Genomic DNA, 56,745 nt, shown 5'->3' with positions numbered 1-56,745 from the left:
TGACCGTCACCCAGACTCCCGACGTGTCCCCCACTCCCTCTCTCGACTCCCGGGTCACCCCGGTCGAGCCGCTCCTCGCGCCCGCCGCGCTGCGGGAGGAGATCCCGATGTCGCCCGCCGCCGCGGAGACCGTGCTCAACGGCCGGTACGAGGTCGCCCAGGTGCTGAGCGGCCAGAGCGACCGGCTCGTCGTGGTCGCCGGCCCGTGCTCCATCCACGACCCCTGCGCCGCCCTGACCTACGCCGAGCGGCTGTCGGACCTCGCGCGGCAGGTGTCCGACTCGCTCGTGGTCGTCATGCGGGTCTACATGGAGAAACCGAGGACCCGCCTCGGCTGGAAGGGACTCATCAGCGACCCCCACCTCGACGGCTCGAACGACCTCAACAGCGGGCTGCGCGTGGCGAGAAGCCTGATGGTGGACATCCTGGAGACCGGCCTGCCGATCGGCTGCGAGTTCCTCGACCCGCTCACCCCCCGCTACTTCTCCGACGCCGTGTCCTGGGGATCGATCGGTGCCCGCACCGTCCAGAGCCAGGTGCACCGGCAGCTCACCAGCGGGCTCAGCATGCCCGTCGGCATCAAGAACGCGACGAGCGGCCACGTGGAGGACGCCGTCGACGCCATCGTCGCGGCCTCCAAGGGACACGTGTTCCCGGGCATCGACGACGAGGGCGTCGCCTCGATCGTCTCCACCAGCGGGAACCCCGAGTGCCACGTCGTCCTGCGCGGCGGCAGCGCGGCCCCGAACTACGGCCCCTCCGACGTGGCGGGCGCTCTCGAACTGCTGGGGAGCGCGGGGCTGCCGCAGCGCCTCTTCATCGACGCCAGCCACGGCAACAGCGGCAAGGACCACGAGCGGCAGCCCTACGTGGCCGCCGACATCGCGCGGCGGATCGCCGGCGGGGAGACCGGCATCGCCGGGATCATGCTGGAGAGCTTCCTGGCCGCCGGCCGGCAGGACCTGGTCCTGGGAAGGACGGAGCGCCTCGCGTACGGGCAGAGCGTGACCGACGCCTGCGTGGACTGGGAGCAGACCACCCGGATGATCGAGGAGCTCTCCGAGGCCGTCGAGACCGGGCGCTCCCTCCGGCGGGCCGGTGCCGAGGACACCCCCCTGCTGGCCGAGGCCCCTCTCCCCGCCGTCGCCACGCTGCCGGCCCTCGCCTGAGCCCCCTGTCCCACGCTACAACGAGAGGAACGATTCCCATGGAAACGACCAACTCGTCGCTTCCCCTCGCCCGTCCCGCCGCCGACGACCGGACCGGAGCGCCGCACCGGCACCCCATCCCCGTCCCCGGGAAGGCAGCCCCGCAGCGGGAGACGTTCGCGGTGGCGGCCCTGGCCGGGCTGCTCCACCGCTACACCGGGGAGACCGACCTGCTGATCGGACGGCGGTCGGGGCAGGGGACCGCCGAGAACATCCGGCTGCGGGTGTCGGGAGACACGACCGCCGCGGACCTGCTGGCCGAGATCGCCGCCACGCGGCCCGAGCCGTCCACCGGCGAGGCCTGTCAGGCCGTCGTCTCCACGGGAGACACCCCCGGCACTCTCGACGCCCCCGACGCCCCCGACGCCCCCGTGAACGGTGTCACCACGAACGGTGTCACCACGAACGGCGTCCCCTCGAACGGGGTCTCCGCCGGCGGCACCCCCGCGAGTGACGTCCCCGCGAGTGACGTCCCCTCGAATGGTGTCTCCTCGAACGGCGCCGCCACGAACGGTGCCGCCACGAACGGCGTCTCCGCGAACGGCGGGGAGCCGGGCCCGCGGGCCGCGCTGACCGTGCTCACCCGGGGCGAGGGCGACTTCGAGCTCGTGATGCCCCGGGCGGAGTTCGACGAGGACGCCGCCGCGCAGTACGCGCTGCACCTCGGGCGGGTCCTCGACGCCCTGGCGGCCGACCCGGCCGTCGCGCTGCGGGACGTCCCCCTGCTCACCGAGGAGGAGTCGCGGCACATCCTGGTCGACTGGAACCAGACCGACGAGCCCGTACCCGGCCTCTTCTTCCACGAGGTCGTCGCGGACATCGCGCGCCGGACGCCCGACGTGGTCGCGGTGGCCTGGCCCGGTGGCCGGCTGACCTTCCGCGAGCTCGACGACCAGGCCAACCAGCTCGCCCACCGGCTCGCCTCGACGGGGGTCCGCCCCCGCGACCGGGTCGGGGTCTGCTTCCCGCGCGGCGCCGAGAGCCTGATCGCGCAGCTCGCCTGCTTCAAGACGGCGGCGGCGGCGATCCTGCTCGACCCCGAGTTCCCCGACGACCGCGTCCGCTTCATGATCGAGGACGCCTCGGCCGTGGTGGTGCTCACCATGAAGGCCCACGAGCCCAAGGTGTCCGGGATCTGCCCGGTGCTCTCGCTCGACGACGCGGACTGGCGCGACGAGCCCGCCACCCCGGTCAGCGAGCGGGTGGAGGCCGGGGACCTCATCCACATCTGCTACACCTCCGGCTCCACCGGGGTGCCCAAGGCCGTCATGGTGCCGCACGGCGCGGCCCGCAACCTCATCTACAGCATGCGGGTGATCTGCGGCATCACCGAGAAGTCCCGCGGGACGTGGCTGGCGGCGCCCGGCTACGGCATGGTGGAGGTCGAGTGCTTCTCGGTCCTCGCCGCGGGCACCACGGTCCACATCCCCGAGCCGTCGGTCGTGACGTCGCCCGAGTGGCTGCGCGACTGGCTCGTCTCGGAGCGGATCACCCACACCCTGCTCATGAAGGCCATGGCCGAACGGCTGTGGACGCTCCACTGGCCCGCCGAGACCGAGCTGGTCAACATCAGGATCTGCGGCGAGCGCGTGCAGTCGTGGCCCTCCGCCGACCTGCCCTTCCACGTGTTCAACCTGTACGGCTCCGCTGAGGCGACGGTCGTGGCCACGTGCGACATCACCCAGCTCGGCGTGGACCTCGGCGAGGAGGGGCGCGCCCACCGCCTGCCGCCGATCGGCCGGCCCACGCCCAACGTCAAGGCGTACGTGCTCGGCGAGAACCTCGAAGTCCTCCCGCCGGGAGTCGTCGGCGAGATCTTCGTGGCCGGTGAGAGCCTGTCGGAGGGATACCTGGGCCGGCCCGAGGCCACCGCGGAGAAGTGGCTCGCCAACCCGATGGACCCGGTCCGCCACCCGGTGCTGTACCGGACGGGTGACGTGGCCCGCTACTGGACCGACGGGAGCATCGAGATCGTCGGCCGTACCGACAACCAGATCAAGGTCCGCGGCAACCGGGTGCACCTCGGCGAGATCGAGGCCGTCCTGGCCGACCAGCCGGGCGTGGGCCAGGCGGCCGTCCTGGCCAAGAAGGACGGCCAGGGAGACGTCCAGCTGGTGGCCTACATCGAGCCGGGCCCCGGCCCCGTCCCCGAGGTACGGGACGTCCGGGCGGCGCTGCGGCAGACGCTCCCCTCGTTCATGGTTCCGGCGGCGTACGTCATCGGCGGCCTCCCGACGACGACGAACGGCAAGATCGACCGGACCGCGCTCCCCGAGCCGCCCCGGTCCCGGCCCGAGGTCGGCAGCCCCTACCAGGAGCCGCGCGACGACATCGAGCGGTCCCTCCAGCAGATCTGGGCGAAGACGCTGGAACTCGAAGGCATCGGCATCCTCGACAACTTCTTCGAGCTGGGCGGGGACTCCCTGCGCGCCGCCCGCCTGACCGAGCGGATCCGCGAGGTCTTCGACGTCGACGTCGACATCGACGACCTGTTCGACGACGCCAGCATCGAGCGGATGGCCCGCACCATCGCGAAGGCGAAAAAGGACTGACCGCTGATTTCCATGGAACGACCCCGGAGAAAGGGCCGGCCCCGGTGAACACCGGGGCCGGTCCTTTCTCGTCGGGGAACACCACTTCGTCCGACCGTCTTACGACTCCTGCGCATTCACCTTTCCGGTTACCGCTGTTTCTTGTTCGCATCCCGAGAAGAATGTCTTATCACCGGCCCGTTGCCCCGCCCTGACCAGGGGAATACCGTAAAAACGACAGTCATAAGAATTGCCGTACACCTGGGAGACGAATCCGCGTCCGCGGAAACGGCGTCACCGGCGGAAACGGCACGAGGAATCGAATTCCGGAGGTGTCAGGCGTATGCAGGCCGCGGTCGTCTGGTGGGATCTGCGTGACTCGGACCAGACCGTCGAATCGCTCCGCGCGTTCCTGCGCGACGAGGCGGTGGACAGGTTCGCCACGATTCCCGGGCTGCGCCTGAAGTTCTGGATCTCCGACCGGAGGAGCGACCGCTGGGGCGCCGTGCTGCTCTGGGAGTCGGCGGAGGCCGCGGCGGTCCCGCTGCCGGCCAGGGCCGCCGAACTGATCGGGTTCCCGCCCGTCCAGCGCGCCGTCTTCGAGGTGGAGGCCACCACCGAGGGCGTCTTCGACATCGCCGAACTGGCGGGCCGTGGCCTGGCCCTGGAGGGATGACGAGGACATGGCGAAGATTCTCATCGCCGGTGGTGGCATCGGCGGCCTCGCGGCCGCGCTGAGCATCGCCGATCGGGGACACCGGGTGACCGTGCTGGAACGCCAGGCCACGTTCGCCGAACTGGGCGCGGGCATCCAGCTGGGGCCGAACGCCTTCCACGCGCTCGACCGCCTCGGGGTCGGCGACGCCGTCCGCGACCGGGCGGTCTTCATCGACGAGCTGCGCTTCATGGACGGCACGACGGGCGAGCGGGTGGCCAGCATGCCGCTGACCGGCGCCTACCGGGGACGGTTCGGCAACCCGTACGCGGTGGTCCACCGGGGCGACCTGTACCAGCCGCTGCTCGACGCCTGCCGCGCGTCCGGCGACATCGAGCTGCTCGGCGGCCGGCCGGTCACCCGGTACGAGCAGGGCCCGGCCGACGTCACCGCCGTCACGGACGCGGGAGACCGGTTCACCGGCGCCGCCCTCATCGGGGCCGACGGCATCCGCTCGGCCGTCCGCCGGCAGCTCGTCGGTGACGGCGGGCCCCGGATCTCCGGGCACACCATTTACCGCTCGGTCATCCCCATGGAGAACGTCCCCGAGGAACTGCGATGGAACACCGTCACCCTCTGGGCGGGCCCGAAGTGGCACTTCGTCCACTACCCGATCGGCGGCGGCAGGTTCCTGAACCTGGCCGCCACCCGGGACGACGACGCCCGCGAGGAGGTGACCGGCGAGCCCGCGGACAGGTCCCACGTGCTGGGCGAGTTCCCCGGCCTGAGCGACACCGCCCGCGACCTCCTGGAACTGGGCGAGGAGTGGCGGACCTGGGTGTTGTGCGACCGCGACCCGGTCGACCGCTGGACCGACGGGCGGGTCGCCCTGCTCGGCGACGCCGCGCACCCGATGCTGCAGTACGCCGCCCAGGGCGCGTGCATGGCCCTGGAGGACGCGGTGGTGATCGGCGGGCTGCTCGACTGGGACGAGGACGCGATCCCGCGGCGCCTGGAGAAGTACAACGCCGAGCGGCACGAGCGCACGGCCAGGACCCAGCTGGTGGCCCGCGAGATGGGGACGCGGCTCTACCACCCGGCGGGCGCCGAGGCGCGGGAACGGAACGAGATGCTGTCCTCCTTCACCGTGAACGACCTGCACGACAGGGTGGCCTGGCTGCACGGCGCCCGCGACTTCAGCCGCGGCCTCGGGGTGGGGGCGGCCCGATGAGCAGGTTGCGCTGGCTGACCGCGGGCGAATCCCACGGACCCGCCCTGGTGGCGACCCTGGAGGGCCTGCCCGCCGGAGTGCCGGTCACCACCGGCATGCTGGCGGACGCGCTCGCCAGGCGGCGGCTGGGGTACGGCCGGGGCGCGCGGATGAGGTTCGAGCGGGACGAGGTGACCGTCCTCGGCGGCGTACGGCACGGGCTGACCCTGGGCTCGCCGGTCGCGATCGTGGTGGGCAACACCGAGTGGGCCAGGTGGGAGCAGGTCATGGCGGCCGACCCGGTCGCCCCCGAGGTGCTGGACGGGCTGGCGCGCAACGCCCCTTTGACCCGGCCCCGGCCCGGCCACGCGGACCTGGCGGGCATGCAGAAGTACGGCTTCGACGAGGCCAGGCCGATCCTGGAGCGGGCCAGCGCGCGGGAGACCGCGGCGCGGGTCGCGCTGGGCACGGTGGCCCGCTCCTACCTGCGGGAGACGGCCGGGATCGAGCTCGTCTCGCACGTCGTGGAGCTGGCCTCCGCCAGGACCCCCGACGGCGTCCTCCCCACCCCCGAGGACGCGGGGAGACTGGACGCCGACCCGGTGCGCTGCCTGGACGCGTACGCGAGCAAGGCGATGGTCGCCGAGATCGACCGGGCCCACCGTGACGGCGACACGCTCGGCGGCGTGGTCGAGGTCCTCGCCTACGGGGTCCCCGTGGGTCTCGGCTCCCACGTGCACTGGGACAGGCGCCTCGACGCGCGGCTGGCGTGCGCCCTGATGGGCATCCAGGCGATCAAGGGGGTCGAGGTCGGCGACGGCTTCGGGCTGGCCCGTACGCCGGGGTCGAGGGCGCACGACGAGATCGTGCCGACGAGCGAGGGCGTCAGGCGGGCCTCGGGACGTTCCGGCGGGACCGAGGGCGGCCTGAGCACCGGCGAACCGCTGCGGGTGCGGGCGGCGATGAAGCCGATCGCGACCGTGCCCCGGGCCCTGGCCACCGTGGACGTCACCACCGGCGCCCCGGCGCGGGCCCACCACCAGCGCTCGGACGTGTGCGCGGTCCCGGCGGCCGGGATCGTGGCCGAGGCGATGGTCGCGCTCGTCCTGGCGGACGCGGTGGCGGAGAAGTTCGCCGGCGACTCGGTGACCGAGACCCGCCGCAACATCCGCGGCTACCTCGACCACCTGCCCGTCGGCTGACGGCCCCCGGCGACCTGGGATTGAAGAGCGGCACATCGAGGGACGGGCGAGCGTCTTGGGCCGGCCCCCTCGACGTGACGATCGCGTACTCGGAGGGGGAGCCGGAACTGAGCCGGCGGCGCCTGAAGCCCGCGGGAGGTGACGCGCATGAGGCCACGGGCGCGCTCGTCCGGACGTCAGCCGCGCTCGTAGGGGATCTTCTCGCCCGCCTCGATCGCGACCGGCAGCCGGTTCTCCGCCGGCGGCAGCGGGCAGGTGGCGAGGTCGGTGTAGGCGCACGGCAGGTTCGTGGCCCGGTTGAAATCCACGGTCACCTGATTGTCGGCATCGGGCACCCCGAGTTGCAGGACACGGTTGGCGGCGTAGGTGGTCACGCCGGAGGTCGCGTCGGTGAACAGGGCGATCAGGCTGCCCGGCGCGTGGCCGTTGAACACCGTCAGGCTCAGCGTCTGCCCGTCGAGCTCGAACTCGACCCGCCCCGGCGCGTCGTAAACGTGCCTCAGCCCTTCCACCGCCGCCCCGACCTCCGTCGGCCGGGGCTCGTCGAACGGCAGGTAGCGGCCGACGACCAACCATCGCGGGTCCGGCGGGAACACCGGAGTACCCGCGAACGCGACACGCAGCGGGTGGTCCGGGTGTCTAGGCCTGACGATGTCATGCCCGCCCCGCTTGGCCACCTCGATCACCGCTTCACCCCAGGTGGTATTGATCGAGCCCCGTTCGGGGATGTGGCCGAACACGTACCGGCCACGCACGGGCGTGCCGTCCACGACCAGTTCCTCCGCGTCGCCGAGGGTCACCACGACGCCCTCGCCGCCGGTCGACCACTCCCCTGGAGCATCCGGCAGTCGCTGCGGTTCGGACGTCAGCCAGTGCAGGTTCGTGACGGCGAGGAACCCGTGGGGATCGGCCAGCACCCTCTCGTGCCGGTGGTGCCAGTCCTGCCATTCCTGGACGTACGCGGCCACGTCGATCACTTTGGCTGCCATGGCTGCTCCTCAAGAATGCGCGAGATTTTTCATACTATTCCTACCTTTTAGATTGGTTTATGTCCAGCGTTGACCTTAGGACGACCGGAACCCACTCAACCATCAGGTCTCAGGGTCGGAACCCCTCGGTGGTTACCATGGGGCCGCCTGTCAGGTAGTTGATCAGCGCGGCGCGAGTGGTGGACACGAATGCCTGGGGTATCCGGTCTGCCGGGTGCCAGGCGACGCGTGCGTGTTTGCGAGGTTCGGCGTTGATCGGGGTGCCGCTCCAGGTGTCGGTGACGAAGACAACGGTGACGAAGCCGTTCGGCGCCTCGACACCCCAGGAGCAGTGGATGAGACCGGCTACTCGGAGGTCGGCGGGGTCTACGACCAGTCCGGTCTCCTCTTTCAGTTCGCGGGCCGCGGTCTGCGTGATCACTTCGCCCTTGCTCGCCTTGCCGACGGGAAGGTCCCAGTGGTTGGGGGCGAACTTCGCTCTGGCCGCTCGTTGTATGAGGAGGACTCGTTGCCGCGCCTGGTCGTGGACGATGACGGCGGCGACGAGGAGGGTGTGTGCTTCGAGCGCGGGGGGCAGGGCGGTGCCGGGCGTGGGCATGGACACGATCCTTTCACGCGGCGGTGGCCGCGTGCCGGATGCGCTGTTCCAGCAGGGCCGCGCCGGGGACGCCTCTGCGCCTGTATACGGCGAGGGTCGGTCGGATGCCCGCCAGGGCGGTTCTGCTCCGGCCTGACGCCATTCCTTCGGCGAGGTCGAGTGCCTGGTTCCAGGCTCCGATCGCCTCGTCGGCTCTTACCTGATCGGCGAGGCAGTCCCCGAGGTCCATGTGGGTGAGCAGGTGAACGCGGGGAAAAGCGACGGGGTCCCAGGATGTGAAGGCCGCCCGGTGCCGGGCCTCGGTGCCCACATGGTCGCCCATTTCAGTGAGCGTCCTGGCGGTGTGGGAGTCGACGGTGCCGGAGGCGGGTCCCATGAGGAGCGAGTATGAGGGTTGCGGATCGCCTGGTCGGGAGAGAGCGTCCTCGGCCGCGAGGAGTGCTCTCGCTGCTCCGGCCTTCTCACCGAGAGCGGCGTGGGAACGAGCGTGCGTGATGCGCAGAAGCGCTTCGGTGGCACCGTCACAGCGGCCTTTAGCGCGTTTGAGGGCCGCTTCGATGAGGTCCCGGCTGTGCTGATGTTCCTTCAGGCTGAGCGCTTGGTGGGCGATCGCGCGCATCATCCAGGCGGCGTGGGCGCCCGCGTCGGCCTCGACGGCGAGTTGGAAGCCGGTGAGGTAGTACCGCTGGGCCGCGCCCTCATGTCCGAGGTCGTGATGCTTCCAACCGAGCAGCCAGGCGAGCTCGGCAGTGGCACCGAACGCGTCGCGACGTGTCGCTTCGTCGGTGAAGCGACCGGACAGCATGGGGGCGACGGTGTCGGCCAGGTAGGCGGCAACGGTAGTCAGGCCGTGACCCCCGCCGAGGCGCTCATCGGCCGCGCCGAACGCTTTGGTGATCTGCCGGACGACGGCCACTTCTCTGGCGCCGACTCGCACGCTGCCGGTCCGTGCCCGCAGGAGCCTGCTCACCGCCTCTGAGTCGTAGCCGAGAGGCAGACTCACCCGGTCCGTGGTGTAGACGGCGATGGCGAGGAAGCTTCTGTTCTCGATATCGGCCCGGCTGAGCATGGTCACGGTTTCGACGGGGTGCGCGCCTGCCAGCACCGGCGACTCGTCGGTCTGGAAACCGAGCTGCGGCTTCGTCACCGGACGTCCGGCGCGGCGCGAGAGGGCCTCGACGAGGTAGCCGACAGGCCGTTTATTCGGTTCAACGCCCGCAACCCAATGCGAGATGGCGGACTTGTTCGTCCGCAGAACTTCCCCGTTCTCCGCAGCGACGCGCACAACGGCGCGCGCCACGCCCTCATAGCTCAAGCCCGAAGCCGCGATCATCTCCCGCAGCCGGTCGTTGGGGGAACGCCGGCCGGAGTACCTCGCCATCGGAACTCCCTATGGATAAACCGATTAAACGTTCTGCGACGCCATTGACCATAGCCGCCCCACGCCCGGAGAGCCACTCTTGGTAGGAACCCGAACGCGGAGCGTGAAAAAACCTCTTTCCTGCGGTCCCGTACGGGTGCCGCTGCCTGTCCTCTCGAACGGAGAACGAAGTGTCCACTGCCACCCACGACAAGATCAGCGTCGAGCTGCCCGAGGTGTTCGATCCGCGCTGGAACCGTATCCCCGGTATCACCGTGGACGGCCACCGCGTCACCCTCGACCCCGAGGAGTATTTCTTCAAGTTCACCAACCACACCTGGCTCGTCATCCCCTGGCAGCAGGTGCGGCGCGACATGCTCGACGCCCACGAGACCCCGGACACCTCGTTGGAGCAGCTCGCTCTGGACTACATCCGCGCCAACGCCACGCCGACCAGCGACGCAGCGACCGTCCTGCAGATCGGGTGGGAGGTGTACCGGTACGTGTTCCGCGCCGAGCATCTGACCGATCTCGGTATGCCGGAGATCACCGAGAAGCATCTGATGATGCTCCGGCAGGCGGGCACGTTCATGGCGCTCAACAAGGTCGAGCTGACCGGCGAGATCTCCAACATCGGGCCTGCCTGGTCTTCAACTCCACCACCCGCGCGGTGTTCGACCTCACCGACGCCGAGGGTGACCTGCTGGACGAGGTCTACCACGGCGGCTGGTTCAACGAGACCCGCCGTCTGGAGCTCGTGCGCGCCCACACCGCTCTCGGCGGCCGTCTCGTCCACGGATGCCAGTCCGTTCCGAACCAGACCGGCGGCGCGGTCGTCCCTTACGGCGCTCCGCTGGAGAAGTTCCGCAGCGAGCTGGCCACGATGAAGGACAGCTGGATCGCGTCCGTCGAAGCCTGCCGCATCCCGACGACCGATCGATAAGGAAGGCCCAGGACCTTGGACACCATCGAGGTGAACGCTCTACTCGTCCGGCTGCTGGACAACGTCGCGCAAGGGCCGGCCGAACGCGAGGAGATCCGCGTCTGGGCGCGTTCGGGCGTGGAACGCCTTCACCTGGCTGACGGCACCTCGGTGGTGTTCAAGTACGCCGAAGGCCCCTTCGCAGCCGAAGACCACGCCTTGGCGGTTGCCGAGGAGGGCGGGTTGCCGGTCCCGGCCCGCCTGGCGGTCGACCGAACACCTGGATTGCTCGGAATGCTGCTGACCGACCTCGGCCCGGCCGGTCGGCAGGCAACCGACGCCGAAGGTGCCGCTCTGGCTGTTCGCGTTCATGCCATCTGCGACACCAAAGACCTGCCGACCATGGACGGGGGGTGCCTGGCCGCGATGCCCGAGCAGATCCGTGCGCGTCTCGCTCACCTCGACGGCCCCGGATGTGACCTCGGCGCACTCACCGAGACCGCTCGCGGTCTGGCGAAGGTCGCCGATGCCCGCTCCGTCGGAACCGATCTTCCGCCGTTCGGGCTGTGCCACTCCGAATGGCATCCGACCTCCGTGCATCTCACGAAGACCGAGACGCACCTCCTGGACTTCGCGCGGGCGTTCCACGGTCCCGGGCTGCTCGACCTGGCGTCCTGGCACGGCACGATCGACGCTCCCGACACCGGCAAGCTCGACGAGCTCATCACCTCCTACGTCGCCGCCGCCGGCCCCGAGGAGGCGGCAGCCTCAAGGGGCGGGTTGAGTTCCGCCCGCTGGGCGCTCGGCTGGCACCGCGTCTGGGTGGCCGACTGGTTCACCCACCAGCTCACGATCGGGTGGGCCAAAGGAGCCGAAGACGCATGGATCTCCGCGATCTCCCGCCACCTTGCCGAAGCCGCACTTCTCCTGCGAGCCTGACCGTCCGCGACCGATTCGAGTGGACCCGAGCTGCAGGAATCGGCCCTCCACCCAAGGTATTCGGCGATCTGACAGGCAGGCGGGTCGTCGAACTCGGCTGCGGCGGCGGACACAACCTCGCCCACCTCGCCATCCATCACCACGCCGAGGGGGTCGGCATCGACCACGCCCCTCTCAAAATCCAGCGTGCCCTCAGCCCTGTGTGGTGCACCAGTTGGCGTGCAGACGCCGCGCCCCTCGTCGGCAGCCTTCTCGGCCTGCCCACCTGGGACCACATCGACCTGCCCCGCCTCCCGCTCACCACCAGCCACCCCAACGGTTACCTCTGGAAACGCGACACCATCACCCAGCTCTTCACCGACCAGCCACTCGTCTGGATCGACGACGACTTCACACCCGCCGATCACACCTGGGCCGGCGACCGCACCACGACCGGAGTCCTCACGATCCTGATCCAGCCGAACCCCTACCTCGGGCTGACAACTGCTGACCTCGAAGCGACCGGTCTTAACGAGATCGCAGAATGGCACTCGCGCACGCGCCGGAAAGGGCGTTCGCTATGGGGAATCCATGCCTGATGGCCCAGCCGACATGGAGCCGCTGACATGGCCCCCCTCCTTCCGTCCGTAACCCACTGGCACGCCTCCGATCCCCCGCAGGACCTGCGGACCGCACCATCGGTCAGCCGCGACCAGGCACTCGCCGCGGTGCGCCGGTGGCTTGTCGCGGGCCACCGAGCATCCCAGGATCCCCGATACCTGACAGCGATCGCCGACCTTGATCGGGGATGGACTACAGCGCGCATGGGTGGGTTGACCTTCGTCGCCTTCGCATGCGGCTGCCCGATCTCCTCGCTACCCGAGCAACAAGCGGGGCGGCGTCGATAAGCCGGATCAACAGGGGGGACGGCCTCGCTTTCGGAGTGCGGCATCCGTGTCGAAAGGCCGTATGACATGCCCGAACGCCTCAAACACGCGGGGAGGTGGAGCCGTGTACTGAACTTGACCTCAATAGGCGAGTTGGTGCCCGATACCACCACGTACCGCGTGTGATCACCGGCCGCCAACCGGTGGCCGGAACACCCATCCTGGAGTTAGATCAGCGATGCACCGAGGAAAGTGGGGCTATACCAGCCCCGAGGAATGGCTCCGGGTGCCGGGACCGATGGTGTGGCGACGTACCTTCCCCGGCACCCGTCAGCAGGTGTCCGAGGCCCGCCACTTTGTCGAAGGGCTCTTCACCGGAACCCCGCGTAGCGACGATGCGGGGACGATCGCGGCGGAGTTGTGCAACAACGCCGTACTCCACACCGTCTCCGGACATGACGACGGCTGGTTCGGCATCGAAGTCGTCCTGGACGACCTCGCGTACCTGGCCGTCACCGATCTCGGCGGAGCCGGACGACCCGTCCTCACCTCCGCAGCGGGTGGGAAGATCATGGAGGGCGGGTTCGGGATCCTTCTCGTAAAGGAACTCGCCCTGACCATCGGCGTCCACGGAAGCCCGCAGCTCGGCCACACCGTATGGGCCGACATCGACCTCGGTCTGGTGACACAAACGTGCGGTCGTCCATGCAAGCATCGACGGTGCGTCAACCGGATCGAGGAGTGACGTGGGCCGGCCTTTCGCTTCGACAAGGCACCCGGCGGACACCGCGCGGCCCAGGTCCACGCGGAGCCACCTCGGGGTCCGGGGCCTTCGATCCGCCTGAAGATCCAAAGATCGCACAGGCTGGGAGCGCCGTGGTGCAAAAGAGGCGAAGTCGCCGACGGTGGCTGTGCGAGGGCGACGCGGGGAAAAACAGCGGTACGACCAGGCCGTATGCGATCGGCGGGGTGGGTGAAGGTGGTACCAGCTGTACCAAGAGGCTCCAGCGCGCGGGATCGAAGTGATGATCTCTCCCGCGACATGCTTCAGGGGTCGGTAAGTGACCCCCGAACAAGGAGTTCCCATGTACAAGCCCTCCTCCCGCCGCTCCCGCCTCCTCGCCTGCGGGCTCGCCACGATGATCGCCGTCGGCACCTTGACCGCGCCGGTCGCGGCCTCGGCGTCGTCGGCCACCACCGCCGACTTCGACGACGGCGTGCAGAAGTCACTCGACGGGCTGATCGGCGAGGAGTTCCCCGGCGCGCTCGCCTCCGTACGCGACGCCGACGGGCGCGTCACCCGCTACACGGCGGGCGTCGGCGACCTGGAGACGCGGGAGGAGGTGCCCGCCGACGGCCGGGTGCGCATCGGCAGCAACACCAAGACGTTCGTCGCCACCGTCGTGCTGCAGCTCGCCGGCGAGGGAAAGATCGAGCTGGACGGGCCGGTCGAGAAGTACCTGCCCGGTCTGGTCCGCGGCGAGGCCGGTGACGGCCGGAAGATCACGGTCCGCCAGCTCCTCCAGCACACCAGCGGCCTGCCCAACTACACCCGCTACATGCACCAGGACTTCTTCAAGATCCAGCACCGCTACGTCGAGGCCAGGGACATGATCGACGTGGCACTGCGGCACAAGGCGTCGTTCAAGCCCGGCAAGGGCTGGGAGTACAGCAACACCGGCTACCTGCTGCTCGGCCTGGTCGTGCAGAAGGTCACCGGGCGGCCGATCGCCGAAGAGGTCACCAGGCGGGTCATCGACCGCGCCGGGTTGCGCGACACCTACTGGCCGGGCGTCGGCGACCAGACCGTCAAGGGCCCGCACCCGCGCGGCTACACGGTCAGGAAGCCCGGGGGCGAGTTCGTCGACATCACCACGATGGACCCGTCCTGGGGCGGCGCGGCCGGCCAGCTCATCGGCACCCCGGACGACCTCAACACCTTCTTCCTCACCCTCCTGGACGGCAAACTGCTCAAGCCCGCGCAGCTGGCGGAGATGAAGAAGACGGTCAAGGCCCCCGGGTTCCCCGAGGGCTGGCGGTACGGGCTCGGCGTGGTCAAGATGAAGCTGAGCTGCGGCGACACCGCGTGGGGCCACGGCGGCGACATCGACGGCTACGAGACCCGCGACGCCGCCACCACCGACGGCCGGGCGGCCGCGGTCGCGGTGACCGCCCTGCCCGGCGGCGAGGCCGGGGCCCTGAAGGTCATCAAGGTCGTCGACGACGCCGTCTGCGGCGCCAGGTAACTCCGTCCGCGGAGCCCGGTAACGCCGTCCGCGCCAGATAGCGCCCCCTTCCCCCATCTCTCCCTGAGGAGCATTCCCATGCCCGCGTTCACCGAGCACCGCCGCCCGCCGACCCCCCTGAAAGGCCTGAGGATCTTAAAGACCCTGACGGCCGTGACGGCCCTGAGCGGCCTGACCCTCGCCGGTGTCCTGACCGCTCCGGCGGCGAGCGCCGCGACACCCGCCTGGAGCGCCGCCACCGCCGCCACCGCCGCCACTGCCGCCACTGCCGTCGCCGACGTCTCGCCCCTGCAGAAGGCGCTGAACGACCTGGTCAAGAAGGACAACTTCCCCGCCGCGCTCGCGACGGTGCACGAGAGCGACGGCGAGGCGCGCTACTACACCGCGGGCGTCGGCAACCTGAAGACCAGGAGCAAGGTGCCCGCCGACGGGCGGGTGCGCATCGCCAGCAACACCAAGATGTACACCGCCACCGTCGTGCTGCAGCTCGTCGGCGAGGGAAAGGTCGAGCTGGACGCGCCGATCGAGAGATACCTGCCGAACCTGGTCCGCGGCAAGGCCGGTGACGGCCGTAAGATCACGGTCCGCCAGATCCTCCAGCACACCAGCGGCCTGCCCGACTACGACGACGCTCTCTTCGCCGACTTCGACCGCTTCCTGCGGAAGTACTGGAAGCCGCGGGAGGTGGTGGACCTCGCCCTGAGGAAGAAGGCGCTGTTCAAGCCCGGCAAGGGCTGGGGCTACAGCAACACCAACTACGTGCTGGCCGGCATGGTCGTGGAGAAGGTCACCGGCCGCCCGATCGGCCACGAGATCACCGAGCGGATCATCAAGCGCGTCGGGCTGCGCGACACCTACTGGCCGAAGGCCCGCGAGAAGGGCATCCGCGGCCCCCACCCCCGCGGTTACTTCGCGACCAAGCCCACCGAGCCGTGGCGCGACGTCACCACGTTCGACCCCTCGTCCGGCTGGGCCGCCGGGCAGCTGATCGGCAGCCCCGGCGACCTCAACCGCTTCCTGCTCGCGCTGCTGGACGGCGAGCTGCTCAAGCCCGCGCAGCTGGCGGAGATGAAGAGGACGGTCGCGGCGCCCGACGCCGACACCGTCGGCGGCTCGCGCTACGGCCTGGGCCTGGCCACCTTCAGGCTGAGCTGCGGCGGCTTCGCCTGGACCCACGGCGGGAACGCCCCCGGCTACACCACCCGCAACGCCGTGACCAAGGACGGCAGGGCGGCGGCCGTCGCCGTCACCGCCCTGCCCGTCACCATGGAGGGCGCCAAGAACGTGGAGAAGGCCCTCGACACCGCCCTGTGCGCGTAACGGGTGACCGGCCCGCTCGCCCCCGCGCCGCCCCGGCGGCACGCGGGGGCGTCGGCGTCCCGGGAGCCGTCCGGCCACCCGGCGTCTGTTCCCGCGAGGGCACGACCGTGAGACGGCCACCCGCGGCCGTCCCGCGAGAGACGACACCCTCGAAGGTGGACGCACTGTGGTCCTCACCTGGAGCGCCGGGAGATTCGTCGATCCCCGCACGTGTTTTCACGCCGTTGTGCGCGTGCCGGAGAATGTCCGCCATGGACTCCCCTGTGATTTTGGCCAGCCTGCCTTACGCCCTCGGCATCGTCATGCTCGGCCTTGGCCTCAGCCTGACCTTGGACGACTTCCGGCGGGTGGGCCAGTATCCGAGGGCGGCGGTGGTCGCGCTGCTGTGCCAGCTCGTGCTGCTGCCGGCGATCTGCTTCGGCCTGGTGCTCGCCTTCCGGCTCCCGCCGGAACTGGCGGTCGGCATGCTGGTGGTCGCGGCGTCGCCCGGCGGCCCCACGGCCAACCTGTTCAGCCACCTTTTCGGCGGGAACGTCGCGTTGAACGTCACGCTCACCGCGATCAACTCGGTGCTGTCCGCAGCCACCCTGCCGATCGTGGTGAACCTCTCGGCCGGGTACTTCCTGCCCGGCGCGGCCGGCATCGGGCTGCAGTTCGACAAGATCCTCCAGGTGTTCGTGATGGTGCTGGTGCCGGTCGCGATCGGGATGCTCGTGCACGCGCAGGCGCCGGAGGTGGCGCGGCGGCTCAACCTCCCCGTCCGGATCCTGTCGGTCGTGGTCCTGCTCGCGGTCATCTTCGCCGTGCTGTACGGGGAGCGGGAGAACCTGGCCGGCTATTTCGTCTCGGTCGGGCTGGCCGCGCTGGCCTTCAACGTCGTGAGCCTGCTGGCCGGCTACGGCGTGCCGCGCCTGGCCGGTGTCGACCACCCCGCGGCCGTCGCGGCCGGATTCGAGATCGGCATCCACAACACCGCGCTCGCCATCACGATCGCGCTGAGCCCGACGCTGCTGAACAGCGCCGAGATCGCCATCCCGGGCGCGGTGTACGGCATCGTCATGTTCTTCACGGCGACCGGATTCGGCCTGTTGATCACCCGTCGGGCTCGGACGAGCCTGTCCCGGTGACCGTCCGTCAGGGGGATCGAGCCGCTGTCGCCGGCCCGACCGCGTCCGGCGTTCTCGGTGCTGAACGGTGCTGAGGCAGTGCTGAGCGGCGCTAAGGCAGTGCTGAGCGGTGCTAAGGCAGTGCTGAGCGGTGCGATCAGAGCTCGGCGAGGAATCTCTCGGCGCGGCGGGCGAAGAGGTGGGACTCGCGTTCGCCGGACCGGTCGCGGGCCTCCTCGGCGGCGGCTCGCACGACGTCGGCGGGTTCGCCGAGGGCGTGCAGCAGGCGCGCCCGCAGCAGCAGGACGAGTCCTTCGGCGTAGCGCTGGCCGTAGGCCTCGAGGGCCCGCTCCGCCCGGTCGAGGGAGACGCCCGCCCTGTCCGGCATCCCGGCGGCCAGCCACATCTCGGCGACCAGTGCGTGGTGGTACGCGACGCCCCAGCGCGGCGGGTCGACCAGCGTCCCGGCCAGGAGCTCTTCGGCCTCCGCCGTGATACCGGCCGGGTCCTCGCCGGTGAGGGCACGGGCCCAGTACCAGTTCAGCCGGACGTAGTGCTCCTGCTGGACGGCGGCGCGGCCGGTGCCCACGGTCATCCACCGCTCGATCGTGCGCATCACCCAGTCCGCGTCACCGGCCATCGAGGCGATGATGGTGGTGTAGTAGGCCCAGGTCGCGACCCCGTACGGGTCCTCGGGGCCGTTCCACTTCTCGATCATGGTCCCGGCCGTCCCGGCGTTGCCGTGCAGGGCCGTCACGACGGCCTGCCAGCCCGGCCACTCGCCCGAGACGTCACGCCGGATCGGGGTCTCGCTGTGCGGGGAGACGACCCCGTCGAGCAGGGCGGGGTCGTTCGCCGTGAGGCACCGGTACGCCTCGCCGATGTTGCCGACGTCCCACTGGTGCAGGCCCCAGGCCTGCCGGCCGTACGCCCGGACGACCGGATCGGAGGAGGACTCCCCCTGCTCGTACAGCCGGCGGACCAGACGGAGGCGGTCCCACTCCAGGAAGGTGTAGGCCCCGAACAGGCGGGCGAAGAGGAGGCCGGCGGCGTCGACCTCCCGGCCGAGCTGACGGGCCAGGAGTTCCGCGCGCTCCAGCAGGTCGAACGTCGTGCCGCCGAACCCGGCCTGCCGGCGCGGGGCGATGGCGAGGAGCGAGAGGGCGGAGAGTTCGAGCTCCGGGAGCCCGGCGGTCCGCGCGATCTGGGCGGCCGACTCCAGGTGCCGGTCGGCGGCGGCGAACGCGAGCTTGGTCGTCGCGCGGCGACCGGCGCGCTTCAGCGCCTCCACGGTACGGACCGGGTCGGCGAGGGGACCGGCGGCGCACAGGTGGAAGGCGAGGCGTTCGGTGACGGACTCGTCGTCCGCCCGGCTTTCCTCGAGCGCGTCCGCGACCCGCAGGTGCAGCCGGACGGCCCGCAGCTGCTCCGTCGTCTCCGTGACCGATTCGCGGACCAGGTCGTGCGCGAAGCGCCACGAGAACGGGTCCTCCGGCCCCGTTTCGAGCAGGCCGAGCGCGCGCAGCGGTTCGAGGCGTTCGAGGCAGTCCGCGACGCCGGCCCCGGCGGCGCGGGCGAGCAGGCCGAGGTCGACGTCGCGGCCGATCAGCGCGGCGACCCGCAGCAGGTCGCGAGTGCCGTCGTCGAGGCCCGCCATCCGGTCGCGGACGACGTCCCGCACGGTGGAGGGCACCCCGGTCCTGGCCGGCGCGTCGCCGTCGCCGAGCGCGCCGCGGTCGCTGAGGAGCCGCGACAGTTCGCGGACGAAGAAAGGGTTGCCGGCGGTGCGGTCGTGGATGTTGCGGGCGATGTCCGCGCCGGGTTCGCGACCGGTCTCGCGGCGGATGAGTTCGGCCACGTCGACCAGGCTGAGCGGGCCGAGCCGGATCCTGCGGTGGCTGGGCAGCCGGCTGGCGGCGGCCAGGACCCGCGAGAGGTCGGAGCCGGGTGTGGGCGCGCGGTCGCGAAGGGCGCCGATGATCGCGGTGCCGGCGGGCAGCCGGCCCGCCAGGTGGCCGAACAGCTGGAGCGAGGCGGCGTCGATCCACTGGAGATCGTCCATGACGAGCAGCGTCGGCCGTTCCGCCGAGGCCTGGCCGATGAAGGTGACGACCTGCTCGAACAGCCGGAACTGGGCTCGGCCGCCGGAAAGCGGCGGCGCGTCCTCGTCGTCCCGGGCTTCGAGGAGACGGCCGAGCTCCCCGGCCAGCCACTTCTCGCGCGCCGGCGCGGGCAGGCTGTCGAGGACGACGGTGAGCGCCTGCTCCCACGGCCACATCGACGGGGTTCCGTCGCCTTCCGAACAGGAGGCCCAGGCGACCAGCGCGCCGCGCCGGTCCGCGACGGCGGCGACCTCTTCCAGCAGGCGCGTCTTGCCCGCGCCCGGCTCGCCCTCGACGACCCCGAGCCCGGTGCGGCCGGTGAGCGCCGCCTCGACGGCGTGCCGCAGCACGCCGAGTTCCTCGTCCCGGCCGACCAGACCGGCCGCCCGCCTCTCCGGCGCCCGGTCCTCCTCGCTCCCCGTCCATCTCACCGGTGCCCGGTCACCCTCACGCCCCGTTCGCCTCTCCGGCGCGTGGTCGTCCTCGCTCCCCGTGCTCGTCGCCACCGGCGACGCCGGGGTCTGCGTCAGCACTCGCAGGTGCGCGGCCTGCAGCGCAGGATCGGGGTCGATGCCGAGTTCCTCGGCGAGGCGGTCGCGGACCGTGTGGAACGCCGACAGCGCCTCCGCCTGCCGCCCGGCGGCGCCGAGGGCGGTGACGAGGGCGGCGTGCACGGGTTCGTGGAACGGCGCCATCGACGCGGCCAGCCGCAACGGCGGGATCACCCGCTCCGGCCGGCGCGACGACACGGCCAGCTCGGCCGCCGCCACGCAGGCGGCGTAGAACTCGTCGTCGAGGGCGGCCAGGATCGCCGTCGCGGCCGGTCCGTGGGAGAGCCCGTCCCCCGCCGGGCCCTGCCAGAGGCGGAGCGCCTCGACGTAATGGTCGAGCGCCGCTTCGCGAGCGTGGCGGGCGAGGGCGGCCTGGGCGGCCTCGACGAGTTCCCGGAACGCGACGAGGTCCAGCGTGCCGGGACCGGCGCTGAACACGTACGCGTTGCCGCGCAGGTGCAGGTACGTACCGGCCGACCGGGCGGGGATCGCGGGTTCGAGGACCCGCCGCAACGCCCCGACGTACTTCTGGATGACGTTGAGCGCGCTGGCGGGGGCGTCGTCGGCCCAGATCAGGTCGATCAGCTCTCTCGTGCTGACCGGACGGCCCGCGCGCGCCAGGAGCAGGACCAGCAGCTGCGCCTGCTGCCGGGGGCCGGCGTCGAGTTCGACGCCGTCGCGCCACAGGCGCAACGGGCCGAGGACCTGCAGGCGCGGCGAACCGGCGCCGGCCGACGGACCTTCGCCGTCGAGCCGAACGGGAGGGGCGAGCCCGGTCACGTCTGTCGAACTCCCGGCTGGACGTTGCGGATCTGTCCGCGTGCGACCCATGTCGGACCGCAGGATACGCCAATTCTACCGATCCGGGATTGGTGACAAAAGGGTCATTAGGTCAAGGCCGGGCTCACGGGTGCGTAGGACGTCGCAGGCGCGCCGCGCCTGATCTTGTTCCGGCGGGCCCTCCCGGGTGAACGGGGAGGAGCCGGCCGCCGGACGAAGTGGGCCCGGCCGGCGCGCGGATCGAGCCCGGCGCCGAGGTGCCGGGCCGCCCGGTGCGACCGCGTCAACCGCGCCGACCGCACCGACCGCACCGACCGCACCGACCGCCACGGGGCGCGCACGCACTTGAAGAAGCACGTACTTGAGGAAGCACGCACTCGAAGAAGAGCGACGCGGCTCAGTGCTCGGTGTCCGGTCTGAGCGGCGAGTAGACGCTCCAGGCGTGGAAGGCCAGCCCGACGCCCCAGAAGACTATCGACCACATGGGCCAGAAGAAGTGTTCCGGGTCGTAGAGCATCCACACCACGACCTGAGCCAGATTGGCCAGGACGTAAAAGAGCAGGTGAATTCGGAGGGCCCATTTTTTGTCGCTCTCGCTTTTTGTCGATCTCATGCCCGGAAAATTACAGCGGCGCACTTGACGAAGACTGAATCGCTCGTTCAGTGTTCGTCAACCACCGGGGCTCTACATTGATCCGCATTCGAGGTGCGAAACACCAGACATTGAGAGGTCCACATCATGACGACTCGTAGAGTGATTCTGGCCGGATCCGCCGCGGTCGCGACCGGCGCCCTGCTGGGAACATCCGAGGCGCAGGCGCATTCCCGGCCGGAGCCCAGGCCCAAGCCCACGGTGGTCCTCGTGCACGGCGCGTTCGCCGACGCCTCCGGCTGGAACGACGTCGCCGCCCGGCTCATCCGCGACGGTTATCCGGTCATCGCCCCGGCGAACCCGCTGCGCGGCGTCGCCTCCGACTCCGCCTACCTGGCGAGCGTCCTCGCCACGCTCGACGGCCCGATCGTCCTGGCCGCGCATTCCTACGGCGGAATCGTCGTCACGAACGCCGCGGCCGGCAACCCGAACGTGAAAGCGCTCGTCTACGTGGCCGCGTTCGCCCCCGACGAGGGCGAGTCGTTGCTGGAACTGCAGAACAAATTTCCGGGAAGCAAGCTGAACGAAACGGCACTGGACTTCCGCCCCTACGGCGGGGGCCTCGTCGACGGATACATCAAGAAGGAATTCTTCCGCGACGTTTTCGCCGGCGACGTGCCCAAGCAGACCACCGACCTGATGCAGGCGAGCCAGCGGCCCGCCGACTCGCGCACGCTGGGGGAGCCGTCCGGCGCCCCGGCCTGGAAGACCATCCCCTCCTACTACCTCGTGGCCAAGAACGACAGGGTGCTTCCGGCCGAGGCGCAGCGCTTCATGGCGCGGCGGGCCGGGTCACAGGCCCGTGAGATCGGCGCCTCCCACGTCGCGATGATCTCGCAGCCCGGCGCGGCGGCCGACCTCGTCAAACGTGCCGCGCGCTGACGTCCCGGAGAGGACGTCGATGCACACCCGCGCGTACGAAAGCCAGTGCGCCGCCGAGGAGAGGCGGCACACCTCCGCCAGGTCGCCCATCGTGAATCCGAGGCTGACGCTGTTCGCGCTGGCGCTGGGCACCTTCGCGATCGGCACCGGCGAGTTCGGCAGCAACGGCATCATCCAGCTTTTCGCCTCCGACCTGGACGTGTCGATCCCGGTCGCCACGTACGCGATCACCGCCTACGCCTTCGGGGTGGTGATCGGCTCTCCGGCGATCACCCTGCTCGCCGCCCGGGTCAACCGGCGCACGCTGCTGCTCGGCCTGGTCGTGCTCTTCCTGGCCGGCAACGGGCTCTCCGCGCTGGCACCCAATATCGCGCCGCTCGTCGTCTTCCGGTTCGTCGCCGGCAGCGTGCAGGGGGCGTTCTTCGGCGCCGGGGCCGTCGTCGCCGCCTACGTGTACGGCCCGGACAAGGGCGGCAGGGCGTTCGCCACGGTCATGGGAGGGCTCACCGTCGCCACCATCGCCGGGGCGCCGCTCGGCACCTTCGTCGGCCAGCACGCCGGCTGGCGCTCCATGTACTGGGCCGTGGTCGTCGTCGGCCTGCTCGCCGGGGCCGCCCTGGTGGCCTGGTTGCCCCGCACCGACGATCTGCGCGGCGGTTCCGTCAGAAACGAGCTGGACGGCCTCCGCCGGCTCAACGTCTGGCTGATGGTCACCGTGGCGGCGCTCGGCATCTCCAGCATCTTCGCCGTCTACACGTTCATCGGCCCCTTCGTCACCGACGCGGCGCTGCGGGACCCGGCGCTCATCCCGGTCGCGCTCGCCGTCTTCGGCCTCGGCATGGCGGCCGGCAACCTTCTCGGGGGACGCGTCGCCGACCGGTACGAGCACCGCGGCCTGACCTGGGGGTACGGCGGCACCCTGGTGCTCCTGGCGCTGATCGGCGTGGCCGGCGGCGACCTGCTGGTCCTGCTGCCCTGCCTGTTCGGCGTCGGCGCGGCCATGATGCTCGCGATCCCCACCATCCAGGTCCGGCTGACCGGCTTCGCCCCGGACGCCCCGGCCCTGATGGGCGCCCTCAACCTCGCCGCCCTCAACCTGGCCAACTCGCTCGGCGCGATCGGCGGCGCCGTCACCCTCGAAGCCGGCTGGGGGACCCTGTCCACCGTCTGGGCCGGCTTCGTCCTCACCTCCGCCGGGCTGCTCCTGTACCTCGTGACCGTCGGCCGGGCGAAGCCGGCACCCGGTCCCGGGCCCCGTCCGGATCCAGCTCCGAACCAACGCGTGACCGAACCCGAAGGAGTCCCAGATGCCGACCCGAGTCAACCGGCAGACCGTTGACCTCTCCGCCTATCCAGATCTCCTGGTGCTGTACCTCGGCATGCGGGTGAACCGGCTTTACGGCGTCCGGACCTTCTTCGGCTTCGGGCGGAAGATCAGTGAGTCGGTCGCCGGCGAGCCGGACGGGCTGCTGCTGCACGAACCCATCTACTACTCGTTCTTCCCGATGAACATGGGCATGCGCCAGTACTGGCGCGACCTGCCCTCGCTGCTCGCGTTCGCCCGGTCGGAGCCGCACCGGCAGTGGTGGCTCGACTTCCTGCGGGACTCCGGCGGCACCGGTTTCTGGCACGAGACGTACTCGATCAAGGGAGGCATGGAGGCGGTCTACGACGACGTGCCCAAGGCGCTCGGCTTCGGACGGTTCGCCGGGCTCCAGCGCGCTCGCGGGCCCATGTTCGGCTCCGCGGCCCGGCTGGGACGCTCCGAGGACGGCAGCCCGGTCCTCGACGAGAAGGACCTCTACGGGTCCTAGCCACGCGGGGGGCTCGGCCGGGGACCTCCCGGGCGGGCCCCCGCCGAGGAGCCCGTGAAGCCCTCGAACGCCGAAGGGGCCCCCTCCACGTGGAGGGGGCCCTTCGGCGTCTCGCCCGGTGCGCCGCCAGGGACTCGAACCCCGGACCCGCTGATTAAGAGTCAGCTGCTCTAACCAACTGAGCTAGCGGCGCTTGAAGCCCTTGAAGGATAGCGCACATCGGGCGGCGCCCCGAAATCGGCGACGGCCGCCGGCCGAGGGCGGAAGCGGGGAGGAGACGATCACCGGCTAAGCTAGAACAACATTCGGTCCTGTACTGGGAGCACACATGTTGTTCGCCTCACCGAGCGACGCCGGCGAGCGGCTCGACGCCGTCGACTACCTCCCCGACGACTCCATCGCGACCTCGGTCTTCCTGGCGGGAGCTCTCGGCAAACCACTCCTCGCCGAGGGCCCCGCGGGGGTGGGCAAGACCCAGCTCGCCAAGGCCGTGGCGGCGACGACTGGGGCCCGGCTGGTCAGGTTGCAGTGCTACGAGGGGCTGGACGAGGCCAGGGCGCTGTACGAGTGGAACTACAAGAAGCAGCTGCTGCGCATCCAGGCCGGGCGGGGCGAGGACTGGGACGCCACGCATGACGACATCTTCACCGAGGAGTTCCTGCTGGAGCGGCCGCTGCTCGCGGCGATCCGGTCGGAGACGCCGGTGGTCCTGCTGATCGACGAGATCGACAAGGCCGACGTCGAGGTGGAGGGGCTGCTGCTGGAGATCCTGTCCGACTACCAGGTCACGATCCCCGAACTCGGCACGATCGCCGCCGTGCGGAGGCCGTACGTGGTGCTGACCTCCAACGCGACCCGCGAGCTGTCCGAGGCGCTGAAGCGGCGCTGCCTCTACCTGCACCTGGAGTATCCGACGCCGGAGCGTGAGCGCGACATCGTGCTGGCCCAGGTGCCCGCGATCGAGGCGAGCCTGGCCGAGCAGCTCGCCCGCACGGTCGCCACCCTGCGCGGCCTGGAGCTGAAGAAGTCGCCCTCGATCGCCGAGACGATCGACTGGGCCAACACCCTGCTCGCGCTGGGCAGGACCGAGCTCGACGAGGCGGCGATCGGAGCCACCCTCGGCGTCGTCCTCAAGCACGCCTCCGACCAGACCCGGGCCCGCAAGGAGCTGGCCCTGTGACCGGCCCTTCGGCCGGTGTGGCCGGCCCCGCGATCGGCCCCTCGATCGGCCCCTCGATCGACCCCTTGGCCAGCTCCTTGGTCGGCTCCTTGGTCGGTCCCTCGGCCAGCCCCTTGGTCGGCCCCGCCGAAAGCGCCGCGAGGCGCACCGCGACCGGCGTTCCTGACGGCCCGGACGGCCCGGCAGGCGGGGTTCCCAGCGGTCCGGGGCGCGGGGCGGGAGGCCGGAGGTGAGCCTGCTCGACCGGCACGTGGGGTTCGTGCACGCGCTGCGCGACGCCGGGCTGCCGGTCTCCCCGGCCGAGGGCCTGGACGCGGCCAGGGCGCTGGCGGTGATCGACCTGACCGAGCGGGAGTCGCTGCGGGCCGCGTACGCCGCGACGCTGGTCAAGCGGCCCTCGCACCGGCCGGGCTTCGACACGCTGTTCGACCTGTGGTTCCCCGCCACGACGACCGGCCTGGAGGCGCCGCGCCAGGCCGAGCCGGACCGGCAGGGCCTGCCGGACCTGGAGACCGCCGAGGTCCCCGAGTTGCGCGACCGGCTGGCCGAGCTGCTGCTGGGCGCCGAGGGGATGAACGAGTTCGCGCGGGCGATGGTGGAGCGCTTCGGCCGCCAGCCCGCGGGCCCCGGCAGGCAGAACTGGTTCTCCTACCCGGTGATGCGGACGCTCTCCCCCGAGACGCTCATGGCGCGGCTGCTCGCCGAGGTCCTCGCGGGCCGGGAGCGCGGCGGGCTGGCGGAGAAGGTCGCCCGGCAGCGGATCGGCGAGAACACCAGGCGCTTCGAGGACGCCGTCTCCGGCGACGTGCGCCGCCGGATCGCCGAGGACTCCGGGATCGAGCGGATCGCCCGGTCCGCGGTACGCCCGCCGCTCGAACAGCTCGACTTCCTGCGGATCGCCAAGGCCGACCTGGCCAGGCTCCGCCGGGAGGTCCACCCGCTCGCCCGCCGCCTCGCGGCCCGGCTCACCGTCAAGCACCGGCTCGGCCACCGTGGCCGCCTCGACTTCCGCAGGACCGTACGGGCCTCGCTGTCCAGCGGCGGGGTCCCGCTCACCACCTTCAACAGGCCGCGCCGCCCGCACAAGCCCGAGCTGGTCGTCCTGTGCGACACCAGCGACTCGGTCGCCTCCTTCGCGCACTTCACCCTGCTGCTGACGTACACGCTGCGCGAGCAGTTCACCAAGGTCCGCGCGTTCGGGTTCGTGGACACCGTGGACGAGATCACCCGGTTCTTCGTGCCGGGCGCCGACGTGGTGGAGGCGATGACCCGGCTGACGAAGGAGGCCGACATGGTGCGGTTCGGCCGGACCAACTACGGCCACGCGCTGGAGGGGTTCGTCGAACGGTACGGCGACGCGATCGGGCCGAGGACGTCCCTGCTCATCCTGGGCGACGCCCGGTCCAACTACCAGCCGCCCGCGCTGGAGACGCTGAGGCGCCTGGCCGGGGGCGCCCGGCACGCCTACTGGCTCAACCCGGAGCCGACCGCCCAGTGGGACAGCGGCGACTCCCTCGCGACGGCGTACGGCGGGATCGTGCCGATGTACGAGTGCAGGAACGCCGCGCAACTGGCGGCCTTCATCGAGGAACTCGTCTGAGGAAGGGGGCCAGGCCGAACGGCCGGACCTCTCCGGCCCCCTCCAGACGCTAAAAGCCGTCGCCCACGCGGACGACCAGCTCGGCCCGCCCGCCCGGGGACATCCCGGGCGGAAGGAGTCAGGCCGAACGGCCAGGCGGGCGCCCGTCAGCTCATGCGGCGCAGCACCCGGGCGGCGGTCCTGGCGAGGACCTCGACCTGGGCGTCGTCGAAGTCGGCCCGGGGTCCCTTCTGGATCCAGCGCGCGACCAGGCGGGGCTTGAGGAGGGTGAGCCCCTCCGCGGTGACCGACCGCCTGATCACCCCGCCGTGCACGGCGATCAGGGGCTCGATGGTGACGGGGATGCCCGACTCGCGGGAGAGCACCTCGGCCAGCGACTCGGACACCTCGACGAGCGCCTTGGCCACCTTCGTGCCGTACTTCTCGCCCAGGAACAGCCGGTCGCCGTACCGGGCGATCTCGGTGTCGGGGTCCCACGCCTCGTTGTCGACCACCCAGACGCCACCGGGGCCGATGACGAGGTGGTCGACCGACGCCTTGCCCGGCATGGCCCGGCCTTCGAGGATGTGGTACCCGTCCCTGCGGAGCTTGCGGCGGAGCAGCTTGCCGGTGATGGTCTCGCCCCGGCGCCTGCCGCGCCAGACGGCCGTGGAGTCGTACTCCCGCCAGCTCAGGAACGCGTCCCCGGCGGCGACGAGCAGGCCGCACAGCAGCCCGAGGATGGGCGGGGACAGGTCGAACCGGTAGGCGAGCGCGACGCCCACGGCGAGGCCGACCGCCGCCTTGACCGCGCGCATCTTCCTGCGCTGGACGACTTCCTTGATCCAGAACTGCTCGTACATGACCTGCGGCGACAGGCCGTGGACCTGGTCGACTGGTGTCACGTAGATAGATCCGCCCGGCATAGCGGAACCCCCATGGCTAGAACGGTCGGCAAGGAAGGGAGGGGGGACCTGCCACGCTGAAGATCCTCGGACTATGAAATACCCAATTGGGGGCTCCAGCTATCGCCGGGCCGCGAAGGTGACGCAAGTAACACGTATTCGCCAGCCGCCAGCGGCGCAACCGACCAGTCGGTATGCTTTCCCTCACCACACCATGGGGGACGCATGACTCAGGACCAGGAGCCGGTACGGCAACGCCTGCTCAGTGAGGCCACCCGCCTGTTCGCCGAGCGAGGCTTCGAGAGTACGTCAGTGCAGGAGGTCGTCTCCGCGGCGGGTGTCACCAAGGGCGCCATGTACCACTATTTCGACTCAAAGGACGACCTGCTCCACGAGATCTACGGGCGCGTGCTGCGCCTGCAGATGGAGCGGCTCACCCACTTCGCCGACGGCCCGGGGCCGGTGGCCACGCGCCTGCACTCCGCCGCCGCGGACGTCGTGACGACCACGGTGGAGAACCTGGACGACTCCAAGATCTTCTTCCGCTCGATGCACCTGCTCGCGCCCGACACCCGCAAGGTCGTCCGCGCCGAGCGGCGCAACTACCACGAGCGCTTCCGCGACCTGGTCACCGAGGGCCAGCGCGAGGGCACCTTCAGGAGCGACGTCCCCGCGGACATCGTCGTCGACTTCTTCTTCGGCTCCGTCCACCACCTGGGCACCTGGTACAGCGCGGAGGGCGCGCTCTCCGGCCCCGAGCTGGGGACGCACTTCGCCGACCTGCTGCTCACCTCGCTGCGACCGGAGCGGCCCGCACCCTCCGCGTGACCCCCGGCACGGAGCCGGGGGTCATCGTGTCGGCGCACGGGCAGCACGGGCAGCACGGCCAGCGCGACCAGCGCGACCAGCACGGGCAGCGCGACCAGCACGGGCAGCGCGACCAGCACGGGTAGCGCGGCCAGTGCGATCGGTACGGCCAGTGCGGTCAGACGGGACCGGGCAGGTCCGCGAGGGCCGCCACGGCCTCCCGGTGGGCGCCCGGGGTGCCGAGCGCGATCTCGGTGGACTTGGCGCGCTTGAGATAGAGGTGCACCGGGTGCTCCCAGGTCATCCCGATCCCTCCGTGGAGCTGGACGCTCTCCTCGGCGACGTGCACCGCCACCTCCGAGCACCACGACGCGGCCACCGCCGTCGCCAGCTCGCGATCCCCGCTCGCCTCCCCCTCGCCGGACCCGGACCCGGACGCGACCGCGTCCGTGGCGAGCAGGTCGGCCGCGTTCCTCGCGGCGGCACGGGCCCGCACCACGTCCAGCCAGAGATCGGCCATCCGGTGCTTGATCGCCTGGAAGGAGCCGACCGGCCGGGCGAACTGGTGGCGCTCCTTGATGTAGGCGAGCGTCGTGCCCAGGCACCACTCGGCGACCCCGAGCTGCTCGGAGGCGAGCAGGCCCGCGCCGAAGTTCAGCACCCTCCGCACGTCGAACGCGCCGATCGCCTCACCGGGAGTGTCCGAGAACGTGAGGGTGGCGACCGGCCGCGTCAGGTCGAGCGACGGCACCACGTCGATCCGGACGTCCGCCGCCTCCACCCGGTAGAGCGCCGTCCCGACGGGCACGAGCAGCACGTCCGCCACGTCCGCTCCGGCCACCGCCCGGATCTCCCCGTTCAGGACCCCGTCCGCGACGGTGACGGTCTCCGGCAGCGGCCGGTACGGCGAGGCCGCCAGCGACACCGCGAGCGCCGCCGTCGTCTCCCCCGAGGCGAGCTCCTGGATCAGGTCCTCCTCGCCGACCTGCAGCAGTGCCTTGGTCGCGAGCACCGAGCTGGTGAGGAACGGCAGCGGCGCCACCGCCCGCCCCAGCTCCTCCAGCACCACCGCGACCTCCCGCGCCGACGCCCCCGCCCCGCCGTAGTTCTCCGGCACGAGCAGACCCGCCACCCCGATGTCCCTGGACAGCGTCTTCCACAGGTCCATGTCGTACGGCGCCTCGGACTCGGCACGCTTCAACACGGCGTCGGCCCCGCAGCGGTCCGCGAGAAGATCCCGCACGGAGGCCCTGAGCTCCTCCTCGACTTCGGTATACAGCAGTGTCATCGGTCGCTCACCACTCCTCATTCGCTACGCGGCCCGCTCGTCCCTCGCGACCCACTCCGCTCACTGCGTCGGGTTCACTCCGCCTCATCGCGGAAGGTCCTTCCAGGGCACGTCCTTGTCGACGCGGGGTTCCGAGGGGAGGCCGAGTACGCGCTCGGCGATGATGTTGCGCAGGATCTCCGAGGTGCCGCCCTCGATGGAGTTGCCCTTGGCGCGGAGGTAGCGGTATCCGGGGCCCCGGCCGAAGAAGTCGACGCTGTCGGAGCGGCGGAAGGTCCAGTCGTCGTAGACCAGGCCCTCCTCTCCGCGCAGTTCCACGTCCAGCCCCGACAGGGCCTGGTTGAGGTCGGCGAAGGCGAGCTTCATGCCGGAGCCCTCGGGTCCGGGCTGCCCGGCGGAGAGCTGCTCGCGCAGGCGCGTACCGGCCAGGCGGGTCACCTCCGCCTCCACCCACAGGCGCAGCAGGCGCTGGTGCAGGTCGTGGGTGCGCGCCTCGGGCCGGGAGCGCCAGGTGTCGGCGACCAGGCCGACCACCCCGCCGCCCCGCCGGACCGGCGCGCCGCCGATGGCGACCCGCTCGTTCATGAGCGTGGTCTGCGCGACCCGCCAGCCGTCGCCGACCTCCCCCAGCCGCAGGTCGTCGCCGAGCCGTACGCCGGTGAGGAAGACCTCGTTGAACTCGGCCTCGCCGGTGATCTGCCGCAGCGGCCTGACCTCGACCCCGGGGGCGTGCATGTCGCACACGAAGTAGGTGAGCCCCCGGTGCTTGGGCACGTCCGCGTCGGTCCTGGCGACCAGGATCGCCCAGCGGGAGTGGTGGGCGCCGGAGGTCCAGACCTTCTGCCCGTCGACCACCCACTCGTCGCCGTCCCGCACCGCGCGGGTGCCGAGCGTGGCCAGGTCGGAACCGGCGCCGGGCTCGCTGAAGAGCTGGCACCAGATCTCCTCGCCCGTCCACAGCGGGCGCAGGAACCGCTTCCGCTGCTCGTCGGTGCCGAACGTCAGGATCGTGGGCGCCGCCATCCCCAGCCCGATCGTCTGCACCCCGAGGTTGAGCTGCGGCGTCCCCTCCAGCTCGCGCTCCACGACGTTCTGCAGCTCGCGCGCCGCCCCGAGCCCGCCGAGCCCCTCGGGGAAGTGCACCCAGGCCAGCCCGGCGTCGAACCTGGCCCGCAGGAACTCCAGCCGGTCCCCGGCGGGGTCGTGCCCGGCCAGGAACGCGGCAGCGCGCTCCCTGACCGCCTTCTCGTCCAGCGCCACGGACGCTCCCTTCGTCGATCTCCATCGGCCTTCGTCGGCCTGTGCCGGCCTTCGCCGGCCTCCGTCAAGCCTCGTCGCCCGCAGTCGGCCGTCAGCCGACCGCCAGTCGGCCGTCGTCGGCCCGCGCGCCCCGCGTCTCCGGGGCATCCCGGTGTCGCCCGCCCCCGAGGCGGTGGGCGGACGCGGGCTCACATGTGTTTCTTGAGCTCCCGGTAGGCCAGGGAGCGCTTGTGGACCTCGTCGGGACCGTCGGCGAGCCGCAGCGAGCGCGCTCCCGCCCAGAGGCCGGCCAGCGGGAAGTCCTGGCTGACGCCCCCGGCGCCGTGGGACTGGATCGCCTTGTCCAGGATCCACTCCACGTCGCGCGGGGTGGCGATCTTGATGGCCTGGATCTCAGCGTGGGCGCCGCGGTTGCCCACGGTGTCCATCAGCCAGGCGGTCTTCAGCACGAGCAGGCGGAGCTGCTCGATCCGCACCCGCGACTCGGCGATCCAGTCCTGGACGACACCCTGCTGGGCGATCGGCTTGCCGAACGCGCTCCGCGACAGGGTCCGGACGCACATCATCTCGACGGCCCGCTCGGCCATCCCGATCAGCCGCATGCAGTGGTGGATGCGGCCGGGCCCGAGGCGGGCCTGGGCGATCGCGAAGCCGCCGCCCTCCTCGCCGATCAGATTGTCGACCGGCACCCTGACGTCCTCGAACACGATCTCGGCGTGCCCGCCGTGGTCGGAGTCGGAGTAGCCGAAGACGTGCATGCCCCGCTTGACGTGCATGCCGGGCGTGTCGCGCGGGATGAGGATCATCGACTGCTGCCGGTGCGAGGACGCCTCGGGGTCGGTCTTGCCCATCACGATGAAGATCCTGCAGTTGGGGTTCATCGCGCCGGAGGCGAACCACTTGCGGCCGTTGACGACGTACTCGGAGCCGTCCCTGACGATCGAGAGCGCGATGTTCGTGGCGTCGGAGGACGCGGTGTCGGGCTCGGTCATCGCGAACGCCGACCGGATCTCGCCGCGCAGCAGCGGCTCCAGCCACTCCTTGCGCTGCCACTCGCTGCCGAACATGGAGAGGACCTCCATGTTGCCGGTGTCGGGGGCGGCGCAGTTGGTCGCGGTCGGGGCGATCCTGGGCGAGCGGCCCATGATCTCGGCCAGCGGCGCGTACCGCAGGTTGGTCAGGCCCGCGCCGTGCTCGCCCGGCAGGAAGAGGTTCCACAGGCCTCGCCTGCGCGCCTCCTCCTTGAGATCCTCCATCAGCGGTGGAGTGGCCCACCCGCTCTCGGCGGCCTGGGCCTCGAAGGCCTCCTCCGCCGGGTACACACACTCGTCCATGAAGCCGAGCAGCCGTCCCCGCAGCTCCTCGGTCTCGGCGTCGAACGCGAAATCCATGGGCCCTCCTCACGGTCTCCCGTGAGGGTACCGACCGGACGGTATGCCTGTCGACACGCCCCCTATGCTCAACCCCATGGACCCCGTCTTCTTCGCCACCCCCGAGGAGTTCCGCGCCTGGCTGGAGGCGCATCACGAGACCGAGACGGAACTGCTGGTGGGGTTCTTCAGGAAGGGCACCGGCCGCCCGAGCGTCACCTGGCCCGAGTCCGTCGAGCAGGCCCTGTGCTTCGGCTGGATCGACGGCGTCCGCAGGACGATCGACGCCGAGAGCTACAGCGTCCGCTTCACACCGCGCAAGGCCCGCAGCACATGGAGCGCGGTCAACATCGCCAAGGTCGCCGAACTGACCGAGCGCGGCCTGATGCTCCCCGCGGGCCTGCTCGCCTTCGAGCAGCGGACCGAGGACAACTCGGTGATCTACTCCCACGAGCGGGGCGAGGACGCCGCGCTGGACGAGGAGCAGGAGCGCCGCTTCCGGGCGGAGACGGCGGCGTGGGAGTGGTTCCAGGGCCAGCCGACCGGCTACCGCAGGACCGCGCTGCACTGGGTGACCACCGCGAAGCGGCCCGAGACGAGGGAGAGGCGTCTCACCCGGCTGATCGAGGATTCCGCGGCCGAACGCAGGCTCGCCCAGTTCGAGCGCCGAGTGGTTCCCGGGAACACCCCCTGAGTGGACCTTCGGGCAGGTCCGCCACGGGCCCTAGGGTCGTCTCCATGACCGCGAAGATGCCCGCTCCCGTCACCCTCGAGGACGAGACCGTACGGCTGGAGCCGCTGACCGCCGGGCACGTCCCCGACCTGTTCCTGGCCGGTGGCGACGACGACGAGGTGTGGCGCTGGATGCCCGCCCCGACCCCGCGCACCGAGGCCGAGCTGGCGAAGATCGCGGTACGGCTGGTCGAGGTGCCGGACCACGTGCCGTTCGCGGTGATCCTGAAGGAGACCGGCCGCGCGGTCGGCTGGACCACCTACATCGACACCCCCGGATACGCCGACAGCATCGAGATCGGCTGGACCTGGTACGGCAGGTCCGTGTGGCGTTCCGCGGTGAACACCGGGTGCAAGGTCCTGCTGATCGACCACGCCTTCGACAAGCTGGGCGTGAACCGGGTCCAGTTCAAGACCGACAACCTGAACGTCCGCTCGCAGGAGGCGATCAGGCGCATCGGCGGCGTCGCCGAGGGCACCCTGCGCCGCCAGCGCCGCCGCGCGGACGGCACCTGGCGCGACACCGCCTATTTCAGCATCCTCGACGACGAGTGGCCCGCCCACCGCACCCGCCTCACCGGCCGTCCCCGCTGAACCGCCGACCCTGCGCGAACCACCGGCCCCGCTGAACCGCCGACCCCGGGATCGGGCCCGCCCAACCGGACCGTCTCGCCGAACCGCCCCCTACCCCCTTGCCCCCTTACCTCCCTGCCTCCTTGCGGACCGTCTCACCGCCCCGCCGAACCCCCCGCCCTGTGATCCGCGGCCTACGTACCTGAGTGCCCACGTACCTGAGTGCGTGAGTGCCTGCGTACCTGAGTGCTACGCGTCCTCGCGGCCGAGCATGCCGCGCAGGAGTTCCCCGATCCCCAGGCGGAGGTCGTCCAGGGTGGGATCCGCTCCGGCGCCGATGACGGCGTCGAAGATCACTCCCTCGCTGAAGGCGACGATCTGGCGCCCGTGCCGTACCGGGTCGGACGAGCCCGCGGCGGAGAGGATCGCGACCGCGGGGTCGCGGAAGCGCGCACCGGCCCTGTCGTAGATCCTGCGCAGCTCGGGGCGGCGGGTGGCCTCGAGAGCCAGCTCGTAGCGGGCGACCGCCTGGCGGCGTCCGACGGTCAGCTGCGCCCAGAGCGCCTGGGCCGTCATCTCGGCGAGAACCCCGACCAGGTCCGCCGCCGGGGACTCCAGGATCGGCGCGAACGTGGCGGACTCCAGCTGGGTGAGCCGAGCGAGGGTCAGCTCCAGGAGCGCGGACCGGGTGCGGGCCAGGTTGGAGGTCGACCCCGGCGGCAACCCCGCCGCCTCGTCCACGGCCCGATGGGTGAGGCCGCGCATTCCCCGATCCGCCAGCAGGGCGATGGCGGTGTCGGCGACGAGCTCCGCGCGTTGGGATTTCACTCTCCGATACTACATTTGTAGTTGGACTACAGGCGTAGTAATGTCCACTACATCCGTAGTAAAGGAGAAGGTCATGACACGTGCGGTGGTCATCGGGGCGGGCATCGGCGGGCTGACGGCGGCGGTGGCACTGCAGCGGCGGGGCTGGGACGTGACGGTGTTCGAGAGGGCGGCGTCCCTGGAGCCGGTCGGCTCGGGGCTCGCCGTCGCCGCCAACGCGCTCAAGGCGCTCGACACGATCGGGGCCGGTGACGAGATCCGCGAGCTGTCCGCGGTCCAGGGCGCGGGCGGCATCCGGCGCTCCGACGGCGGCTGGCTGGTGAGGACCACCGTGGAGGCCGCCTCGGCGCGCAACGGCGGCGACTCCGTGGTGCTGCTGCGCCGCGCGGACCTCGTCGGCGTGCTCTCCTCCCGCCTCGCACCCGGCACGGTCCGGCTGGGCACCGAGGTCTCGGAGGTCAACGCGGAGAACGGCCTGGTCACCCTCCCCGGCGGGCGGGTGGAGGCGGACCTGGTGGTGGCGGCCGACGGCATCCACTCCCCCGTCAGGGCGGCGTTGTTCCCCGGCCACCCCGCCCCCCGCTACGCGGGCGTCACCAGCTGGCGGGTGCTCGTCCCCGCCGAGGGCGTCCCGGGTCAGGCGTACGAGAGCTGGGGGCGCGGCAAGGTCTTCGGCGTCATGCCGCTCGCCGGGGGCACGTCCTACTGCTACGCCACCGACACCGTCCCGGCGGGCGGCGGTGGCGGGGACCAGCTGGCCGAGCTGCGGCGGCTGTTCGGAGACTGGCACGCACCGATCCCGGAGCTGCTCGCCGCGGCCTCGCCGGAGAAGGTCCTGAGGAACGACGTCCACCACCTCGCCACCCCGCTGCCCGCGATGCACCGGGGCAGGGTCGTCCTGCTGGGCGACGCCGCGCACGCCATGACCCCCAACATGGGTCAGGGCGCCTGCCAGGCGATCGAGGACGCGGTGGTGCTGGCCCACGTGGCCGGCGACGGCCGGAGGCCCACCGGCAGAGGCGGCGGGAACGACCCGCTGGCCGGTTACACCGCCGCGCGGCTGGAGCGTACGTCCAGAATCGTGGCCCGGTCCGCCTCGATCTGCCGCGTCACCCGGATGCGCAACCCGCTGGCCGTACGGCTGCGCGACACGATGATGGCGCTCAGCTGGCGGCTCGCCCCGTCGAGCGTGAACGGCGCGATGGACGAGGTGTTCGGCTGGACACCGCCGGCCCCCTGACCCCGGGCCGGTTCGCGGTTACGGCGCGACGCCCGCCTTCTCGCGTAGCGGGGCGGACACCCCCTGGTCGGGGGAGAGCCGTCCCAGGGTGATCGTCCCCCAGACGAGCAGCGCGGCGGCGACGAGGGCCGGGATCACGTTCAGCCAGCCGCTGGGCACCGCCTCGTCGAGCAGGAGCGCGCCCGCGAGGATCGAGGTGATCGGGTCGACGATCTGGACCGCGGCGTAGGAGATGCCGAAGTAACCCACCTCGTAGGTCTTCTGCAGCAGCACGACCGCGCAGATGAGCAGCACGGGGATGGCCGGCGTGAACCAGCTGAGCAGCGTGCCCAGGTCACCGTCGAAGTTGCCGCCCACCACCCGGACGAAGGTGGAGACGCTCGCCGTCACCGCCCCCGCGCCGACCGACAGCACGAGCGCGTGGGTCGAGCCGGTCATCCTCCGGGCCAGCAGGTGCGACACCAGCACGACCAGCCCGACGCAGCCGAGGAAGCCCAGCGCCTCCTGGTTCGTCATGTGGGGTTTCACGGGGTGCGCGGGGACCAGCAGCAGCAGCCCGAGCAGCCCGACGGCCACCGCGGCCGAGCCGACGATCTCCCCCCGGTGCGGGCGCCTGCCGTGCAGCATCGCCGCCAGCGGCACCGCGAACACCAGCGTCGCCACGCTGATCGGCTGCACCGCGATCAGCGGCGCGAAGCTGAGGGCGACGGCGTGCAGGGACGCCCCGGTGAAACCGATGACGCCGCCGATCCACCAGCGGGGCCGCTTCATCAGCTTCAGCGAGGCGCCCTCGGTGACCGCCTCGAACTGCTGGAGCGCGGCGCCCAGGGCGTAACCCAGCGCGCCGACCAGGGCGATCGATATCCCGACCCAGGTCATCGCCACCTCACATAACGGACGGGGCATCCGGAAAGAAGCGATTCACGGGTCATCCCGCAAGCTTAAGGCGCATGGCGAACGGGTAGGGACCTTCCCCGGTTTGTCGAGACGCGACGAGGCACCGTCCGGCCGGTGCCGACGAGAGCGCGACGCCCTTTCCGGCGGGGAACATTCTCACGAACCGGTGCCCCGGGCACGACCGACGCCCTGACCACCGGCCCGCGCCGGCCCGGCGCCCGGACCACCGTCACCGGGCCGGGCACCGGCGGGTGCGCCGGGCCGGGAGGGCTCGGGATCCCCAGAGTTCCCGGGGTCTTCACCGGCGAGATACACGATGCCGTCATCGCGGGGCCGGGGGCTCTCGTGGTCATCGTTGTTCTCACGGCCTTCACGGTCCCCGTTGTTCTCGCGGCCTTCGCGGCCTTCGCGCGCCGCGACGAGCGAGATCACGCCGACCGTCCCGCGCCGGGGGTGCCGCATCGTCAGTCCTCCTCGGGGGTGGGGACCTCCGCCTCCGGACGAGCCTCGGGCGAGGGAGAACGGGCTCTCGGTCGCCTCCGGGGAGGTCTCCGTCATCTCCGGGAAGGAGAGAGTCCGGAAGGCAACTCCAGCGCATCCCTCCCGGATCGTCCAGTCACCCGGACAACCCCCTGCCCCCGAACTCCCGGCCCCCTGGTCCCCCGGCCTTCAGACTCTCCGGCCCCCTGGCTCCGGACGGGGTCCGCCCGGCCCGGGGGCCGCGCGGCCAGTGGTCCGTGTGGCCAGTGGTCACCTCGGTCCGGGAACCCCCGAAGGCCCATGCGGTCGACAGACAGTCGTCCCGCGCCTGGACGGAGCCCGGCCGGTCAAGTGGTGAGCGGTCACTCGCCACCGGGCGGGCAGACGCAGAACAGGTGCCCCTCGGGGTCGGCGAGCACGACCCACTTCCCCTCGCCGGGCTGGAAGTCGGGCCGGGTCGCTCCGAGTTCCAGGTAGTCCCGGATCGCCCCCTCCAGGTCGGGCACGCGGACGTCCAGGTGGAACTGCTTGTCGGCCCCCGGCCACACGGCCGGCTTGCGGTCGAGGTTCTGCTGGAAGTAGATGCTCGTCGTGCCGTCGCCGATACCGGCGTAGGTGTCCTCCGCGTACTGGATCTCGTAGCCGAAGACGGCCGCGTAGAACTCGGCCAGCCGCCTGGGCTCGGCGCAGTCGATGTTCACGGCGAGGAACTGTGCTTTCGTGGTCATGGAACGATCGTCCCGCCCATACCTGTCAACCGCTGTCATGTTCACCGCGACGGTTCGCACGACAGGTCCCGGCACGGGCATCGGAGAGTGCCCCGCAGTAAGGCACTGGCCCGGATAAGTGGTGGCCGCTTTGAGGAGTGCCTGGTTAGGGTGTCTCCGTGTTCCTGATCGTTTCCCCGCCGACCGCCCCCTAGCGGGCGGCCCTCTCTCCTGACGACCGGACCTGTGGTGGTCCGGTGGGTGCTTGCCGTCCGCATACGTGCGACCTGACGTCAACCACCTCATCTGGAGAGATCTCCATGACGCATGTCTCCGTACGGCGGGGCCTGCTGTACGTGTCCATCGCGGCGACCGCCTGGGGCACCGGTGGCGCCGCCGGCGCGCTGCTCCACCAGACGGGCGGGCTCGGCCCCGTCGCCGTCTCCTTCTGGCGGTTCGCCGCCGGAGCGGCCGTGCTCCTGCTGGCCAGGCTCCTGTTCGGCCTCGGCGCCCCCCGGCACGCCGAACCACTCACCAACGTCCAACCGGCCCGTCACACCCGGCGGGATCCGGCCCTCAGCGGGTCGCGGCACGCCGGGCCGCGACCCGTCCTCCGGCGGGCCCGCCTCGCGTGGCGGGGTTCGATGCTCGGGAGGGTCCTGGTCACCGGCGTGGCGATGGCCGTCTACCAGACGGCCTACTTCGCGGCGATCGCCGAGTCGGGCCTGGCCGTGGCGACCGTGGTCACGATAGGCGCCACCCCCGTCCTGGTGGCCGCGGGCGGGCGGCTGCTGCTGGGCGAGCGCCTGAGCCCCGCCGGGCTGGGCGCGGTCGCGATCGCCCTGACCGGCCTGGCCATGCTGACGCTCGGCGACGGTTCGGCGGCCTTCTCCGCGGCCGGTGTCGGGTGGGCCCTGCTGTCGGCGGCCGGGTACGCGGGCGTGACCCTGTTCAACCGGGCCTCCGCCGACGAGCCGTACGCCACCGCGACGGGCGGCTTCGTCGTCGGCGGGCTCTGCCTGCTCCCCGTCGCGCCGGCCCAGGGCCTGCTGCCCTCCGGTGACCCGCTCGTCTCCTGGGCGGTGGTCGTCTATCTCGGCACGGTCCCGACGGCCCTGGCCTACGGGCTCTTCTTCACCGGTCTCGTGGCGGTACGGGCCACGACGGCCGCCGTGATCTCCCTCGTGGAGCCGGTCGGCGCGGCGATCCTGGGGATCCTGCTGCTCGGCGAGCGGCTCACCCCTGCCGCGGCGTGCGGGAGCGTCCTGCTGCTCGGCGCGGTCGCCCTGCTCGCCCTGAAGGAGAGAGGACAGGTGGCCACCCCGGTGTGACCGGGCCCGCGAGGGTCTCGTGACGGGGACGCCTGTCACGAGACCCTCGCGGGACCTCAGCCGAAGCGGGACCTCAGCCGAACAGGTCAGGCTCGGTGGCGACGATCTGGTCGTACAAAGGCTGGAAGTTGATCCAGCCGGCCCTGTCGTCGCCGATCTGGCCGTGGGTGAGCTTGGCGTTCTCGTGGGTGATCCGGACGGTGGGTCCCGCGGCCTTGGCGAGGAGCTGGGCCTGGCACGAACGCTCCATCGTGATGAACCACCAGGCGGCGGCGTCCACGCTGCCGCCCACCGTCAGCAGCCCGTGGTTGCGCAGGATGACGGCCTTGTGGGAACCGAGGGCCTGGGCGATGCGGCGGCCCTCCTCGGTCTCCAGGACGACACCGGTGTAGTCGTCGAACAGGGAGTGGTCCTCGTAGAAGGCGCAGGCGTCCTGGGTGAGCGGTTCCAGGAGCGTGCCGAGGGACGACAGCGCCTTGCCGTGCACCGAGTGGCTGTGCGCGGCGGCGACCACGTCCGGCCTGGCCTGGTGGACCATCGAGTGGATCGCGAACGCGGCCTTGTTGACGTGGTAGCGGCCGTCGACCACCTGGCCCTCGTGGTTGACGAGGATCAGATCGCCGACCTTGACGTGCTTGAACGACATGCCGAACGGGTTCACCCAGAAGTGGTCGGTGTGCTCGGGGTCGCGGACGGTGATGTGCCCGGCCACCCCCTCCTCGAAGCCGAACCTGCCGAACAGCCGCAGCGCCGCGACCAGGCGTTCTTGGCGGTGGCGACGCTCCTCGTCCACGGTCTCGAACTTCGGCGGGAGCCGGAAGGTGAGCTGGTCACCGGGAACGGGCCGCAGGTCGGACAGGCTCACGATTCCTCCAGGACGATCACGGTTCCTCCAGGACGGTCACGGCGTCTTCAGGACAGTCACGGTTCCCCCAGAACAGTCACGGTTCCTCCAGGACGGTCACGGCGTCTTCAGGAAAGTCGCAGGTCACAGCGTCCCCAGGACGGTCACAGTGTCTCCAGGGCGGAGGGGTCGAGGTCGGCGATGCAGTCGTAGCCCGCCAGGCCGAGGGTGAGGTCGAGCTCCGCGAGCAGGCTGCGCACCACATGACGCACCCCCTCCTCGCCGCCCGCGGCCAGTCCCCAGACGTACGGCCTGCCGAGGAGCACGGCCCGCGCGCCGAGGGCGAGGGCCTTGACGATGTTGGAGCCGGTGCGGACGCCCGAGTCGAACAACACGGTCAGCCGGTCGCCCACGGCCGCCGCGATCGCGGGGAGCGCGTCGAGCGAGGCCGTGGCGCCGTCGATCTGGCGGCCCCCGTGGTTGGAGACGACGATGCCGTCCATTCCCGCGTCCGCCGCGCGCAGGGCGTCGTCCACGTGCTGGATCCCCTTGAGGACGATCGGCCCGTCCCAGTTGTCGCGGAGCAGGGCCAGCTGGTCCCAGGTGTGGGGGCGGCCGTTGAACATCGGCACCCACTGCATGATCGCCGCGTCGAGGTCCTCCTCGACCGGGCGGGCCAGCTTGGCGCGGAACACCGGGTCCGACAGCGGGATCGCCAGGCCGGTCCCGCGCAGGAACGGCAGGTAGGCGTGGTCGAGGTCGTGCGGGCGCCAGGCCAGGGTCCAGGTGTCGAGGGTGACGACCAGGGTGTCGTAGCCGTTCTTCGCGGCCCGGTCGAGCAGGCTGAGCGTGACCTCGTCGTCGTGCGGCCAGTAGAGCTGGTACCACCGGGGGCCGTCGGCCTCGGCCACCTCCTCCAGCGTGTGGGACGCGGCGGTGCTCAGCACCGTGGGAATGCCGAGCGAGGCGGCGGCCCTCGCGGTGGCCAGCTCGCCGTCCGGGTGCACGATCGACTGCACCCCGATCGGGGCGAGGGCGAGCGGCGCGGGGTAGGTCCTGCCGAACAGCTCGACGCCGAGGTCCCTGACCGGGACGTCGCGGAGCATCCTGGGCACGATCCTCCGGCGGTCGAACGCCTCGCGGTTGGCGCGCTCGGTCGCGCCGGTCCCGGCGGAACCGGCAACGTACCAGTACGGTCCCGGGTCGAGCCGCTCCTTCGCGATCCGCTCCAGCTCGGCGACGGACGTCGAGTACGCGGGCGGGGTCCCGACCAGGCCGTTGAGGTAGATCTCGTACTGGTAATCGGAGAAGGCCATGTTCCAACCTTTGTTCCGATCACCGTGGATGTCTACGGCTTGTTGGCTAAAATCACATCCGACTTATCCCACTATGGCGTGACAAGTCATCGGTGCCCCGAAACCTGACGGGAGCACCCCGATCCTGAACGGCCGATCTTTGCACCACAATGTGCGGAGAGACGGAACGCGAGCCCGGGGACGGGCGTTGGAGGGAACGTGGCCTCGATTACCCAGCTCTTCAGGCGGTTCCTCGAACGCCCCGGCACCATCGACCTCTCGAGGTTCGAGAAGGTCGTCGCGGAGGCCGGCACCCGCGAGGAGCGGATCCGCGCGCTCGACGAGCTGCCCGCGCCGTCGCCCGACGACCTCCCCGAGTTCTGCGCGATCGTGCGCGAGACCGCGCGCCGCGCGCTCGACCTGCGGCCGTACGACGTTCAGCTGGTCGGCATGCTGGCGATGCTGTCGGGAAACGTCGCGGAGATGGCCACCGGCGAGGGCAAGACCCTGTCCGGCGCGATGGCCGCCGCCGGATACGCCCTGCAGGGCAAGCGCGTCCACGTCATCTCGGTCAACGACTACCTGGCCCAGCGCGACGCCGAGTGGATGGGCCCCCTCTACGAGGCGCTCGGCGTCTCCTGCGGCTGGATCGGCCAGAACTCCACCCCCGACGAGCGCCGGGCGGCCTACGCGGCGGACGTGACGTACGGCTCGGTCAGCGAGATCGGCTTCGACGTGCTGCGCGACCGGCTGAGCACGAGCGTGGACGACCTGATCGTGCCCGCGCCCGCCGTGGCGCTCGTCGACGAGGCCGACTCCGTGCTGGTCGACGAGGCCCGGGTGCCGCTGGTGCTCGCCGGTGCCGCCGACCCCGGCGACGCGGTCCCGGAGATGGCCGTGCTGGTCAGGCAGCTGGTCAAGGGCTACCACTACGAGCTCGACGACCAGGCGCGCAACGTCCACCTGACGAGCAAGGGCATCGACACCGTCGAGCAGGCGCTCGGCCTCGACCTCTACGACACCCCGGCCACCCTGACGGACGTCAACCTCGCGCTGCACGCGCACGCCCTGCTCACCAAGGACGTCGACTACATCGTCCGCGACGGCAAGGTGCACCTGATCAACCCCTCCCGGGGCCGGGTGGCGCTGCTGCAGCGCTGGCCCGACGGGCTGCAGGCGGCGGTGGAGGCCAAGGAGGCGCTCTCTCCGTCGGAGACCGGTGAGATCCTCGACTCGATCACCGTCCAGGCGCTGATCACCCGTTACCCGGAGAAGTGCGGCATGACCGGCACCGCGGTGGCGGTCGGCGACCAGCTGCGGGAGTTCTACGACCTCAAGGTCGCCGTGGTCCAGCCCAACCGGCCGAACGTGCGGATCGACGATCCCGACCGCCTCTTCGAGTACCGCCTGGAGAAGGACCTCGCGCTGGTCGAGGAGATCGTCGAGGTGCACGCCACCGGACGGCCCATCCTGATCGGCACCCTGGACGTGGCCGAGTCCGAGCGCCTCGCGCTCACCCTGGCCGGGCGCGGGCTGGAGTGCGTGGTCCTCAACGCCAAGAACGACGCCGAGGAGGCGGCCATCATCTCCCGGGCCGGGGAGCGCGGCGCGCTCACGGTCTCCACCCAGATGGCCGGGCGCGGCACCGACATCCGCCTCGGCGAGGGCGTCGACGAGCTCGGCGGCCTGTACGTCATCGGCTCGGGCCGGCACACCAGCAGCCGCCTGGACGACCAGCTCCGCGGGCGCGCGGGCCGCCAGGGCGACCCCGGCGGCTCGGTCTTCCTCGTCAGCGGCGAGGACGAGCTGATCACCCACTACGTCGCCGACGAGTACGCCAAGGGCGTGCCGGAGCACTCCCTCGTGGGCCACGCCCAGCGGGTCGCCGAGGGCGTCAACATGGAGATCCACCGCAACACCTGGCGCTACACCCGCCTGCTGGAGCGCCAGCGCGGCCAGCTGCTGGAGCGCCGCGACCGGGTCCTGCGCGACGACGTGGCCGGTGACGCGCTGGCCGCGGCGGCCCCCGAGCGGTGGGCGGAGCTGGCGGAGAGCGTCGACGAGGAGGTGCTGCGCGAGGCGGCCCGCCAGATCGTGCTGTTCCACCTCGACCGCGGCTGGGCCGACCACCTGGCGTACCTGGCGGAGCTGCGGGAGGGCATCCACCTGCGGGTCCTCGGCCGCCTCAACCCGATCGACGAGTTCCACAAGGACGCCGTCCCGGCGTACCAGCGGCTGCTGGCCGAGATCGAGTCACGCTCGGTCGAGACCTTCGAGACCGCGTCCGTCACCGAGGAGGGCCTCGACCTGGAGGGCGCGGGCCTCAAGCGCCCCACCGCCACCTGGACCTACCTCGTCCAGGACAACCCCTTCGGCACCGAGTGGGACCGCATCCTCAACCGCCTCGCCACCAAGGTCCGCCGCCGCTGACGCCCTCCGGACGGCCGCCCCCGGGGGGCCGTCCCTCAGGCGCCGAGCTGGTCCACCCGCGACTTCGACAGTTCGAGCAGGGCCGCGCTGTCACGGACGGAGACACCCGCCGCCCGGAGAGCCGCCACGGCCTCCCTCGCGGTCTCGCCGAGTTGCGCGGCCACCTGGTCGCGCCGTGCCCGAAGCTCCCTGTAGGTGTCGAGCACCGCGGGCGGAACACCGGCCACCTCGTACAGGTACGTCACGATGATCTCGGTCTCCGCGGGGGCGTCGAGGATGAAGTGCTTGGCCGCCTCCACCTCCTCGTACAGCTCCGCGAGGGTGTCGCCGGAGACGCCTCCCCGGATGGGGGCGTTCGTCGGGAGCGCGATCCAGTAATCGGTCTTACGCACGGCCTTCATCGTGAGCCGCAGGGGTGCACCGGTCATTCCAACCATCCCTTTCCGAACACGTCTTCCAAGTCATACGCGAGAGCCGCGAGCAGGTCGGGGTCCATGTGCCGCATGGGGACCCGGGAGCGGGCGACCACCACCTGGTCGGAGTCGTAGAGCAACAGGGAGCGGGTGGTCCTGCCCGCGTCGATCCAGTCGGGACACAGGGCGTGCCGGCGTGCGAGCTCGTAGATCCGGTCGCGGATCTCGGGGTATGTCTGGAGCACGCACGGAAGCTAGCCTACTGGACGGAGGCCGTCCAGCGAACTGGACAACAGAGCAGCGGTTTGCCGTGATGCGTGGGGATAAATTCCAGCGCCCGGTTCTCGTCGTCCAGACATGGCGCGGGTGCGCGTCGCCGACATCATGACGCGCGTTACGTGTCCGGTAATGGTTTCACCGATCGGCGCCGGTTATCGTGGCGTACGTGACCACCACCAGCGCGTCCCGGCCGGTAGGCGAGCTTCTGCGCCAGTGGCGGGAACGACGGCGGATGAGCCAGATGGACCTCGCGATCCAGGCCGACATCTCCACCCGGCACCTGAGCTTCGTGGAGACGGGCCGGTCCAAACCGAGCAGGGACATGATCCTGCACCTCGCCGAGGAGCTGGAGCTCCCGCTGCGCGAGCGCAACCACCTGCTGCTGTCCGGCGGGTTCGCGCCGCTCTACGCGGAGACGCCGCTCAACTCACCGCACATGGCGTCGGTACGGGAGGCGCTGGGGCAGGTGCTGAGCGGGCACGAACCGTACCCGGCGGTCGTCGTCGACCAGCGCTGGAACCTCGTCGACCGCAACGCCGCGACCGGGTTGCTGCTGCGCGGGGTCGCGCCGGAGCTGCTCGTCCCCCCGGTCAACGTGCTGCGGCTGAGCCTGCACCCCAAGGGCATGGCGCAGCGGATCATCAACCTGGGCGAGTGGCGGGCCCACCTCCTGCACCGGCTCCGCCGCCAGATGAGCCTCACCGCCGACCCCGAGCTGGCGGCGCTCTGGCAGGAGCTCGACGACTATCCCTGCGACCAGCCCGAGCCGGAGATCGACCGGCCGGGGCCCGGCGACATCGTGATCCCCCTCCGGCTCCGCCGCGGCTACCGTGAGCTGGCCTTCTTCAGCACCATGGCCACCTTCGGCACCCCGCTGGACATCACCGTCGCCGAGCTCGCCATCGAGGCGTACTTCCCGGCGAACCCCGAGACCGCCGCCTACCTGCAGCACCAGCACCACCCCGACTGAGCGGGGGGACGCTACTAAGGCGGGGCGGGGCGGGGATGCGGCGTGCGCCCCACGCCGCATCCCCGCCGTCTCGGCCGGTCCGGCCGGTGCCACTCGTCACCGGCCGGTCCGGGTCCTGGAAGGTCTTTCAGCCGCCGCCGGCGGGTCTCAGCCGGAGACCGCCGCCTCAGACTCGCCGGGCTTACCGGGCTCACTGAGATCACGGGGCTCACCGGGCTCCCTGGGCTCCTCGGTGTCCCGCTTCTTCGCGCGTGACGCCGCGACCCTGGCGAGGACGACGTCGACCACGAGGAAGGCGAGCAGCGAGATGCCCAGCAGCGGGAGGAACACGCCCACCGCGATCGCCACGGCCGCCAGGGGCAGGGCAACGGCGAGGGGCAGCCGGCGCAGGCCGCCGCGCTCGTAGGGGACGCCGAACCCGCGGGTCGGGCGGCGCAGCCACCACATCCGGTAGCCCCACACGATGACCGAGATCAGCGCCACGGCCAGCACGGCGAGCAGGATCTGGTTGGCCAGGCCGAACAGCACTCCCATGTGCCCGTCGATGCCCCACCGGGTCAGCTTGGCGCCGATGGGGAAGTCGTCGAAGCGCAGCTCGGCGACCGCCTGGCCGCTGGCGGCGTCGACCGCCACCTGGTCGTTGCGCTGCGGCCAGAGCCGGTCCGTCTCCTTGACGACGTACGGCTCCCCGGCCTCGGCGGGCCAGACGATCTCCATGGGCCCGGACAGGCCCTTGCCCGCCGCCGCCCGGACGATCTGGTCGGGGTCGGCGGTCGTGGTGGCGCCCGCGTCCCCTCCGGCCTGGCCGCCGTGATCGCCGTGACCGCCGGAGACAGGCATCGACGGGGTGCCCCAGCCGATCGCCCGCTGGATCACGTCGACGTTGGCTCCCGCGTACTTCGACCAGGTCAGGCCGGTGGCCGACAGGGCGAGCAGGCCGACCAGCGCCCACAGGCCGACCGAGCCGTGCCAGGAGAGGGTCTTGCGCTGGCCGCGGGCGCCGCGCTCGGGGGCGACGAGGCGGCGCAGCCGCTGACCGGCGCGGCGGCGGCGGGTCAGCCACAGCACCAGGCCGCCGAGCCCGACCAGCCACAGCCAGCTGGCGGCCATCTCGCTGTAGATGCGTCCCGGCTCGCCCAGGTGCAGGTGACGGTGGAGCTGGGAGATCCAGGTCCGCACGGGCAGCGCGCCCGAGCTGCCGTAGCTCTCCAGCGTCCCGCGGACCTGGGCGGTGTACGGGTCGACGAAGACCGCCATGCGGACGCTCTCCGCGAGGGCGGGATCGTCGAAAAGCACCCGGGTCGTCGCGCCGGGCTCGTCGTAGGTCCACACGGCCCCGATCGTCCCGCCGGGATGCGCGGCGGTGGCGGCGGCGACCTGCCGCGCCAGGGGCAGCTTCTGCTGCCCGGCCGGTACGGGGACGGTCAGCTCGTGGGAGTGGACCACCTTCTCCAGCTGGAAGGAGGCGGCGTACAGCAGGCCGGTCGTCGCGGCCACCAGCAGGAAGGGCGCGACGAGGATCCCGGCGTAGAAGTGCAGGCGGAGCAGGAGCGAGCGCAGCGTCGCCCAGGTGGAGGGCACCGGGGGCACGGGGGACACGGGGGGCACGGAGGTCACAGGGGACAGGGGGGCCGGGGACGACCCGGACGGCCCGGTCTCGGGCTGGATCTCGACGTCAGACGTCATGGGGAGGGTTCTCCGTTCGCAGGGAACGCGCGCACCGTCAGGTACGCGCCACCGCGGTGTGAGGTTCGGTTCGGCGTCGCGAAAGGGCGGGCGGGATCCGGCTCCCACCGGCCGGAGGCATGGCGGGAGCCGGGCGCGCGGCCCGTTGGCGTTCGGTGCAGGCAGGTGCAGGCAGGTGCTGCCGGTACTACCGGGTGACAGGTTCCGCCGGTACTACGGCAAGCCGGTGAACGCCGACATCCGGGCTCACCGGCCGGGGAGGGCGCGACGGCGCGACGGCCCGCGGCCGGGGAGGAGATGTGCGGCGCCCGGAGACGCGGGCCCGCGAGGGCACGACGGCGTCCGGGCGCGACGGCCCGATGTCAGACGGCGTACGAGGGCGCGGGCGGCCCGCGACGCGAGACGGCGGCGGCGAGCAGCCGGGCGACCGGTGCTACCCGGTCGGCGGGCGCGGCGGGGAGCGCGACGCGGCAGGCGACGGGGGCGCGCCACCGCAGCAGGGTGAGCACCGAGGCGAAGAGCAGGAACAGGAGCGTGGCCAGGCCGCACTCCCCCCGCTCCAGCCAGTGGGCCGACAGCAACGCCGTCACGGCGTGCACCAGCACCATGAACAGGCCGGTGGACAGGCCACCGGCACCGTGCTCATGTCCGGTCGACGGTGGCACCGCGCCGGAGGTGAACCAGAGGTGCATGCCGTACTGCGCGGCGAAACTCGCCCCCAGCAGGATGCCGAAACCGCGCTGCCGCCGGGCGAGCGCGAACGCGCCCGCCGCGGTCGGCAGTATCGCCCAGGCCAGCACACCCGGTCCCACCGGGCTGCCTCCGGCCAGCACGTGCATGGCCAACGACGCCGTCACGCACACGACCGCGAACACCGCGGCGCGAACAAAACGGAAGGCATGCATGGGGCAATGGTGACAGAGATTGTTGAATTCGCCAGCCCTTGAACTGTGGAAAAGAGTGTGGATTAATACCACTCGACCCGTGCGTCACGATTGCACGGTCTGTGCTAGCCGTGCGTGTCGGCCGCGTGTGCCGGCCGTGTGTGTCACGTGGGCCGGCCACGCGTTCCCCGCGGGCGGATCGCGGGCCGGTCGTGCGCTTGTCGCGGGCCAGTCGTGTGCTTGTCGCGGGTGGGACGGCGACGCGAGCCGCCGGTCGCGGAGCCCACCTTCGACCTCCGGTTCCAGGAGGCGGCGCGCTTGTCGGGGGCGGGGCGGCGGTGCGAGCCGCCGGTCGCGGAGCCCGCCTTCGACCTCCGGTTCCAGGAGGCGGTGTGCTTCCCGCGGCCGGGGCGGCGGTGCGGGGCGGGTGCCGGTTCCACCTCGGCCACCGGGGCTTGGCCTACCGGGACCTGGCTGTCGGGACCCGGCCCCCGGGGCGCCCCGGCTGCCCCGGGTTCTCGCACCGCCGCCGGTCCATCCGTGTCGTCGCCGGCGTCTACCCGTGCCGCGCCTCGGACGCGGGGGCGGCACCGCCGGGCGCGGGGGCGACGCCGTCGGGCGTGGGGATGGCCTCGTCGGGCGCGGGATCGGCCACCTCGGGGGCGCTGTCGACCACCTCGACCTTCAGCTGCGCCGTCGAGGTCAGCAGGGTGCCCTCGGGCGCTCCCGCCCTGGCCGCGTCCGTCACGACGACGCGCTCGCCCAGGTACAGGTAGGTGGCGGGGTCGAAGATGTACTCGTGCCGCACCCCGCCGAGCGTGTTGGCCATCGCCACCGCGACCCCCTTGCGCCCGGCGGCGTCCTCGGCCTCGTCGACGGTCTCGACGCCGGGGATCGTGCCGGCCGCCCGGAACAGCGCGGCCCGCTGGGCGGACGGCATGTACGCCCGTGTGATCATCGAGCCGACGCTCCCCCACGCCTTGTAGTCGGCCAGCGGGTCCTGGGCCAGATCCCGGTAGAGGTGCTCGCGCATCCCCGCGGGATCGGTGGGCAACCGGCTCAGGTAGGCGTAGTCGGTGCGCCGGTGTTCGGGACTGATGTCGTAGCCCGTGAGCTTCCCCGGCGCCGCGCCGCCTCCCTCCCGCCGCTTCGCCTCGGCGGGCAGCGGCTCCCCGGGGAACGGCCTCGGCTTCAGGTGCTTGCTCGACATGACCCCTCCGTCCAGGGCGGAGCCCTCGACCGGCAGCCACACCTTGAACAGGCTGCGGTCGAGGTAGCGGACGTCCTTCCCGCCCTCCCGCAACTTGACCGGGAACATGACCTGCAGCTCGTACGCGAGGAACTGGCCGGGCTTCGGGTACAGCTCCTCCCGCTCGCTCGCGGTGTCGGCGGCCCGCTGGAGGACCGCCGACATCGCCACCGGCGCCACCAGGACGGACGTCTCCGGCCGGGGGGTCGAGCCGGTGTCGACGAACCCGAGTCCCACGACCAGCGCGGCCCCGGCCCCCACCGCCAGGCTCGTCCCCAGGCTCAGCCGGAGGTTCCTGCGGAGGCTCGCCGGGCGGCGTGCCCCGTGGCCGCCGAGGGCGGCGATTCCCGGTGCCCGGCGGCGCTCGCGGCCGGCCGGTGCCGCGTCGAGGGCGGCGATCTCCGACAGCAACCGCCGCTCCTCGGCGCGCAGCTCCGCCGGGCCCGGCCTGGGCACTTCCGAGCGCAGCAGGTCCAACTGGGTCATCTCATCCATGGAAGGTCTCCTCGTTGACGGACGTGGGGTCGACCCCGCCGAGTTCTTTGCGCACCTTGCCTCTGGCGCGGTTGACGCGCGAGCGGACCGTGCCCACCGGGATGTCCATCGCCTGGGCGGCCTCCGGGTAGGTGAGGCCGCCCCACGTGACCAGCAGCAGCACGTCCCGGTGGCCCGCGGGCAGCCTCGCCAGGGCCGCCGCCAGCCTCCGCCGCGCGGCACCGGCGCTCAGCCGCTCGTCGCTGCGCTCGGTGAACGGTACGGTCACCGGATCGACGCCGGTCCGTTCGAGGGCGCGCAGCTGCCGCACCTCGACGCGCTTGTGCCGCCTGATCAGGTTGGTCGCGATGCCGTACAGCCACGGGCGCGCGCTGGGTTGCGCCGCGTCGTAGCCCTCCCTGCCTCGGAACGCCGCGAGGAAGGTGTCGGCCACGACGTCCTCTGCCGCGTCGGCTCCCAGCCGCCGGGTGACATAGCGCTTGATCTCCGGCGCGTGCCGGTGGAAGACCTCGGCGAACGCCTCCGGCTCCCGGCGTGACAGCACGATGACGGAGGCGTCGTCGGCCTCCGCCCCCTCGTCGAGGGACCCGGTGAGGGACCCAGCGAGGGACCCGGCGAGGGGCCCGGCGGGAGAGAGGCCGCGGTCCCGTGCCTCACCGGCGGGGAGGGCGTCGCGAGCCCCTCCCCCACCGGCGTGGAGGACGTCACGAACCCCTCCACCACCGGCGGGGTAGGGGTCGCGGTCCTCGGCGCCGCCGGTGGGGGAGGCGTCGCGGTCCCCTCCCCGTTCGACGGGGAAGGTGCCGCTCGCCCCCGTCCGGGTCCGGCTCGTTTCACTCATATCCGGCCTCTCGGCTCTCGGTCAGGACACCCGTTGTTGCCCGCCCGCGTGCCCGCGGTTCCCGAAAGCGGCCCGGCGTTTCCGCCGGGCGCGAGATTCACCGTCCCCCGCGACCTTCCCGAGAGCTCGGAGGGACGCCCCCGTCACACCGGGGTGAACTCCAGGTAGGAGACGGCGGGCATCGGCAGGGTGAACTCCAGCCGCAGGGTCCCGTCCTCCGTGCGGAGGGTACGGGCGGGCTCCAGCTCGTCCAGGGTGTTCGCGGCGTGGAGCCGTTCCCACTGCTCGCCCTCGGGCCAGCCGGCGTCCCCGCCGATCTCCGCCCAGACCGCCCGGATGTTGGAGTGCCGCTCGTCGATCCGGTGGTGGCCGACCACGTACTCCCCCTCGGCCAGGCCCTCGACGGTGAGGGTCACCTCGCGCGACAGGAGCTCCGCGCCGTCGGCCCGGTCCTGGTCGAGGGTGCCGTTCCACACCAGCACCCCGACGGGGCCGGTGGCCGAGCGCGCCGCCCACGCCTCGACCCCCGCGACGTCGCCGCCGGCCGAGCAGGCGAGCTCGTCCTCGCCCAGCCGGTCGGCCAGGGTGAGCGCGAGGTAGCGGGGCTTGCGCAGGTTGCCGACCGTGAGCAGGCCGAACCCGCCGTGGAAGAGCGCCGGCGGGCGGCCCAGCTCCTCGAAGTGGTCAGAGGCCACCCAGTGGGCGAGCGCGTCCACCCGCCCGGCCGCCGACCGCATCCCGTGCAGCAGGAACGCCGCCCCGAACGGCCCGTCGCCGATGCCGTGGAAGTGCGTGGGGGTCGGCCCCCACTCCGTCCACCAGATCGGCGTGCCCGCGCGGCCGTGCCGTTCCAGGGTGGGCCGCCAGTCGAGCGGGGCGTTGCCGTAGGTGTGGGTGGAGACGAAGTCGAGCGCCGCGCCCGAGGCGTCCACGTGGTCGATCAGCTCCTGGACCCAGCCGTTCGCCGCCGACGACGGGCCGCCGACGCGGATGTCCGGGTGGACGTCCTTCACCGCCGCCGCCGACACGTCGTACAGGCGGAAGAACTCCTGCGGCGTGCCGCTCCAGAAGACCTCCAGGTTGGCCTCGTTCCACACCTCGAAGGCCCAGTTGTCGACCACCTCGCGCAGGCCGTAGCGGTCGACGAGGTGCCGGGTGAGGTCGCGGACCAGGTCGCCCCAGCGGTCGTAGTCCCTGGGCGGCGAGATGATCGCCCCGTAGCCGAAGACCGTCTTCGACGGGTCGGCGGCCAGGTCGCGCGGCATGAACGACAGTTCCACGATCGGCCGCAGGCCGAACGCGGTGATCGTGTCGTAGACCTCGTCCACCCGGCTGAAGTCGTGCACGGGCCTGCCGTCCTCCTCCCGGTAGACGCCGAGGTCGTCGCAGAGGATCGCGTGGGCGCGCACGGTCTCGACGCCGAGCTCGTCGCGCATCGTCCGCAGCGCCTCGGTCAGCTCGGGGCCGATCGGGCGCCCGCCCACGGTGTCGGCGGACAGCATGTGCGACAGGTGCTCGGAGCCGATCATGTACTTCCACGGCCGGGGCAGCGGCCGCGTGGTCACGGAGGCGTCGACCCGCAGGACCGTCGCGCCCGGCTCGGCGAGCGGCGCGGCGAACACCGCCTCGGTGAGGGGCCCGGTCCGTTCCATGGTGGTGACGGCGGCGACCCGGTACCAGGCGGGCTCCCCGCGCGTGTCGACGTAGCGCGGGTCCGGCACGGCCGGCACGTCGACGTCGCGCTGCTCGGTCGAGGTGTACGGCCCCGCCTCGGCGGGTGCCCGGTGGACGAGGTAGCCGATGGCCCCGGCCACCGGTTCCCAGGTCAGCGTGACGTGCCCGCCTCCGCTGTCGGCGCGCAGGCCGCGGGGGGCGGTGACCTCGGCCTGTCCGGCCAGACGGGTCGAGGCCACCTCCCCCGACGCCCTGTAGATGCGGGCCTGCCAGTCCCGGCGTGCGGCATCGGCCGTGCTCATGAATACGTCTCCCCGATGGTCGGTTGGGTGGTTGGCGGAGTACGCCTCACTTGGGAGGCACGACGGCCCATTCCTCCTGGCGCAGCACGGGGGCGAGTTTGGCCGTGACGTCGCGGGTGGCGAAGTGGCGGCGCAGGCTGTCGTCCGCGAGCGCGTTGCCGAGCGCGATCATGATCATTCCCTGGTCGAGGGCGAGATACTGCCTGGCGACCTTGCCGCTGCGCACGGCGACCGCGTCGTAGAAGCCGCCGGGCCCGTAGGCGTCGAAGTTCGCCCTGAGCTTCGCGAGGTTGGCGAGGGCCGCCTCCGGCGTGTGGCGCAGCGCGAGGAACGACGCGTGCGGGGTGACCACGCCGTCCCCGTACGACGCCGGCTCGGGCGTTCCCTCGCGGCATCCCTCGAAGCCGTAGTCGACGGAGGTGCGCTCCTGGTCGGAGGTGTAGCCGGGGGTGTCCATGCCGATCGCGTCCACGCCGTACTCGCGGTAGCCCCCCGCGGGGTCGTTGGACGGGGAGAAGCCCCAGTAGCCGTACTTCGCCTCGTTCATGCCGTGCTCGATCTGGGCGGCGATGTAGACCGGCTGGTTGCGGCCCCAGCTCCTGGCGCCCCAGACGTCCTCCGGCACGAGCTGGGTCACCATCAGCTCCTCGAACATGCTGCCGCCCCAGGTGGGCACCAGGCGCATGCCGCGGTAGCCGTAGGTGCCCTCGAAGACGTTGACGCCCATGTACTTCTTCCAGGCGCCGACCGGCTTCTGCTCGGCCCACGCCCAGTCGCAGGTGTCGGGGAAGGTGCGCCACATGCCGTAGTAGTGCTCGGGCGGGAGCTGGCCGAGGGCGATGCCGACGTAGCTGGCGATCCTGGCCTCGGTGAGCGCGCCGTAGTGGTGGCAGGTGGAGTGGACCGTGGTCCCCGAGCCGTTGTAGTCGCTCTCGACCGAGCAGCCGGTGGGCTTGTCCGGCCAGAACCCGCCGCGCAGCAGGCCGGTGCCCGCGTCGGGCCGCGCCTGCGGGTCGTAGTAGGACTCGAAGTCCATGCTCCTCGCCAGCGCCCCGGCCTGCTTGGAGACCTCGGGAACCGCGCTCCTGAGCATCATGAGGGCGGCGGCGAGCCAGCCGTTGTCGACGCTGGACAGGAACGGCTGGACGGCCGAGCCGTTCTCCGGCCAGGTGCGCACGATCTGGAGGGTGCGCGGGTCGTACCAGTTGTAGAACTGGCCGGTCGGGGCGTGCCGTTCCAGCTTCGCCGTGGAGGCGAGCGTCCTGGTCACGCGGCGCAGGGCCTCGCCCTTGGAGATGAGGCGGGTGTCGCGGGCGGCGACCGTGCTCCACAGGTAGGTGGCGATGTTGGTCGGCGAGGTCACCTTGGCACGGGTGGCGGGGTCGAGCGAGCCCTCGATCTTGTCGGAGGGCAGCCCGGTCGCCGGGTCGGCCATCGCGGCCATGGACTTCCAGGTGTCGGCGGCGTAGCGGCGCAGCACCTCCCGCTGCTGCCCCGCCGTCGAAGCCGTCAAGGGGGCATCGGGGGAGACAGGGGGAGACGCGGCCGAGGCCGGAGACGGAGCGGCGGTGAGCAGGGCGAGACAGGCCGTCAGGGCGGCCACGTGACGACGACGCACGAAGGGCTCCTTGCGTGGGGGGTTACTTGAGTCCGGTGGAGGCGATTCCCTGGATGAAGAAGCGCTGCAGGAAGACGAAGAGGACGAGGACCGGCAGCACGACGACCACCGCCCCGGCGATGAGCAGGCCGTACTGGGTGCCCTGGTAGCCGTTGAAGATCGCCAGCGCGACGGGGAGCGTGTACTTGTCCTCGCTCTGGGCGACCACCGCGGGCCACAGGAAGTTGTTCCACGAGCCGAGGAACGTGATCAGGCCGAGCGTGGCGAGCGCGGGTTTGCAGAGCGGCATGACGATCCTGAAGAAGATCCGGAACTCCCTGGCGCCGTCGACCCGCGCGGCGTGGATCAGCTCGTCGGGGATGTCCGCGATGAACTGGCGCATCAGGAAGATGCCGAGCGGGGTGACCAGGCCGGGCAGGATGATCCCGAGGAAGGTGTTGACCAGGCCGAGCTTCGCGATGAGCACGAACTGCGGGATCATCACCACGATCGCGGGCAGCGCCATCTGCGTGAGGACGAGCGCGAAGAGCACGTTCTTGCCGCGGAAGGAGAGCTTGGCGAAGGCGTAACCGACCATCGAGCAGAACAGCAGGTTGCCCGCGACGGTGGCGAGGGCCACCACCGCGCTGTTGACGAACACCTGCGTGATGTTCATCTTCTCCAGCAGCTCGCCGTAGTTGGCGAGCGTCCACTGCACCGGCAGGAGGTCGGGCGGGGTCCGCCTGATCTCGGTCTCCGGCTTGAACGAGGTGAGCAGCGTCCAGACGAACGGCAGCACGACGACCACGAGCCCGGCGCTGAGCAGGGCGTACGTGGAGAATCGGCGTTTGACCAGGGTCCTGCGCCCCGGAGCCGGTTTCGCGGGGGCCTGACGGCTCCGAACCTGTCTCATCTGGACCTCCCGACCCGGAACTGCAGGACCGCGAGGGCCACGATCACGGTGAACAGGACGCTCGCCGCGGCGGCGGCGTAGCCGTAGTTGCCGGAGCCGAACTGGTTGTAGATGGCGAGCGACGCCGAGGTGGTCGCCCCCGCCGGGCCGCCCTGGGTCATCACCAGCGGCTCCTCCATGAACTGGGCGAACCCGATGGAGCTGTAGACGGTGCAGAACAGCAGCGCCGGGCGGAGCATCGGCAGCGTGACGGAGCGGAACCGCTCCCAGCGTCCTGCGCCGTCGACCTCCGCAGCCTCGTACAGCTCCCTGGGGATGCCCTGCAGGGCGGCGAGCAGGACGACCATGTCGAAGCCGAAGCTCCGCCAGGCGGTCATGACGATGATCACCGGAAGCGCCAGGTCCTCGTCGGCGAGCCAGCGGGGACCGTCCACGCCCACCGCCCCGAGCACCTGGTTGACCAGCCCCGCGTCGGGTTCGAGCAGGAACCTCCAGGCCACCGCGACGCCGATGATGCTGGTGACGTACGGCAGGTAGTAGCCGAGCCGGAAGAACGCGGCGGGCAGCCGGGCGATCCCCGAGTTCAGCGCCACGGCCGCGGCCAGGCCGAGGGCGATGGTGAGCGGAAGCGCGGTCACCACGAAGATCAGCGTGTTCACCGCCGCCTTGCGCATGAGCTCGTCGTCGAACAGCCGCAGGTAGTTGTCGAGCCCGACGAGGTTCACCGCGAGGGGGTCGCGCACGTCGGTGCTGCGCATGTCGGTGAAGCTCATGCCGAGCTCGACGAGGAGCGGCCCCGCCCAGAAGACCGCGAACATCACCACGAAGGGCGTCACGAAGACCCAGGCCAGGCCGGTGCGACGGAATCCTCCCCCGGATCGCCGTTCCCTCGCGGGGGCCGGTGTGACGGGCTCGCGCGAGCCCACCCGCTCGGTGACCACCATGGTCAGACCCCGGTCCCGATGGTCTCGGCCTGCTCCTGGACGCGCCTGGCCGTCTCCTCGGCCGTCTGCTTGCCCAGGGCCATCTTCTCGACCTCGGTCTCCATCACCTTGGCCACCTGCTCCCAGGTCGGAACGGCGGGGACGGCCTTGGCGTCCTTGAGCAGCTCGCCGAAGACGGTGACGCGCTCGTCGGCGGTGAGCGCCGGGTCCTGCCAGGCGGCCTCGACGCTGGGCAGCGCGTTCACCTTGGTGTACCAGGTGGCCTGGACCTTGGGGTCGACGAGCCAGCGCAGGAACTTCCAGGCGGCCTCGCGGTTCTTCGCGTCCTTGAAGACCACCATGTCGCTGCCGCCGACCAGGCTGGCGCCTCCCGCGCTCCCCTTCGGGTAGGGCGCGACGGCGAGCTTGTCGCCGAAGCCCTCGCCGCCGTCCTTCTCCAGGCCCGCGATCATCCACGGCCCCGAGTAGAAGGCACCGACCTTCCCCTTGACGAACGTCTGTGGGAAGGCGCCGGTCGGCTGGTCGGTGCTGGAGAGCCCGCTCTCGAAGAACGAGCCGTAGTGCTTGAGCGCCTGGACCATCTGGGGCGTGTCCAGCGTCCACTTGCCGTCGTCGGAGATGATCTCACCCCCGGCCTGCCACACCAGCGGCAGCACCTCCTGCCAGGAGCCCTGACGGAAGTTCTGCTCGACGCCGAGCGAGGCGCCCCCCTTCTCCTTGAGCGCCTTCACGAAGGCGGTGGTCTCCTCCCACGTGGCCGGCGGCTTCACGGACGCCTTCTCGGCGAGGTCCTTGCGGTAGTACAGGGCGCGGGTCTCG

General features: G+C 71.4%; 51 protein-coding genes and 1 tRNA gene (2 of these 52 only partly in view). 25 read left to right on the top strand and 27 right to left on the bottom strand.

Going from position 1 to position 56,745, the window contains the following annotated elements; translation table 11 throughout:
* The 5 genes from ABT053_RS07825 to aroC all read left to right on the top strand — a co-directional run.
* A protein-coding gene (locus ABT053_RS07825; protein ID WP_350968114.1) for a 3-deoxy-7-phosphoheptulonate synthase crosses the window boundary here: on the top strand, positions 1-1,169 show its 3' portion. It extends 1 nt beyond the left edge of the window; the window shows 1,169 of its 1,170 coding nt (coding positions 2-1,170); the start codon is cut by the window's left edge — 2 of its three bases fall inside, at positions 1-2; its stop codon occupies positions 1,167-1,169.
* A 38-nt stretch (positions 1,170-1,207) separates the two neighbouring features.
* Positions 1,208-3,760, top strand: a complete 2,553-nt coding sequence (locus tag ABT053_RS07820) for a non-ribosomal peptide synthetase (protein WP_350968113.1) — start codon at positions 1,208-1,210, stop codon at positions 3,758-3,760.
* Between the two features lie 322 nt (positions 3,761-4,082).
* On the top strand, positions 4,083-4,415 hold the full coding sequence (locus ABT053_RS07815) for a hypothetical protein (RefSeq protein ID WP_350968112.1): 333 nt from the start codon (positions 4,083-4,085) through the stop codon (positions 4,413-4,415).
* 7 nt (positions 4,416-4,422) lie between these two features.
* Positions 4,423-5,625 (top strand): 3-hydroxybenzoate 6-monooxygenase, encoded by a 1,203-nt coding sequence (locus tag ABT053_RS07810; RefSeq protein ID WP_350968111.1) that lies wholly within the window; start codon positions 4,423-4,425, stop codon positions 5,623-5,625.
* The gene (gene aroC, locus ABT053_RS07805) at positions 5,622-6,806 is read left to right on the top strand and encodes a chorismate synthase (protein WP_350968110.1); all 1,185 of its coding nucleotides are present in this window, start codon (positions 5,622-5,624) and stop codon (positions 6,804-6,806) included. The genes ABT053_RS07810 and aroC overlap by 4 nt, the downstream gene beginning before the upstream one ends.
* Before the next feature lie 176 nt (positions 6,807-6,982).
* Here the strand turns inward: aroC and ABT053_RS07800 are convergent, their stop codons facing one another.
* The 3 genes from ABT053_RS07800 to ABT053_RS07790 all read right to left on the bottom strand — a co-directional run bounded on the left by ABT053_RS07800 (position 6,983) and on the right by ABT053_RS07790 (position 9,774).
* Positions 6,983-7,795, bottom strand: a complete 813-nt coding sequence (locus ABT053_RS07800) for a DUF1684 domain-containing protein (protein WP_350968109.1) — start codon at positions 7,793-7,795, stop codon at positions 6,983-6,985.
* Between the two features lie 109 nt (positions 7,796-7,904).
* Positions 7,905-8,393, bottom strand: coding sequence for an NUDIX domain-containing protein (locus ABT053_RS07795; protein WP_350968108.1), 489 nt, complete (start codon positions 8,391-8,393; stop codon positions 7,905-7,907).
* A 13-nt stretch (positions 8,394-8,406) separates the two neighbouring features.
* Positions 8,407-9,774: an NsdA family TPR-like regulatory protein gene (locus tag ABT053_RS07790; protein WP_350968107.1), complete on the bottom strand. Its 1,368-nt coding sequence runs from the start codon at positions 9,772-9,774 to the stop codon at positions 8,407-8,409.
* Between the two features lie 170 nt (positions 9,775-9,944).
* Here ABT053_RS07790 and ABT053_RS07785 point away from each other — a divergent pair, with 170 nt between their 5' ends.
* The 7 genes from ABT053_RS07785 (at position 9,945) to ABT053_RS07755 (ending at position 17,173) form a co-directional block, all read left to right on the top strand.
* A complete protein-coding gene (locus ABT053_RS07785) occupies positions 9,945-10,640 on the top strand; it encodes a hypothetical protein (protein ID WP_350968106.1) in 696 nt (231 codons plus the stop codon).
* 71 nt (positions 10,641-10,711) lie between these two features.
* Positions 10,712-11,614 (top strand): hypothetical protein, encoded by a 903-nt coding sequence (locus ABT053_RS07780; protein WP_350968105.1) that lies wholly within the window; start codon positions 10,712-10,714, stop codon positions 11,612-11,614.
* The gene (locus ABT053_RS07775) at positions 11,557-12,192 is read left to right on the top strand and encodes a class I SAM-dependent methyltransferase (RefSeq protein WP_350968104.1); all 636 of its coding nucleotides are present in this window, start codon (positions 11,557-11,559) and stop codon (positions 12,190-12,192) included. The genes ABT053_RS07780 and ABT053_RS07775 overlap by 58 nt, the downstream gene beginning before the upstream one ends.
* A 586-nt stretch (positions 12,193-12,778) precedes the next feature.
* Positions 12,779-13,225, top strand: a complete 447-nt coding sequence (locus ABT053_RS07770) for an ATP-binding protein (RefSeq protein WP_350968103.1) — start codon at positions 12,779-12,781, stop codon at positions 13,223-13,225.
* A 340-nt stretch (positions 13,226-13,565) separates the two neighbouring features.
* Positions 13,566-14,726: a serine hydrolase domain-containing protein gene (locus ABT053_RS07765; protein ID WP_350968102.1), complete on the top strand. Its 1,161-nt coding sequence runs from the start codon at positions 13,566-13,568 to the stop codon at positions 14,724-14,726.
* A 78-nt stretch (positions 14,727-14,804) separates the two neighbouring features.
* Positions 14,805-16,046, top strand: coding sequence for a serine hydrolase domain-containing protein (locus ABT053_RS07760; RefSeq protein WP_350968101.1), 1,242 nt, complete (start codon positions 14,805-14,807; stop codon positions 16,044-16,046).
* Between the two features lie 251 nt (positions 16,047-16,297).
* Entirely contained in the window at positions 16,298-17,173 is an 876-nt protein-coding gene (locus tag ABT053_RS07755; protein ID WP_350968100.1) for a bile acid:sodium symporter family protein, read from the top strand.
* A 136-nt stretch (positions 17,174-17,309) separates the two neighbouring features.
* On the opposite strand, the gene ABT053_RS07750 is transcribed toward ABT053_RS07755, so the two are convergent.
* Both ABT053_RS07750 and ABT053_RS07745 read right to left on the bottom strand, forming a co-directional pair.
* The gene (locus tag ABT053_RS07750) at positions 17,310-20,585 is read right to left on the bottom strand and encodes a BTAD domain-containing putative transcriptional regulator (RefSeq protein WP_350968099.1); all 3,276 of its coding nucleotides are present in this window, start codon (positions 20,583-20,585) and stop codon (positions 17,310-17,312) included.
* 397 nt (positions 20,586-20,982) lie between these two features.
* Positions 20,983-21,198 carry a 2TM domain-containing protein gene (locus tag ABT053_RS07745; RefSeq protein WP_350968098.1) on the bottom strand — a complete coding sequence of 72 codons (216 nt, stop codon included), beginning with the start codon at positions 21,196-21,198 and terminating at the stop codon, positions 20,983-20,985.
* Between the two features lie 126 nt (positions 21,199-21,324).
* On the opposite strand from ABT053_RS07745, the gene ABT053_RS07740 reads away from it, so the two are divergent.
* Genes ABT053_RS07740 through ABT053_RS07730 form a run of 3 tightly spaced genes read left to right on the top strand, consistent with a single transcriptional unit; the run spans position 21,325 to position 23,933 of the window.
* Positions 21,325-22,119, top strand: a complete 795-nt coding sequence (locus ABT053_RS07740; RefSeq protein WP_350968096.1) for an alpha/beta fold hydrolase — start codon at positions 21,325-21,327, stop codon at positions 22,117-22,119.
* Between the two features lie 19 nt (positions 22,120-22,138).
* Complete coding sequence (locus ABT053_RS07735) at positions 22,139-23,458, top strand: MFS transporter (RefSeq protein WP_350968095.1); 1,320 nt, start codon at positions 22,139-22,141, stop codon at positions 23,456-23,458.
* On the top strand, positions 23,427-23,933 hold the full coding sequence (locus ABT053_RS07730) for a monooxygenase family protein (RefSeq protein ID WP_350968094.1): 507 nt from the start codon (positions 23,427-23,429) through the stop codon (positions 23,931-23,933). Before ABT053_RS07735 ends, ABT053_RS07730 begins: the two co-directional genes overlap by 32 nt.
* 119 nt (positions 23,934-24,052) lie before the next feature.
* On the opposite strand, the gene ABT053_RS07725 is transcribed toward ABT053_RS07730, so the two are convergent.
* Positions 24,053-24,126 (bottom strand) — tRNA-Lys (locus ABT053_RS07725).
* 135 nt (positions 24,127-24,261) lie between these two features.
* On the opposite strand from ABT053_RS07725, the gene ABT053_RS07720 reads away from it, so the two are divergent.
* Together ABT053_RS07720 and ABT053_RS07715 are read left to right on the top strand one after the other, a co-directional pair.
* Complete coding sequence (locus ABT053_RS07720) at positions 24,262-25,113, top strand: AAA family ATPase (protein WP_350968093.1); 852 nt, start codon at positions 24,262-24,264, stop codon at positions 25,111-25,113.
* Positions 25,114-25,342: 229 nt separating this feature from the next.
* Entirely contained in the window at positions 25,343-26,713 is a 1,371-nt protein-coding gene (locus tag ABT053_RS07715) for a vWA domain-containing protein (RefSeq protein ID WP_350968092.1), read from the top strand.
* A gap of 146 nt (positions 26,714-26,859) precedes the next feature.
* Here ABT053_RS07715 and ABT053_RS07710 read toward each other — a convergent pair whose 3' ends face one another.
* Positions 26,860-27,597, bottom strand: a complete 738-nt coding sequence (locus ABT053_RS07710; RefSeq protein WP_350968091.1) for a nuclease-related domain-containing protein — start codon at positions 27,595-27,597, stop codon at positions 26,860-26,862.
* A 225-nt stretch (positions 27,598-27,822) separates the two neighbouring features.
* Between ABT053_RS07710 and ABT053_RS07705 the strand changes: the two genes are divergently transcribed.
* Both ABT053_RS07705 and ABT053_RS07700 read left to right on the top strand, forming a co-directional pair.
* Positions 27,823-28,425, top strand: coding sequence for a TetR/AcrR family transcriptional regulator (locus ABT053_RS07705; protein WP_350968090.1), 603 nt, complete (start codon positions 27,823-27,825; stop codon positions 28,423-28,425).
* Positions 28,422-28,550, top strand: a complete 129-nt coding sequence (locus tag ABT053_RS07700) for a hypothetical protein (protein ID WP_350968089.1) — start codon at positions 28,422-28,424, stop codon at positions 28,548-28,550. Before ABT053_RS07705 ends, ABT053_RS07700 begins: the two co-directional genes overlap by 4 nt.
* A 32-nt stretch (positions 28,551-28,582) precedes the next feature.
* Here the strand turns inward: ABT053_RS07700 and ABT053_RS07695 are convergent, their stop codons facing one another.
* The 3 genes from ABT053_RS07695 to ABT053_RS07685 all read right to left on the bottom strand — a co-directional run bounded on the left by ABT053_RS07695 (position 28,583) and on the right by ABT053_RS07685 (position 32,343).
* Positions 28,583-29,692: an acyl-CoA dehydrogenase family protein gene (locus tag ABT053_RS07695; RefSeq protein ID WP_350968088.1), complete on the bottom strand. Its 1,110-nt coding sequence runs from the start codon at positions 29,690-29,692 to the stop codon at positions 28,583-28,585.
* Positions 29,693-29,776: 84 nt separating this feature from the next.
* Positions 29,777-30,952 carry an acyl-CoA dehydrogenase family protein gene (locus ABT053_RS07690; RefSeq protein WP_502991709.1) on the bottom strand — a complete coding sequence of 392 codons (1,176 nt, stop codon included), beginning with the start codon at positions 30,950-30,952 and terminating at the stop codon, positions 29,777-29,779.
* 188 nt (positions 30,953-31,140) lie between these two features.
* Positions 31,141-32,343 (bottom strand): acyl-CoA dehydrogenase family protein, encoded by a 1,203-nt coding sequence (locus ABT053_RS07685; protein WP_350968087.1) that lies wholly within the window; start codon positions 32,341-32,343, stop codon positions 31,141-31,143.
* A gap of 76 nt (positions 32,344-32,419) precedes the next feature.
* Here ABT053_RS07685 and ABT053_RS07680 point away from each other — a divergent pair, with 76 nt between their 5' ends.
* Entirely contained in the window at positions 32,420-33,016 is a 597-nt protein-coding gene (locus ABT053_RS07680) for a YdeI/OmpD-associated family protein (RefSeq protein WP_350968086.1), read from the top strand.
* Between the two features lie 44 nt (positions 33,017-33,060).
* Complete coding sequence (locus ABT053_RS07675; protein WP_350968085.1) at positions 33,061-33,648, top strand: GNAT family N-acetyltransferase; 588 nt, start codon at positions 33,061-33,063, stop codon at positions 33,646-33,648.
* 228 nt (positions 33,649-33,876) lie between these two features.
* Here ABT053_RS07675 and ABT053_RS07670 read toward each other — a convergent pair whose 3' ends face one another.
* Positions 33,877-34,455 carry a TetR/AcrR family transcriptional regulator gene (locus ABT053_RS07670; RefSeq protein WP_350968084.1) on the bottom strand — a complete coding sequence of 193 codons (579 nt, stop codon included), beginning with the start codon at positions 34,453-34,455 and terminating at the stop codon, positions 33,877-33,879.
* Positions 34,456-34,528: 73 nt separating this feature from the next.
* On the opposite strand from ABT053_RS07670, the gene ABT053_RS07665 reads away from it, so the two are divergent.
* Positions 34,529-35,695: an FAD-dependent oxidoreductase gene (locus ABT053_RS07665; RefSeq protein WP_350968083.1), complete on the top strand. Its 1,167-nt coding sequence runs from the start codon at positions 34,529-34,531 to the stop codon at positions 35,693-35,695.
* 18 nt (positions 35,696-35,713) lie between these two features.
* Here the strand turns inward: ABT053_RS07665 and ABT053_RS07660 are convergent, their stop codons facing one another.
* From ABT053_RS07660 to ABT053_RS07650, 3 genes are all read right to left on the bottom strand, one after another.
* Positions 35,714-36,574: a DMT family transporter gene (locus tag ABT053_RS07660; protein WP_350968403.1), complete on the bottom strand. Its 861-nt coding sequence runs from the start codon at positions 36,572-36,574 to the stop codon at positions 35,714-35,716.
* A 174-nt stretch (positions 36,575-36,748) separates the two neighbouring features.
* The gene (locus ABT053_RS07655; protein WP_350968082.1) at positions 36,749-37,024 is read right to left on the bottom strand and encodes a hypothetical protein; all 276 of its coding nucleotides are present in this window, start codon (positions 37,022-37,024) and stop codon (positions 36,749-36,751) included.
* Between the two features lie 410 nt (positions 37,025-37,434).
* A complete protein-coding gene (locus ABT053_RS07650; protein ID WP_350968081.1) occupies positions 37,435-37,800 on the bottom strand; it encodes a VOC family protein in 366 nt (121 codons plus the stop codon).
* A gap of 299 nt (positions 37,801-38,099) precedes the next feature.
* On the opposite strand from ABT053_RS07650, the gene ABT053_RS07645 reads away from it, so the two are divergent.
* Positions 38,100-39,110, top strand: a complete 1,011-nt coding sequence (locus ABT053_RS07645; protein WP_350968080.1) for an EamA family transporter — start codon at positions 38,100-38,102, stop codon at positions 39,108-39,110.
* Between the two features lie 73 nt (positions 39,111-39,183).
* On the opposite strand, the gene ABT053_RS07640 is transcribed toward ABT053_RS07645, so the two are convergent.
* Both ABT053_RS07640 and ABT053_RS07635 read right to left on the bottom strand, forming a co-directional pair.
* Positions 39,184-39,975 carry a class II aldolase/adducin family protein gene (locus ABT053_RS07640; protein ID WP_350968079.1) on the bottom strand — a complete coding sequence of 264 codons (792 nt, stop codon included), beginning with the start codon at positions 39,973-39,975 and terminating at the stop codon, positions 39,184-39,186.
* A 143-nt stretch (positions 39,976-40,118) separates the two neighbouring features.
* Positions 40,119-41,270 carry a lactate 2-monooxygenase gene (locus ABT053_RS07635; protein ID WP_350968078.1) on the bottom strand — a complete coding sequence of 384 codons (1,152 nt, stop codon included), beginning with the start codon at positions 41,268-41,270 and terminating at the stop codon, positions 40,119-40,121.
* A 207-nt stretch (positions 41,271-41,477) separates the two neighbouring features.
* On the opposite strand from ABT053_RS07635, the gene secA2 reads away from it, so the two are divergent.
* Positions 41,478-43,679, top strand: coding sequence for an accessory Sec system translocase SecA2 (secA2, locus tag ABT053_RS07630; RefSeq protein ID WP_350968402.1), 2,202 nt, complete (start codon positions 41,478-41,480; stop codon positions 43,677-43,679).
* 35 nt (positions 43,680-43,714) lie between these two features.
* Here the strand turns inward: secA2 and ABT053_RS07625 are convergent, their stop codons facing one another.
* Entirely contained in the window at positions 43,715-44,107 is a 393-nt protein-coding gene (locus ABT053_RS07625; RefSeq protein WP_350968077.1) for a hypothetical protein, read from the bottom strand.
* A complete protein-coding gene (locus ABT053_RS07620) occupies positions 44,104-44,337 on the bottom strand; it encodes a hypothetical protein (RefSeq protein WP_350968076.1) in 234 nt (77 codons plus the stop codon). Before ABT053_RS07620 ends, ABT053_RS07625 begins: the two co-directional genes overlap by 4 nt.
* A 200-nt stretch (positions 44,338-44,537) precedes the next feature.
* Between ABT053_RS07620 and ABT053_RS07615 the strand changes: the two genes are divergently transcribed.
* The gene (locus ABT053_RS07615) at positions 44,538-45,341 is read left to right on the top strand and encodes a helix-turn-helix domain-containing protein (protein WP_350968075.1); all 804 of its coding nucleotides are present in this window, start codon (positions 44,538-44,540) and stop codon (positions 45,339-45,341) included.
* A 147-nt stretch (positions 45,342-45,488) separates the two neighbouring features.
* Here the strand turns inward: ABT053_RS07615 and ABT053_RS07610 are convergent, their stop codons facing one another.
* From ABT053_RS07610 to ABT053_RS07570, 9 genes are all read right to left on the bottom strand, one after another.
* Complete coding sequence (locus tag ABT053_RS07610) at positions 45,489-47,027, bottom strand: PepSY-associated TM helix domain-containing protein (RefSeq protein ID WP_350968074.1); 1,539 nt, start codon at positions 47,025-47,027, stop codon at positions 45,489-45,491.
* 362 nt (positions 47,028-47,389) lie between these two features.
* Positions 47,390-47,932 (bottom strand): hypothetical protein, encoded by a 543-nt coding sequence (locus ABT053_RS07605; protein ID WP_350968073.1) that lies wholly within the window; start codon positions 47,930-47,932, stop codon positions 47,390-47,392.
* A gap of 535 nt (positions 47,933-48,467) precedes the next feature.
* Positions 48,468-49,655, bottom strand: coding sequence for a CU044_5270 family protein (locus ABT053_RS07600; protein WP_350968072.1), 1,188 nt, complete (start codon positions 49,653-49,655; stop codon positions 48,468-48,470).
* On the bottom strand, positions 49,648-50,496 hold the full coding sequence (locus ABT053_RS07595) for an RNA polymerase sigma factor (protein ID WP_350968071.1): 849 nt from the start codon (positions 50,494-50,496) through the stop codon (positions 49,648-49,650). Before ABT053_RS07595 ends, ABT053_RS07600 begins: the two co-directional genes overlap by 8 nt.
* A 143-nt stretch (positions 50,497-50,639) precedes the next feature.
* Complete coding sequence (locus ABT053_RS07590; RefSeq protein WP_350968070.1) at positions 50,640-52,472, bottom strand: GH39 family glycosyl hydrolase; 1,833 nt, start codon at positions 52,470-52,472, stop codon at positions 50,640-50,642.
* A 46-nt stretch (positions 52,473-52,518) separates the two neighbouring features.
* The gene (locus ABT053_RS07585) at positions 52,519-54,090 is read right to left on the bottom strand and encodes a glucoamylase family protein (RefSeq protein WP_350968069.1); all 1,572 of its coding nucleotides are present in this window, start codon (positions 54,088-54,090) and stop codon (positions 52,519-52,521) included.
* Positions 54,091-54,112: 22 nt separating this feature from the next.
* Entirely contained in the window at positions 54,113-54,982 is an 870-nt protein-coding gene (locus ABT053_RS07580; protein ID WP_350968068.1) for a carbohydrate ABC transporter permease, read from the bottom strand.
* Complete coding sequence (locus tag ABT053_RS07575; RefSeq protein ID WP_350968067.1) at positions 54,979-55,926, bottom strand: carbohydrate ABC transporter permease; 948 nt, start codon at positions 55,924-55,926, stop codon at positions 54,979-54,981. Before ABT053_RS07575 ends, ABT053_RS07580 begins: the two co-directional genes overlap by 4 nt.
* 2 nt (positions 55,927-55,928) lie before the next feature.
* On the bottom strand, positions 55,929-56,745 hold the 3' portion of the coding sequence (locus ABT053_RS07570) for a sugar ABC transporter substrate-binding protein (RefSeq protein WP_350968066.1). 437 nt of this gene lie beyond the right edge of the window; 817 of the gene's 1,254 nt are visible here — the last part of the coding sequence; the start codon falls outside the window, past its right edge; it ends in the stop codon at positions 55,929-55,931.

Origin of the sequence: Streptosporangium sp. NPDC002524, assembly GCF_040295985.1 — a bacterium.
GTDB lineage: Bacteria > Actinomycetota > Actinomycetes > Streptosporangiales > Streptosporangiaceae > Streptosporangium.
The sequence above is the reverse complement of the archived record's forward strand: the minus strand, read 5'-3'. Positions and strand labels throughout refer to the sequence as shown.

Excerpts from the sequence above, each read along its gene's own strand:
- ABT053_RS07605 (WP_350968073.1), bottom strand. The coding sequence starts at position 47,932 with ATGCATGCCTTCCGTTTTGTTCGCGCCGCGGTGTTCGCGGTCGTGTGC.
- ABT053_RS07575 (WP_350968067.1), bottom strand. The coding sequence starts at position 55,926 with ATGGTGGTCACCGAGCGGGTGGGCTCGCGCGAGCCCGTCACACCGGCC.
- ABT053_RS07770 (WP_350968103.1), top strand. The coding sequence starts at position 12,779 with ATGGTGTGGCGACGTACCTTCCCCGGCACCCGTCAGCAGGTGTCCGAG.
- ABT053_RS07790 (WP_350968107.1), bottom strand. The coding sequence starts at position 9,774 with ATGGCGAGGTACTCCGGCCGGCGTTCCCCCAACGACCGGCTGCGGGAG.
- ABT053_RS07665 (WP_350968083.1), top strand. The coding sequence starts at position 34,529 with ATGACACGTGCGGTGGTCATCGGGGCGGGCATCGGCGGGCTGACGGCG.
- ABT053_RS07735 (WP_350968095.1), top strand. The coding sequence starts at position 22,139 with ATGCACACCCGCGCGTACGAAAGCCAGTGCGCCGCCGAGGAGAGGCGG.
- ABT053_RS07795 (WP_350968108.1), bottom strand. The coding sequence starts at position 8,393 with ATGCCCACGCCCGGCACCGCCCTGCCCCCCGCGCTCGAAGCACACACC.
- ABT053_RS07730 (WP_350968094.1), top strand. The coding sequence starts at position 23,427 with ATGCCGACCCGAGTCAACCGGCAGACCGTTGACCTCTCCGCCTATCCA.
- ABT053_RS07645 (WP_350968080.1), top strand. The coding sequence starts at position 38,100 with ATGACGCATGTCTCCGTACGGCGGGGCCTGCTGTACGTGTCCATCGCG.
- ABT053_RS07610 (WP_350968074.1), bottom strand. The coding sequence starts at position 47,027 with ATGACGTCTGACGTCGAGATCCAGCCCGAGACCGGGCCGTCCGGGTCG.
- ABT053_RS07580 (WP_350968068.1), bottom strand. The coding sequence starts at position 54,982 with ATGAGACAGGTTCGGAGCCGTCAGGCCCCCGCGAAACCGGCTCCGGGG.
- ABT053_RS07650 (WP_350968081.1), bottom strand. The coding sequence starts at position 37,800 with ATGACCACGAAAGCACAGTTCCTCGCCGTGAACATCGACTGCGCCGAG.
- ABT053_RS07675 (WP_350968085.1), top strand. The coding sequence starts at position 33,061 with ATGACCGCGAAGATGCCCGCTCCCGTCACCCTCGAGGACGAGACCGTA.
- ABT053_RS07810 (WP_350968111.1), top strand. The coding sequence starts at position 4,423 with ATGGCGAAGATTCTCATCGCCGGTGGTGGCATCGGCGGCCTCGCGGCC.
- ABT053_RS07755 (WP_350968100.1), top strand. The coding sequence starts at position 16,298 with ATGGACTCCCCTGTGATTTTGGCCAGCCTGCCTTACGCCCTCGGCATC.
- ABT053_RS07695 (WP_350968088.1), bottom strand. The coding sequence starts at position 29,692 with ATGACACTGCTGTATACCGAAGTCGAGGAGGAGCTCAGGGCCTCCGTG.
- aroC (WP_350968110.1), top strand. The coding sequence starts at position 5,622 with ATGAGCAGGTTGCGCTGGCTGACCGCGGGCGAATCCCACGGACCCGCC.
- ABT053_RS07595 (WP_350968071.1), bottom strand. The coding sequence starts at position 50,496 with ATGAGTGAAACGAGCCGGACCCGGACGGGGGCGAGCGGCACCTTCCCC.
- ABT053_RS07685 (WP_350968087.1), bottom strand. The coding sequence starts at position 32,343 with ATGGATTTCGCGTTCGACGCCGAGACCGAGGAGCTGCGGGGACGGCTG.
- ABT053_RS07775 (WP_350968104.1), top strand. The coding sequence starts at position 11,557 with ATGGATCTCCGCGATCTCCCGCCACCTTGCCGAAGCCGCACTTCTCCT.
- ABT053_RS07740 (WP_350968096.1), top strand. The coding sequence starts at position 21,325 with ATGACGACTCGTAGAGTGATTCTGGCCGGATCCGCCGCGGTCGCGACC.
- ABT053_RS07625 (WP_350968077.1), bottom strand. The coding sequence starts at position 44,107 with ATGACCGGTGCACCCCTGCGGCTCACGATGAAGGCCGTGCGTAAGACC.
- ABT053_RS07720 (WP_350968093.1), top strand. The coding sequence starts at position 24,262 with ATGTTGTTCGCCTCACCGAGCGACGCCGGCGAGCGGCTCGACGCCGTC.
- ABT053_RS07760 (WP_350968101.1), top strand. The coding sequence starts at position 14,805 with ATGCCCGCGTTCACCGAGCACCGCCGCCCGCCGACCCCCCTGAAAGGC.
- ABT053_RS07600 (WP_350968072.1), bottom strand. The coding sequence starts at position 49,655 with ATGGATGAGATGACCCAGTTGGACCTGCTGCGCTCGGAAGTGCCCAGG.
- ABT053_RS07635 (WP_350968078.1), bottom strand. The coding sequence starts at position 41,270 with ATGGCCTTCTCCGATTACCAGTACGAGATCTACCTCAACGGCCTGGTC.
- ABT053_RS07745 (WP_350968098.1), bottom strand. The coding sequence starts at position 21,198 with ATGAGATCGACAAAAAGCGAGAGCGACAAAAAATGGGCCCTCCGAATT.
- ABT053_RS07800 (WP_350968109.1), bottom strand. The coding sequence starts at position 7,795 with ATGGCAGCCAAAGTGATCGACGTGGCCGCGTACGTCCAGGAATGGCAG.
- ABT053_RS07820 (WP_350968113.1), top strand. The coding sequence starts at position 1,208 with ATGGAAACGACCAACTCGTCGCTTCCCCTCGCCCGTCCCGCCGCCGAC.
- ABT053_RS07680 (WP_350968086.1), top strand. The coding sequence starts at position 32,420 with ATGGACCCCGTCTTCTTCGCCACCCCCGAGGAGTTCCGCGCCTGGCTG.
- ABT053_RS07660 (WP_350968403.1), bottom strand. The coding sequence starts at position 36,574 with ATGACCTGGGTCGGGATATCGATCGCCCTGGTCGGCGCGCTGGGTTAC.
- ABT053_RS07705 (WP_350968090.1), top strand. The coding sequence starts at position 27,823 with ATGACTCAGGACCAGGAGCCGGTACGGCAACGCCTGCTCAGTGAGGCC.
- ABT053_RS07590 (WP_350968070.1), bottom strand. The coding sequence starts at position 52,472 with ATGAGCACGGCCGATGCCGCACGCCGGGACTGGCAGGCCCGCATCTAC.
- ABT053_RS07815 (WP_350968112.1), top strand. The coding sequence starts at position 4,083 with ATGCAGGCCGCGGTCGTCTGGTGGGATCTGCGTGACTCGGACCAGACC.
- ABT053_RS07765 (WP_350968102.1), top strand. The coding sequence starts at position 13,566 with ATGTACAAGCCCTCCTCCCGCCGCTCCCGCCTCCTCGCCTGCGGGCTC.